Origin of the sequence: Rheinheimera sp. 4Y26, assembly GCF_025245835.1 — a bacterium.
Lineage (GTDB): Bacteria > Pseudomonadota > Gammaproteobacteria > Enterobacterales > Alteromonadaceae > Pararheinheimera.
The window spans coordinates 1-57,671 of sequence record NZ_JAOBWS010000017.1; the positions used below are offsets into that span (position 1 = coordinate 1).

46 protein-coding genes and 2 tRNA genes (1 of these 48 running past the window's edge) are annotated in these 57,671 nt (G+C 50.8%); 21 read left to right on the plus strand and 27 right to left on the minus strand.

Annotated features, from left to right (window positions below; genetic code table 11):
• The first annotated feature begins 140 nt into the window (after positions 1 to 140).
• A tRNA-Thr gene (locus N3Z11_RS16515) sits at positions 141 to 216 on the plus strand.
• Between the two features lie 17 nt (positions 217 to 233).
• A tRNA-Phe gene (locus N3Z11_RS16520) sits at positions 234 to 309 on the plus strand.
• 116 nt (positions 310 to 425) lie between these two features.
• Here the strand turns inward: N3Z11_RS16520 and ytfE are convergent.
• The gene (gene ytfE, locus N3Z11_RS16525; protein WP_260658303.1) at positions 426 to 1,112 is read right to left on the minus strand and encodes an iron-sulfur cluster repair protein YtfE; all 687 of its coding nucleotides are present in this window, start codon (positions 1,110 to 1,112) and stop codon (positions 426 to 428) included.
• A 187-nt stretch (positions 1,113 to 1,299) separates the two neighbouring features.
• Between ytfE and norR the strand changes: the two genes are divergently transcribed.
• Genes norR through N3Z11_RS16540 form a run of 3 tightly spaced genes read left to right on the plus strand, consistent with a single transcriptional unit; the run spans position 1,300 to position 4,102 of the window.
• Positions 1,300 to 2,871, plus strand: a complete 1,572-nt coding sequence (norR, locus tag N3Z11_RS16530) for a nitric oxide reductase transcriptional regulator NorR (protein ID WP_260658304.1) — start codon at positions 1,300 to 1,302, stop codon at positions 2,869 to 2,871.
• Complete coding sequence (locus N3Z11_RS16535; protein WP_260658305.1) at positions 2,871 to 3,299, plus strand: YbaN family protein; 429 nt, start codon at positions 2,871 to 2,873, stop codon at positions 3,297 to 3,299. Before norR ends, N3Z11_RS16535 begins: the two co-directional genes overlap by 1 nt.
• Positions 3,296 to 4,102 (plus strand): HesA/MoeB/ThiF family protein, encoded by an 807-nt coding sequence (locus N3Z11_RS16540; protein WP_260658306.1) that lies wholly within the window; start codon positions 3,296 to 3,298, stop codon positions 4,100 to 4,102. Before N3Z11_RS16535 ends, N3Z11_RS16540 begins: the two co-directional genes overlap by 4 nt.
• Before the next feature lie 64 nt (positions 4,103 to 4,166).
• Here the strand turns inward: N3Z11_RS16540 and N3Z11_RS16545 are convergent, their stop codons facing one another.
• The 3 genes from N3Z11_RS16545 to N3Z11_RS16555 form a co-directional block, all read right to left on the minus strand.
• A complete protein-coding gene (locus tag N3Z11_RS16545; RefSeq protein ID WP_260658307.1) occupies positions 4,167 to 4,568 on the minus strand; it encodes a putative zinc-binding protein in 402 nt (133 codons plus the stop codon).
• 299 nt (positions 4,569 to 4,867) lie between these two features.
• Complete coding sequence (locus tag N3Z11_RS16550; protein ID WP_260658308.1) at positions 4,868 to 6,085, minus strand: NnrS family protein; 1,218 nt, start codon at positions 6,083 to 6,085, stop codon at positions 4,868 to 4,870.
• A gap of 24 nt (positions 6,086 to 6,109) precedes the next feature.
• Positions 6,110 to 7,456, minus strand: coding sequence for an MFS transporter (locus N3Z11_RS16555; protein WP_260658309.1), 1,347 nt, complete (start codon positions 7,454 to 7,456; stop codon positions 6,110 to 6,112).
• A 311-nt stretch (positions 7,457 to 7,767) separates the two neighbouring features.
• On the opposite strand from N3Z11_RS16555, the gene N3Z11_RS16560 reads away from it, so the two are divergent.
• Together N3Z11_RS16560 and N3Z11_RS16565 are read left to right on the plus strand one after the other, a co-directional pair.
• Positions 7,768 to 9,264, plus strand: a complete 1,497-nt coding sequence (locus N3Z11_RS16560; protein WP_260658310.1) for a NarK family nitrate/nitrite MFS transporter — start codon at positions 7,768 to 7,770, stop codon at positions 9,262 to 9,264.
• 127 nt (positions 9,265 to 9,391) lie between these two features.
• Complete coding sequence (locus N3Z11_RS16565) at positions 9,392 to 11,179, plus strand: bifunctional protein-serine/threonine kinase/phosphatase (protein WP_260658311.1); 1,788 nt, start codon at positions 9,392 to 9,394, stop codon at positions 11,177 to 11,179.
• Positions 11,180 to 11,383: 204 nt separating this feature from the next.
• On the opposite strand, the gene N3Z11_RS16570 is transcribed toward N3Z11_RS16565, so the two are convergent.
• The 5 genes from N3Z11_RS16570 to N3Z11_RS16590 all read right to left on the minus strand — a co-directional run bounded on the left by N3Z11_RS16570 (position 11,384) and on the right by N3Z11_RS16590 (position 16,113).
• On the minus strand, positions 11,384 to 12,520 hold the full coding sequence (locus N3Z11_RS16570) for a kelch repeat-containing protein (RefSeq protein WP_260658312.1): 1,137 nt from the start codon (positions 12,518 to 12,520) through the stop codon (positions 11,384 to 11,386).
• 112 nt (positions 12,521 to 12,632) lie between these two features.
• Entirely contained in the window at positions 12,633 to 13,031 is a 399-nt protein-coding gene (locus N3Z11_RS16575; protein ID WP_260658313.1) for a hypothetical protein, read from the minus strand.
• A 573-nt stretch (positions 13,032 to 13,604) separates the two neighbouring features.
• The gene (gene mog, locus N3Z11_RS16580; RefSeq protein ID WP_260658314.1) at positions 13,605 to 14,138 is read right to left on the minus strand and encodes a molybdopterin adenylyltransferase; all 534 of its coding nucleotides are present in this window, start codon (positions 14,136 to 14,138) and stop codon (positions 13,605 to 13,607) included.
• A 13-nt stretch (positions 14,139 to 14,151) separates the two neighbouring features.
• Entirely contained in the window at positions 14,152 to 15,114 is a 963-nt protein-coding gene (locus tag N3Z11_RS16585) for a U32 family peptidase (RefSeq protein WP_409566876.1), read from the minus strand.
• A 3-nt stretch (positions 15,115 to 15,117) separates the two neighbouring features.
• Positions 15,118 to 16,113, minus strand: coding sequence for a peptidase U32 family protein (locus N3Z11_RS16590; protein WP_260658315.1), 996 nt, complete (start codon positions 16,111 to 16,113; stop codon positions 15,118 to 15,120).
• Positions 16,114 to 16,244: 131 nt separating this feature from the next.
• Between N3Z11_RS16590 and N3Z11_RS16595 the strand changes: the two genes are divergently transcribed.
• Positions 16,245 to 16,856: an SCP2 domain-containing protein gene (locus tag N3Z11_RS16595; protein ID WP_260658316.1), complete on the plus strand. Its 612-nt coding sequence runs from the start codon at positions 16,245 to 16,247 to the stop codon at positions 16,854 to 16,856.
• A gap of 165 nt (positions 16,857 to 17,021) precedes the next feature.
• Positions 17,022 to 18,104, plus strand: a complete 1,083-nt coding sequence (locus N3Z11_RS16600; RefSeq protein ID WP_260658317.1) for a serine hydrolase domain-containing protein — start codon at positions 17,022 to 17,024, stop codon at positions 18,102 to 18,104.
• Here the strand turns inward: N3Z11_RS16600 and N3Z11_RS16605 are convergent.
• From N3Z11_RS16605 to N3Z11_RS16650, 10 genes are all read right to left on the minus strand, one after another.
• A complete protein-coding gene (locus N3Z11_RS16605) occupies positions 18,064 to 19,797 on the minus strand; it encodes a winged helix-turn-helix domain-containing protein (protein ID WP_260658318.1) in 1,734 nt (577 codons plus the stop codon). The genes N3Z11_RS16600 and N3Z11_RS16605 overlap by 41 nt on opposite strands.
• 495 nt (positions 19,798 to 20,292) lie before the next feature.
• Positions 20,293 to 20,697, minus strand: coding sequence for a ribonucleotide reductase subunit alpha (locus tag N3Z11_RS16610; RefSeq protein WP_260658319.1), 405 nt, complete (start codon positions 20,695 to 20,697; stop codon positions 20,293 to 20,295).
• Between the two features lie 236 nt (positions 20,698 to 20,933).
• A complete protein-coding gene (gene nrdD / locus N3Z11_RS16615; protein WP_260658320.1) occupies positions 20,934 to 22,850 on the minus strand; it encodes an anaerobic ribonucleoside-triphosphate reductase in 1,917 nt (638 codons plus the stop codon).
• Positions 22,838 to 23,449, minus strand: a complete 612-nt coding sequence (gene nrdG / locus N3Z11_RS16620; protein WP_260658321.1) for an anaerobic ribonucleoside-triphosphate reductase activating protein — start codon at positions 23,447 to 23,449, stop codon at positions 22,838 to 22,840. The genes nrdD and nrdG overlap by 13 nt, the downstream gene beginning before the upstream one ends.
• 545 nt (positions 23,450 to 23,994) lie before the next feature.
• On the minus strand, positions 23,995 to 25,224 hold the full coding sequence (locus N3Z11_RS16625; protein WP_260658322.1) for an alginate export family protein: 1,230 nt from the start codon (positions 25,222 to 25,224) through the stop codon (positions 23,995 to 23,997).
• Between the two features lie 260 nt (positions 25,225 to 25,484).
• On the minus strand, positions 25,485 to 26,261 hold the full coding sequence (locus tag N3Z11_RS16630) for a peptidylprolyl isomerase (protein ID WP_260658323.1): 777 nt from the start codon (positions 26,259 to 26,261) through the stop codon (positions 25,485 to 25,487).
• Positions 26,262 to 26,390: 129 nt separating this feature from the next.
• Positions 26,391 to 27,095, minus strand: a complete 705-nt coding sequence (gene narI / locus N3Z11_RS16635; RefSeq protein WP_260658324.1) for a respiratory nitrate reductase subunit gamma — start codon at positions 27,093 to 27,095, stop codon at positions 26,391 to 26,393.
• 1 nt (position 27,096) lies between these two features.
• Complete coding sequence (narJ, locus tag N3Z11_RS16640) at positions 27,097 to 27,960, minus strand: nitrate reductase molybdenum cofactor assembly chaperone (RefSeq protein WP_260658325.1); 864 nt, start codon at positions 27,958 to 27,960, stop codon at positions 27,097 to 27,099.
• 3 nt (positions 27,961 to 27,963) lie between these two features.
• The gene (gene narH, locus N3Z11_RS16645; protein WP_313771367.1) at positions 27,964 to 29,499 is read right to left on the minus strand and encodes a nitrate reductase subunit beta; all 1,536 of its coding nucleotides are present in this window, start codon (positions 29,497 to 29,499) and stop codon (positions 27,964 to 27,966) included.
• 10 nt (positions 29,500 to 29,509) lie between these two features.
• Entirely contained in the window at positions 29,510 to 33,241 is a 3,732-nt protein-coding gene (locus N3Z11_RS16650; RefSeq protein WP_260658327.1) for a nitrate reductase subunit alpha, read from the minus strand.
• Positions 33,242 to 33,569: 328 nt separating this feature from the next.
• Between N3Z11_RS16650 and N3Z11_RS16655 the strand changes: the two genes are divergently transcribed.
• From N3Z11_RS16655 to N3Z11_RS16670, 4 genes are all read left to right on the plus strand, one after another.
• Positions 33,570 to 35,372: an ATP-binding protein gene (locus tag N3Z11_RS16655; RefSeq protein ID WP_260658328.1), complete on the plus strand. Its 1,803-nt coding sequence runs from the start codon at positions 33,570 to 33,572 to the stop codon at positions 35,370 to 35,372.
• 45 nt (positions 35,373 to 35,417) lie between these two features.
• Complete coding sequence (locus tag N3Z11_RS16660; RefSeq protein WP_260658329.1) at positions 35,418 to 37,376, plus strand: methyl-accepting chemotaxis protein; 1,959 nt, start codon at positions 35,418 to 35,420, stop codon at positions 37,374 to 37,376.
• A 166-nt stretch (positions 37,377 to 37,542) separates the two neighbouring features.
• A complete protein-coding gene (locus tag N3Z11_RS16665; RefSeq protein ID WP_260658330.1) occupies positions 37,543 to 38,976 on the plus strand; it encodes a DUF1996 domain-containing protein in 1,434 nt (477 codons plus the stop codon).
• A gap of 225 nt (positions 38,977 to 39,201) precedes the next feature.
• Positions 39,202 to 39,444, plus strand: a complete 243-nt coding sequence (locus N3Z11_RS16670) for a hypothetical protein (RefSeq protein WP_260658331.1) — start codon at positions 39,202 to 39,204, stop codon at positions 39,442 to 39,444.
• Between the two features lie 181 nt (positions 39,445 to 39,625).
• Here N3Z11_RS16670 and N3Z11_RS16675 read toward each other — a convergent pair whose 3' ends face one another.
• Positions 39,626 to 40,834, minus strand: a complete 1,209-nt coding sequence (locus N3Z11_RS16675; protein ID WP_260658332.1) for a hypothetical protein — start codon at positions 40,832 to 40,834, stop codon at positions 39,626 to 39,628.
• A 234-nt stretch (positions 40,835 to 41,068) separates the two neighbouring features.
• On the opposite strand from N3Z11_RS16675, the gene N3Z11_RS16680 reads away from it, so the two are divergent.
• Genes N3Z11_RS16680 through N3Z11_RS16690 form a run of 3 tightly spaced genes read left to right on the plus strand, consistent with a single transcriptional unit; the run spans position 41,069 to position 45,408 of the window.
• Positions 41,069 to 41,794, plus strand: a complete 726-nt coding sequence (locus tag N3Z11_RS16680; protein ID WP_260658333.1) for a phosphatase PAP2 family protein — start codon at positions 41,069 to 41,071, stop codon at positions 41,792 to 41,794.
• Positions 41,787 to 43,442 (plus strand): phosphoethanolamine transferase, encoded by a 1,656-nt coding sequence (locus N3Z11_RS16685; RefSeq protein ID WP_260658334.1) that lies wholly within the window; start codon positions 41,787 to 41,789, stop codon positions 43,440 to 43,442. The genes N3Z11_RS16680 and N3Z11_RS16685 overlap by 8 nt, the downstream gene beginning before the upstream one ends.
• Positions 43,443 to 43,500: 58 nt before the next feature.
• Positions 43,501 to 45,408, plus strand: coding sequence for a hypothetical protein (locus tag N3Z11_RS16690; RefSeq protein WP_260658335.1), 1,908 nt, complete (start codon positions 43,501 to 43,503; stop codon positions 45,406 to 45,408).
• Between the two features lie 66 nt (positions 45,409 to 45,474).
• Here N3Z11_RS16690 and arsJ read toward each other — a convergent pair whose 3' ends face one another.
• The 4 genes from arsJ to N3Z11_RS16710 all read right to left on the minus strand — a co-directional run bounded on the left by arsJ (position 45,475) and on the right by N3Z11_RS16710 (position 48,544).
• Positions 45,475 to 46,698: an organoarsenical effux MFS transporter ArsJ gene (gene arsJ, locus N3Z11_RS16695; RefSeq protein ID WP_260658336.1), complete on the minus strand. Its 1,224-nt coding sequence runs from the start codon at positions 46,696 to 46,698 to the stop codon at positions 45,475 to 45,477.
• A 149-nt stretch (positions 46,699 to 46,847) separates the two neighbouring features.
• Positions 46,848 to 47,852, minus strand: a complete 1,005-nt coding sequence (locus N3Z11_RS16700; protein ID WP_260658337.1) for an ArsJ-associated glyceraldehyde-3-phosphate dehydrogenase — start codon at positions 47,850 to 47,852, stop codon at positions 46,848 to 46,850.
• 16 nt (positions 47,853 to 47,868) lie between these two features.
• On the minus strand, positions 47,869 to 48,105 hold the full coding sequence (locus tag N3Z11_RS16705) for a thioredoxin family protein (protein ID WP_260658338.1): 237 nt from the start codon (positions 48,103 to 48,105) through the stop codon (positions 47,869 to 47,871).
• A gap of 91 nt (positions 48,106 to 48,196) precedes the next feature.
• Positions 48,197 to 48,544: a metalloregulator ArsR/SmtB family transcription factor gene (locus tag N3Z11_RS16710; RefSeq protein WP_260658339.1), complete on the minus strand. Its 348-nt coding sequence runs from the start codon at positions 48,542 to 48,544 to the stop codon at positions 48,197 to 48,199.
• Between the two features lie 153 nt (positions 48,545 to 48,697).
• Between N3Z11_RS16710 and N3Z11_RS16715 the strand changes: the two genes are divergently transcribed.
• Positions 48,698 to 49,702, plus strand: coding sequence for a permease (locus N3Z11_RS16715; protein WP_260658340.1), 1,005 nt, complete (start codon positions 48,698 to 48,700; stop codon positions 49,700 to 49,702).
• Positions 49,703 to 49,859: 157 nt separating this feature from the next.
• Here the strand turns inward: N3Z11_RS16715 and N3Z11_RS16720 are convergent, their stop codons facing one another.
• Both N3Z11_RS16720 and N3Z11_RS16725 read right to left on the minus strand, forming a co-directional pair.
• Complete coding sequence (locus tag N3Z11_RS16720; protein ID WP_260658341.1) at positions 49,860 to 51,323, minus strand: hypothetical protein; 1,464 nt, start codon at positions 51,321 to 51,323, stop codon at positions 49,860 to 49,862.
• A 4-nt stretch (positions 51,324 to 51,327) separates the two neighbouring features.
• Positions 51,328 to 52,257, minus strand: a complete 930-nt coding sequence (locus N3Z11_RS16725; RefSeq protein WP_260658342.1) for a permease — start codon at positions 52,255 to 52,257, stop codon at positions 51,328 to 51,330.
• A 211-nt stretch (positions 52,258 to 52,468) separates the two neighbouring features.
• Between N3Z11_RS16725 and N3Z11_RS16730 the strand changes: the two genes are divergently transcribed.
• Positions 52,469 to 52,807 carry an ArsR/SmtB family transcription factor gene (locus tag N3Z11_RS16730; protein ID WP_260658343.1) on the plus strand — a complete coding sequence of 113 codons (339 nt, stop codon included), beginning with the start codon at positions 52,469 to 52,471 and terminating at the stop codon, positions 52,805 to 52,807.
• Positions 52,808 to 52,897: 90 nt separating this feature from the next.
• On the opposite strand, the gene N3Z11_RS16735 is transcribed toward N3Z11_RS16730, so the two are convergent.
• Positions 52,898 to 54,514, minus strand: a complete 1,617-nt coding sequence (locus tag N3Z11_RS16735; protein ID WP_260658344.1) for an MFS transporter — start codon at positions 54,512 to 54,514, stop codon at positions 52,898 to 52,900.
• A gap of 316 nt (positions 54,515 to 54,830) precedes the next feature.
• On the opposite strand from N3Z11_RS16735, the gene narL reads away from it, so the two are divergent.
• The 3 genes from narL to N3Z11_RS16750 all read left to right on the plus strand — a co-directional run.
• Positions 54,831 to 55,487, plus strand: coding sequence for a two-component system response regulator NarL (gene narL, locus N3Z11_RS16740; protein ID WP_260658345.1), 657 nt, complete (start codon positions 54,831 to 54,833; stop codon positions 55,485 to 55,487).
• 81 nt (positions 55,488 to 55,568) lie between these two features.
• On the plus strand, positions 55,569 to 56,798 hold the full coding sequence (gene glp / locus N3Z11_RS16745) for a gephyrin-like molybdotransferase Glp (RefSeq protein WP_260658346.1): 1,230 nt from the start codon (positions 55,569 to 55,571) through the stop codon (positions 56,796 to 56,798).
• A gap of 165 nt (positions 56,799 to 56,963) precedes the next feature.
• Positions 56,964 to 57,671 carry the 5' portion of a CHASE domain-containing protein gene (locus N3Z11_RS16750; protein ID WP_260658347.1) on the plus strand. 1,437 nt of this gene lie beyond the right edge of the window, so only the first 708 of its 2,145 coding nucleotides appear in the window; it begins with the start codon at positions 56,964 to 56,966; its stop codon lies off the right edge, out of view.

The window sequence follows — 57,671 nt, forward strand, 5'->3', positions numbered from 1 at the left end:
CAGATAGCTCAGTCGGTAGAGCAGCGGATTGAAAATCCGCGTGTCGGTGGTTCGATTCCGCCTCTGGGCACCATAAATTTTTGGTGTGTTGATTTCCTCTTTTAAATCAGTTCACTACAGTGTTCGCTTTAAAGAACAATGCCGCTTTAGCTCAGTTGGTAGAGCAACTGACTTGTAATCAGTAGGTCATCCGTTCGACTCGGATAAGCGGCACCATTTAAAGCAAAGAGTTTGCCCAGATAGCTCAGTCGGTAGAGCAGCGGATTGAAAATCCGCGTGTCGGTGGTTCGATTCCGCCTCTGGGCACCATAAACAACAAGCCCCGCAAGCAATTGCGGGGCTTTTTGTTTTGGGCTTTTAACTTTGAAACACAGACAAAAAAACAAGCGGGCCCAACTAAGCTGCAGGCCCGCCTGGTTGCGGCTTTATTGGCAGGAACCGCAGCATTGACCTTTTTGTTGTTGTGGTTCAACAAACAGAATTTCGTTTTCCAGCAGAATATGCTCCATTAAATCTTCTTTGAGCTCGGTCAGGCCAAGATATAACGCCGACCAGGTATTGCAGGCACCGGCCGGTAAATTCAGATCTTTGGCCAGGCTCAGCATAGTTTCCAGCGCATCCCCATGCTGCAGATGTTCTTCCTGCATCACCGAAATAGGGCCGGCCGGGAAAAAGCCGTTACATAACATCGGGAACAGGATCTGTTCTTCTTTGTGCATATGGCTTTCCAGCTCCTGATACATATGTTCCAGATGTGTAGCCAGGCCGGTTGGACACTCTGGATGATCGGCATGCACATGCTCGACCCGGCGCGCGAGGCGGATAAGTTCCGGTAGCTGCAACCGGTGTTTAGCGTGAAAACGTTCGAGAATAAAATACGCCAGCTCTTCGGTTTTAGCCTCGCGCCAGTTGCGCTGCATTGATGTGGGTTTTAATGCCAGCGCCGCCAGTTCGGTATTAATTTGTGTGGCGTTCAGTTGTCTTTTGGCCGCTGCTGCGGCCAGCGACTCTTTACCCCCACAACAAAAATCCAGTTTGTATTTGTGAAATACGGCGGTCGCGCCCGGAATTTGGGTAGCAAGCTGGCCTAAAGGTTGATCTAAATAAGACATAACAGACTCCGGTGTTTGGGCCTTGTGCAGGCGGAAATTTCACTTCAGCAGCGTGCTGCCGTTGTGCTGATATTCCAAGAATCAGGCCAAAACTACCCCTTTTGATTTATATAGATTTTTTGCCGGCAGTGGTAAATTTAACCCTGAAAAAACCGGGTAATAATTACCAAACAGGGTAAAAATAACCATGCTGGAAGAAACCTTAGTGGCTGATTTGGTAGCCGATTTACCCTCTGCGGTGCGGTTGCAACGCTTAGTGAATACCATGCGCACCCATTTTGGCTGCAGCGCTGTGGCGCTGTTGCAGTTACAGCAGGATCAGCTCAAACCTTTAGCGGTATGTGGCCTGGCGGCCGAAACCCTGGGCCGGCGTTTTATGGTGGCGCATCACCCAAGGCTTGCCACTATTTTACAAAGCCGGCAGCCGGTGCATTTTGCGCCCGACAGCAGCCTGCCCGATCCTTACGATGGTTTAGTTGAAGTGCAACAAGGTCAGCCGCTGTTGGTACATGACTGCATGGGCATTTCGCTGTATCTGGAAGGTCAGTGCTGGGGTGTGCTGACACTCGATGCTCTGCAGGCCGGTACTTTCAGCCGCTTAACAGTGCTGGAGTTACAAAGATTCAGTTTGCTGGTGGAAGCGGCGGTCAGGGTTTGTCAGCTCGAAACCGAACTGCGCACAGTGCGCTTTGCCAGAGCCAATCAGGTGCTCGACAGCGGTGTTTACCATTCACCTTCAGATGAAATTATTGGCCAGAGCCCGCAGCTCTTGCAGTTATTGTCGGAAGTGAAAGTAGTGGCAAGTTCTGATTTGCCGGTGTTGCTGCTGGGTGAAACCGGTGTCGGCAAAGAGTTATTTGCCCGTTATCTGCATCAAGAGTCCAGCCGCAATCACAAACCGCTGGTCTATATCAATTGTGCCGCTTTGCCCGAGTCGCTGGCGGAAAGTGAACTTTTTGGTCATGTCAAAGGGGCGTTTTCCGGCGCGCAGCAAGAGCGCAGTGGCCGTTTTGAGGCGGCAGATGGCGGCACCTTGTTTTTAGACGAAGTGGGAGAGTTGCCGCTTCTGGTGCAGGCCAAAATGCTGCGGGTGTTACAAAACGGCGAAATTCAGCGGCTGGGCTCGGATAAAAGCCGCAGTGTCAATGTGCGTATTGTGGCGGCCACCAACCGTGATTTAGCCCAGCAGGTGGCGCAGGGCGCCTTTCGCGCCGATTTGTATCACAGGTTGTCGGTGTATCCGGTGCCTATTCCACCGCTGCGTCAGCGCAGCAGCGACATTGCCATGCTGGCCGGGCATTTTCTCGAGCAAAACCGCAGCCGGCTTGGCCTCAGATCCATCCGCTTATCACAGGATGCGCAGCTGTTGCTGTTGCATTACCACTGGCCCGGCAATGTGCGGGAGCTGGAGCATGTGATAAGCCGTGCCGCTATTAAAGCGCTGAGTGAAGGCCATAACCGCAGTGATATTCTAACCATTGAACCCCGTTATCTGGATATCAGTCCAACAGCTGCAGTTGCCGGCGAGCATAAAATGGCCGGTGCAGATCAGGTGTTTAGCTACACATTAGCAATGGCCAAAGGCCTGCCGCTGAAACAAGCGCTGCAGCAGTTTCAGCGTCAGCATATTGAAGCTGCCTTTAAACAAAGTGGTGGCAGCTGGTCCAAAACCGCCAGATTACTGGAGATCGACAGCAGCAATTTACATAAACTGGCGGAAAAACTTGGGGTCAAAGCCCTGCTTAAAGGACAAGGCTGATGCACCTGGCCCGTATTGTTTTATTCCGTCTGCTGGCACTGGGCAGTTTATTGCTGGGGCTGATTGGCGTGGTGCTGCCCGGTTTGCCCACTGTGCCTTTTGTATTGCTGGCCGCTTTTGCCGCTGGTAAAGGCTGGCCACAGCTGGAAGCTCGTTTACTGGCACATCACAAATATGGCCCTTTGATCCATAACTGGCGTCGTTATGGTCTGGTGCCACGCAATGGCAAAATAGCCGCCAGTCTGATGATGACGCTCAGCCTGGTGCTTTGCTGGTTCAGCGCTTTTTTGCTGCTCTATAAAGTGCTGCTGACACTGGTGCTTGCAGCTGTCGCACTCTGGTTATGGCGCCGGCCAGAGCAGATCCCGCCTGATCTGATGACACCGGAGCTGATAACACGAGAGCGGTTTGATAAGGAGCAAAAATGAATCCAACAGCATCTGCAGAGCTGAATTTACAACAAGCCATGCGCTACAGCAGGCAAATTATGCTGCCTGCCTTTGAGCTGCAGGGACAGGAAAAACTGCTGGCGGCCAGGGTACTGGTGATTGGCGTGGGCGGGCTTGGCTGCGCTGCTTTGCCTTATCTTGCAAGTTCAGGGGTTGGCCAGCTGACGCTGGTTGATGGGGATGTGATCGATCGCAGTAATTTACAGCGGCAGATTTTGTTTCGCGAAGCCGATGTTGGCAAAAACAAAGCCGAAGTGGCGGCAGCGGCGTTGGCGCAGCTTAACAGCGACGTGAAACTTGGTGTTGCCAGCAGTTTTGCCGATGAAACTTTGTTGGCAAAGCTGATTCAACAGCATGATCTGGTGCTGGATTGTTGTGACAACTTAACGACCAGGCTGCTGATCAACCAATATTGTTATCAGTTTGAAGTGCCGCTGGTGTCGGGCGCTGCCATCCGGATGGAAGGGCAAGTCAGCAGTTTTGCCATGAACAGGCAACAGCAGCCGGACGCACCTTGTTATCAGTGCCTGAGTCTGGGTTTTGCTGAGCAGCAACTGAGCTGCTTGCAAGCCGGTATTTTATCGCCCGTGGTGGGGGTGATTGGCACTATGCAGGCGCTGGAAGCCATTAAAATTTTATCAGGTTGTGGCAGCACACTTTATGGCCGTTTGTTGTTATTGGATGGCAAATACAGTGAATGGCAAAGTTTTAATATCCGCAAGCAGCTGCATTGCCCCTGTTGTGGCGATGTAACAGCTGCGGACAAAAAGCCTGCTGAATAAAAGGAGCTTTTGAGCCTGTACCGGCGAGTACGGCGTGCTGGCAGCTGTTGCCGGCGAATGCCGCTTAGCCGGCCCCCTGTGGTTTAGAACTTGGCAAAATATCCTGCTGAATATGCTGCAATAATTTATAAGCCTGCTGCAAATCACAGTCTTCACCGTCGCGTTTTTTATAACCAAAGCTGGTCAGCTCCAGATGCCAGGTGGGCTCGACCTGCTGCAGTGCCAGAGTGTTGCGCACACAATTGAGCGGGCAACCGTCAATGGCCAGAATAGGCCGGCCGGATTTGGCCACTTTCACCAGCTGTTTCACCTGACCACCGACACCGGCAATACAGGACATTTCGGCAATACCCTCCCTGTCCAGCACCACTGCCAGATCATTGGCCAGCTGCGCTACGTTAGAGCAGCCAGAGCAAGCGTAAACCAGAGGTTTTCCGGCTAAAGGTTGGTCTGTGAAAGCGGCCATACAAAACTCCGTTATTGTGGATAAACACAAGCAACAAAAACGGCAACACAGTGTTGCTGTGAAAAGCCCGCGTTTGATGTCCAAAACGCAGTTGCCGTTTTATCTGTTGTTGCTGAGTCTAAGCATTGGCGCCTGGCATAACTTGATATAAATCAACTGAAAGTGGCAGCTACTCACACAGAGGTATCCGCAGTTGGCGGGAAAAACTGCGGTTATATGGCAAAACCGCAGGCCGGATAAAACACAAAACCAGCGCAAAGGCTGGCTTTGACAAAATAAATATCGGCCAGAAACTGCCGTTAACCCGGCCTGCCGTCAGCTCTGGTGCTGCACAGCATTTTGGCATAACAACAGCAAAACAGCGCATATGCCAGTACCCAGCAGCCAATAGCCAGTATCAGCAGCGCCTGGCTCATATCCGGCATTAGCCACAGCAGCAGGCTGCGGCTAATGCCAGCGCCCACTACCAGCACAAAAGCCGGTACCATCAACACCGACACCTGCAGTGGCCGGCCTGTGTGGCCAAGCGACACCCGCGCCATCATGGCTAAAATCATCGAACCCATAGCGCCGGCCGTTAATGCATGCAGTGCCGTGCTTTTGAGCACAGCATGGCCAAACAGCGTGATGCCACTGTAATGCAAAGCAAAAAGCGCAAGGCCAAGCGGAATAAACCAATAAGCCAGATGTAATGACCACAACAGTGGCACTCTTAGGGTGATCCAGATTTTCCAGCGGGCACAACGTACTGCCAGCAGCACTGCCGCAATACCATATAAAGCGCCAATCAGCGGATGTGGCAGGAAATTTTCCAGTTTTAAAAACTGCTGAATAAATACCAGCCATAAAAATCCGAGCGCCAGCCGGTCCAGCCAGAGCAGCGGCTCCACTTTTTTGGTTTGGGTGCCATTGGCGGTAAACATTGGCAGCACCCGGCCACCCATAATGCTCATCACCAGCGTCAGCAGCAACACGGCGCTATAAAGACCATGTTGTTGCAGCATATAGTCGTTTAATGCCAAACCAACCCAGCTGACCGCATTACAAATAGTGAGCAGCATCAGCACAGGTACAAAAAACAAATTACGCCACTGGGCTACAGCCAGAATAGGCTTGGCCATCAGCACGGCGGCCAAAGGTAAAAACAACAAGTCCAGCAGAGCCACCAGCCAGATGGGCAAAGCAGCGCCAAATAACAGCAATAATCTTGCACAGAGCCAGCAAAGCACCAGCCACAACAATGGCTTGCCATGGGGGGCTCTCAGGCCGGTCCAGTTTTGCATGGCTGTTAATAAAAAACCGGCCACTATGGCGCAGCCAAAACCAAAAATCATTTCATGGCTGTGCCAGAATAGAATATTGCCGACAGGAGACAGCGGCAGGCCGGCAAACAGCGCCAGCCCCCATAGCAGCATGGCAATACAGCTAAAAGCGCCGCCGAGTAAAAACAGCGGCCGAAATGCCAGCCGAAGTAAAGGCGGTATATCAAGTTCTGTTGTCAGATCAGTAATTTGCATCTTGTTTTCCCAAATAAAACGGCGTTAGTCGCTGCCGTCTTCTAATAAAAAATTGTGGGCTCTGGCCGCGGCCAGTTCACGCTGATATTGCTCACGCTGGTTGGCAAAAAACATCAAAATCATACAAAAGGCCAGCACGCCGTACAGCAACATAAAACAGGCGGTATGAATGCCGAGTAAATCCTGTGACAAGCCAAATAACAACGGCAAAGTGCAGCCACCCAGGGCGCCAATAGCCGCCACCATACCACCGGCAGCGCCCAGTTGGTTGGGGTAATAGTCATAAATGGTGCGAAACACACTGGCGCGGCCCAGGCCCTGGGCGATGCCGATAACAAAAATCAAGGCGGTAAAGAGCCAGAGGTTAATGTTAATTTCCAGCACCACTTCTTTTTTAATGCCGTGGATCACCAGGCTGGTGGGCGGGTAACTTAAAATAAATAAACAAATCAGGCAGATCCAGAACACACTCCAGTTCACCGCCCGGCCGCCGTAGCGATCGGCCAGCCAGCCGCCCAAAGCACGCACCATGCTGGAGGTGGTGACAAAAAACAGCGTAAAGGCCATAGCGTCGGCGGCGCTCAGCTGATAGGCCTGCATGTAATAGAGCGGCAGCCACAGCAGCAAGGCCAAAAAACTGCCAAATACAAAATAATAATACAAGGAAAAACGCCACAGCCTGGCGTCAGTGAACAACTGTTTGCTGCGCTGCCAGAAAGGGCTGTGTTTATTGGGCTGCGCCCTTACTGCAGTAATGTGAGCACTTTGCGGCATAGCCGGGGCAAACAATACAAAGAGTACAGCCAGTAAGGCCGTTAGCAGTGCATACAAAGCCCCCACGCCAAGCGGCAATGACAGTTGGTTCAACAGCGGCACCAACAATAAACTCAAAGCAGCACCGGCATTGCCCACGCCAAAAAGCCCCATAATGGTGCCTTGCTGCGCTGGTGGGTAAAAAGCCGACACATAAGCAATACCAAGGGTAAAAGCCACGCCGGCAAGGCCAAGCCAAAGCCCAAGCAATACCAGAGTCAACAGGCTTTGGGCATAAGGCAATAACAACAAGGCCGGAACAAGCAGCAGCATCAGCCAGAACCACAAAGTGCGGGGGCTGATTTTTTCCGCCAGAATACCGGCCGGAAACCTTAATAAAGCGCCGGTCAGCACGGGGGACGACAACAACAAACCATAGTCGGTGGCGCTAAGTTGCAGCCTGGCGGCAAGCTCAAGCCCAAGGGCGGCATACAAACACCAAATCGCAAAACACCAGGCAAAACAAAGAATGGAAAAACACAAAGCACGGCGCGCCTGTGGCTGCGGCGTCAGCAGCGAAGGCGCCGTTTCTGGGCTTGAGATCCGGATGTCAGACATAGTGCGTTGGCCTTTGGCATTTAAAGCTCTCTGATGATAAACCGCCGGTCAGCGGCATGGGGTTTTCATCGGGAGTATTCCTTTCGTTTTAGCCAAAGCGCTTTGCCAAAGCCGGCTACCTCATAGTGGGTAGCTGAGTGGTTTTGCTGTTATGCTGCACGCCCGTTACGCCCTACCCACTAGGTGATATTCCTTATAAAAACAGTGGTTTAGTGGCTGCTGTTGCTTGATTAAAGTCAATGTTTTTTTGCTTTTGAGTCTCTATGCTTCAGCCAGTTTTGTTATCACTGGGTGTTCCACTGGAGGTTTATATGTCCAAGCTGTCCTCTTCCGTCGCTGAAGCCGGAAAGGTCAATTTGCTGAATTTTGGGGATGCAAAAATAAAAACGCTGCATCTGACCTGGTTTGCATTTTTTCTGACTTTTGTGATGTGGTTTAACCACGCACCGTTATTGACCGAAATTAAACAAGCGCTGAGCCTGACCGACGCTCAGGTTAAAGCGTTGCTGATTTTGAACGTGGCGCTGACGATACCGGCCCGTATTGTGGTGGGTATTCTGGTCGACAAGTTTGGCCCGCGCATTATGTACAGCCTGTTATTAATGATTTCGTCGTTTTTTTGTATTGGTTTTGCGCTGGCGGAAAGTTTTGAAAGCCTGGCCTTATTTCGCTTTTTACTGGGTTTTGTTGGTGCCGGTTTTGTCATTGGCATCCGGCTGGTAGGTGAGTGGTTTCCAAGCCATCAGGTCGGCACAGCCGAGGGTATTTATGGCGGTTGGGGTAACTTTGGTTCGGCCGCTGCGGCCATGACCTTGCCCACCCTGGCACTGCTCTATGGCGGTGCCGACGGCTGGCGTTATTCACTGATCAGTGTTGGTGTGTTAAGTGCGGTGTATTCGGTGCTGTTTTACTATCAGGCGCGCAACACCCCTAAAGGTTCGGTGTATTTTAAACCGAAAAAAAGCGGGGCTATGGAAGTCACCAGCTGGGGCGACTTATGGTTGCTGATTTTGCTGAATATTCCAATGCATCTGGCGCTGGCTATGCTGGCCTGGAAAATGTCGCCAGCCGGGGTGAATTTATTCTCTGAACAATATATGTATCTGATTTGGGCCAGTTTAGTGGTGTTGTTTGTGATTCAGACCCATCAGGTATGGCGGGTGAACGCCGAGCACCTGCGTAAAGGCGTGCCAGAGCATGAAAAATATTCGTTTAAACAAGTGGCTATTCTGGATTTAGCCTATTTCACCACCTTTGGCTCTGAGCTGGCTGTGGTGTCGATGTTACCGCTGTATTTCCTGGAAACCTTTGAAGGTTTAAACCCGGTTTCTGCGGGTTTATTGGCGTCCAGTTTTGCTTTTATGAATCTGGTGTCGCGTCCTATGGGTGGCTGGTTCTCAGATAAGTTTGGCCGTCGCAAAAGTATGGTGTTGTTAATTGCCGGTTTATCGGCCGGTTATTTCCTGATGGGCTTAATGGACAGCAGCTGGTGGTTGCCGCTGGCGGTGCTGGTGAGTATGGCCTGTAGTTTCTTTGTGCAGGGCGGTGAAGGGGCGGTATTTGCCATAGTACCGCTGATTAAACGCCGCATGACAGGCCAGATTGCCGGTATGGCCGGTGCTTATGGCAATGTGGGTGCTGTGGTGTATTTAACAGTATTAAGTTACGTTGATTACAGTACCTTCTTTTATGTGATTGCCGCCTCGGCGCTGGTGGGGTTAGTGGCGGTGATGTTCCTGGACGACCCCAAAGGCCATATTACTGAAGTGGATGAAGACGGCAACGTGCACCATATTCACGTCAGTTAAGGCAATAGGTAAACAACTGATAAAACTGGCTGTGTGACAACAGCCGGTTTTGTTATTTGTGATTAGTTTTTGCAAGAGCACGGCTTTTGATGAAAAGCTACGTCATGATCCGGCAAAAGGGGCAAAGATGGCGTCAGAGCAACCTGGTGACGAAACATCGTTATTACAGTCACAGTCAGTATCTCAGCTCAGGCTGGCGGTGGGCGGTTACAGCTGCGCCGGGCATAAAAGCCAGAATGAAGATGCCATTGCCTGGCAATTACCAAAGGATAGCCATTTATTAACTTACAAAGGCGGCTGTTTTTGCTTAGCCGACGGTGTCAGCTCAGCTGAAGCCGGCGCACAAGCCAGCGACTATGCAGTGCAACATTTTGCCAGCGAATACGCCAATACCCCCGACAGCTGGTCGGTAAACCACAGTGCCAGTCAGTTACTGGCCAGTATCAACACAGCGCTTTATCAGCAAAGCCATGCCTATGTTTCTGAAGAAAAAGGTTTTTTATGTACCTTTAGCGGCCTGATTATTAAATCTCATACGGCTTATTTTTTTCATATTGGCGACAGCCGCATTTATCTGTGGCGCAAAGGGGTGATTGCCCAGCTAACGCAGGATCACACCACCAAACTCAGTGAAAACCGCCAGTTTTTAGGCCGGGCGCTGGGCATGGATGAGCAGGTGCAGTGGCAGTCCGGCAATGTCACGCTGGAGGTAGGCGACAGGTTTTTACTGTGCAGTGACGGCCTGTCGGATTTTATGGATGATACAGAGCTGTCGGCATTATTAAGCCCTGAGCCACAGCAGGATTTAACCACACTGGCTGAGCAGTTATGTCAGCTGGCGCTTAAAAACGGCAGTGACGACAATATCAGCGCACTCATCGTCGAAGTGCAGGCGCTTAGTGCGCAAACGCTGGAAGACTACAACGAAAAACTGACACGGCTGCCGTTTTTGCCGGTGCTGGTGCCTGGTATGAAGGTGGATGGCTATCAGGTGGAAAAAGAAATTTTTGCCAGCAGCCGCAGCCACTTATATCTGGTACGGGATTTAACCACAGATAATATCTGGGTATTAAAAACCCCTTCGGTAAATTTTGCCGACGATCACAGTTATATCGAGCGTTTTATCCGCGAAGAATGGATAGGGCTTCGCATTTCCCATCCCAATGTGGTGCAGGTTCACCGTCAGCAGCGCCCCCGTACTTTTTTATACTATTTATTGGCTTATGTTGAGGGTGAAACGCTGGAGCACTGGTTTGCCCGCGTTGATAAACCGCTGAAACCTGCCAAAGCCATCACGCTGGTGCAGCAAATAGCGGCCGGTTTGCAGGCTTTTCACAAGCTTGGCGCCGTGCATCAGGATCTTAAGCCCGGCAATATTATGCGCCGCCCCGACGGCACTTTAGTGCTGGTCGATTTTGGCTCTGTTTATGTGGCGGGCCTGGCCGAAATGTTTTCACCGCTGGAGCAGGACATTGCCCTTGGCACCGCCAGTTATTCCGACCCGCACTATTTGCTGGGCCATAACTCCGGCGTGCAGGGCGATGTGTATGCTCTGGCCACTATTTGCTACGAGCTTTTTACCGGTCAGCTGCCATACGGCCCTAAAGTTGAAGATTGCCAGACTATGCGCGACTACCAGAAACTGCGGTATCAGCACAGTTATCAGCACAACCCGGTGATCCCGCCCTGGTTCGACCGCGCACTGGAACTGGGTGTCAGCCTGGACCTAAGCCAGCGCTACAGCTCAGTGAGCTTGCTAATGAAAGACTTACAAAACCCCAACCCCTTGTTTTTACAGCAACAAGTCGTAGCCAAACACAAAACCAACCGGCTGTTATTCTGGCAACTGATGTCGGGTTTCTGGTTTGCTACCTTGCTGCTGGTGATTTGGTTGTTTTTGATCCGAAGAGGTTAGCGGGACTTTTGCCTTTTGCTGAGGAAAAGTTGAAAAGGTGGTTATCAGCTGTTGCTGGCAAACCGGCATTGAACCTTTGAGCAATCCGCTCACCGCGAACCTCTCATTTGTGCCTGCGACCGCTGAATGGCAGAACCAGAAAAAACCAAGGCCTGCTGGATCAGGCCTTTGGTTTTTGTCACAGGTTCAGTCAAGGTGTTGCCATTAATCTGAAGTGTCCGCTTGGTTTTTGCGATAAACCAGCCAGCTTTGGGCTGTGGGGCGGATATGGTTGTCGTAGCCGCCCAGAACCAGGACTTTGCCGCCGGATAAAGGGGTTGCAGTACTAAAAGCGAGGCGATTGCCAATACTGCCAACGGCTTTGACAAAAGCCGCTGCGCCAGGTGTCCAGATCTCAACATCCTTTGCGTCACCAACCACAACAACATCGCCGCTGGGCAATACTGTGGTGGCGGTCACTATCTTGTACCTGGGGTTTAACAGCGATGGCCCCTCGCTAAAGCGGCCGGTGTCAGGATCGTAAATCTCCGTTTGGGCAATCCGGTGTTGCTCTTCGCAGTTGCGGGAGCCTCCAATCACCATCACACGTCCATCCTGCAGCGGTACAGCGCCGTGTTTGCATCTTGCATGTCGCATAGCGCCAGTTTGCGAAAAGGTGTTGGTGGCCGGGTTGTAGAGTTCCGCCGTTGCAGTGGCTAACTGGCGTTTGTGCAAACCACCAATCACCAATACACGTCCATCCGGCAAACGGGCCGCGGCGTGGTGGGCTCTTGCCTGATGCATTGGCCCTGTTGCAACAAAGCGGCCTTTGTTCAGATCAAACACCTCGGCCTGCGAAAGTGCGTTATTAACGGCGCTTGCACCGCCTGTAAGCAGAATTGACCCGTCGGTGAGTGGGGTTGCTGTTGCGTCCATTCTTGCTGATAGCATCGCTGCGGCCGGTGTAAAAGTGCGAGTGCCGGGGTCAAAAAATTCGGCCGATGCAGTGGTTTGATTGCCCGTCCAACCACCGGCAACCAAGACCCGGCCGTCCTTGAGCAAGGCCGCCATATGAGCAACCCGGGCTTCACGCATGGGCGGTGTTATTTCAGTGCGTCCGGTACTGGTGTGGAATAATTCGGCTGAACGTTCAACCGGGCTGCAACCGCTGCCACTGCAGCCGCCAGTCACCAGCACCAAAGCTTCGGACAAGAGAGTAGCCTGATGGGCTGCCCTTGGCACTGACAGGTTAAAAGCAGCTTGCACTGTCCAGTCAGGTGTTGTCAGAGGCTTGGGGGCAGCAAAGGCCTGGGCTGGGGTAAAACAGCTCAGGCCGGCAACAAAAATCAGTTTGGTTTTCATCCAGGCTTCCTTGCTATGCAGTGATGCCTAATTATGCACAAAAGGACAAAAAAGCACTGTGCAATAAGCCAGCGGCTTATAAATCATTCACTTAAAAGAATAGTTTGATAGCTTATGACCAGACGCCTGCCATTGCAGATATAGCCAGACCTAGTCCTGCTCCAAACATAGCAAACGAAACAATGGTGATCCGGCTTTCTACTTTGGCAGTGCGCGGCAACTTAAAACGCCCGCCAGTCGCATCGTCGTCCTTTGCCAGTGTTGAACGTAACCTTTCAACGAGGATCTGTTGTGCTTGCAGTGAAAATAGCGCTGACAACACGAGTAAGCCACTTGCCAGGATCATCAAAGGCCGCGCAGAACTTCCGGTGAGCACAGTTTGCAGCAAGGTAATACTTCCGCCAGCGGTGGCGAGCGCAAGGGTAGCAAGCTGTTTGAGAAAGTCGAACGAAAGAAAGGCTATAGTGTCGTTCGAAACGTTATGTATATTTGTGTTTCCCTGTGGGGCCATCGTTTTGTCCTTTTTATCTGTATCAACCAGTATGGCGAGGTATTGATCAGGCTTTTGTTACCGTTGTTCAATTCGAATATATGCTCAGAACACAGAGGTTCAAGCTAAGCGTTTTGTAAAGCACTCTCTCAGGGATTTTAATGTCTGGACATTTCAATCAGCCATGCACTGGCACTCTCTCTCATGCATCAAAACTCAACCAACAGGAAATCCACGTTTTAAGTCGTACGTTTTCCCGTTTTTCCGAGATATACGTCCAAACTACATAGAAATATTATTCGCGACAAGTCGTCATAGAAAAGTCAGTTTTTGTGAGGGGGAAGGACTGGTACAACCCGCAAAGTGAAATTGGCGACAACATATGTAAATTTTGGAAGCCCGCCAAAGAGGCTTAGCTGCCGGGGCGAAACCCGGCATAAGCACCAAGGCGCAGGGCAGCAAATAAACAATTAAACCAGTCAGTGATTACATTAACCAGCGCTAACAGCCCTCAGCAAAAGGGCCGTGCAACAGGCCGCAGCCTTAGCGGCAAAACAAACCCCTTCGGCAGCCATTCAAACGGGCGCTAAAGCTTTAGCCCTTTTTTGGCCGGAATACCTGAATCACCTCGTCATTACACTGCAGATAAGGCCCTTCCATCAGGTCGATGCAATAAGGCACGGCTGGAAATACTGCGTCCAGGCACTGGCGGATGGCGCTGGGTTTGCCCGGTAAATTAATAATTAAGCTGCTGCCACGCAGGCCGGCGGTTTGGCGCGACAAAATAGCGGTGGGCACAAATTTCAGTGATTCGGCGCGCATCAGCTCGCCAAAACCCGGCATCATTCTGTCGCACACTGCTTCAGTGGCTTCCGGGGTTACGTCTCTTTTGGCAGGACCTGTGCCGCCAGTGGTCACCACCAGGCGGCAGCCCAGCTCGTCCACCATTTGACACAAGGTTTGTTCAATCAGCGGCTGTTCGTCCGGGATCACTTTATATTCGGCCTGCCATGGGCTTAATAAATACTGATTCAGCGTGTCGATAATGGCTTTACCGGAAATGTCGTCGTAAATGCCAGCTGAAGCTCGGTCGCTGACGGTCAGAATGCCAATTTTGGCTGGGTGCATTTTTCTATCCTTTTTAGTCGTCGGCCTGTTTTAAATGAGCCTGCTGTAAACCTGCCAGCTGATGCCAATAACCGTTGCAATCGCCGGCCGGCAAAGGCTGATGGCCCGCTACAGCACCAGATAACTTTTGCTGAAATTTATCAAGCCATTCAAAGCTTTGTGCTGGTTCCGGGCTTAACCTTACCACATCGGCCAGGCCGCGCATTGAAGACAAATCGTTCAGCAGGTTGTATCTGTCGCCCGACTGGGTTTGAATGCCGTTGAGTAAAAACACCGCTTCACCTTCCTGTGAATTGGCAATGCGGCCTTTGGGGTAGTTGATACAACAAAGCTCACACTGATCTTTAGCGCGGTTTTCCGAGCGGGCGGTAAAACAACGGCCCGACCAGGCCAGCGGCAGATGACCAAAAGCAAACACTTCCACTTCAAAACAGTCACGCACGTCGGCAATTAACGGTTGTTGCAAAATGTCCTGTAGCCAGTCGCGCGACAGCTCCACCGGCATCACCCAGCGTTTCATGCCCAGCTGCAACAACTGGCGCAGCGCCTTGTGGTTATAAACGCTGATGGCGGCACCGGCAACAAAAGGCAGTTGCTGCTCCTGCAGCATCTGAATGGCACCTACATCGTTGGCTTCAATCCAGAACTCGCCATTGTCGCAATAACGGCGCAGCTCTTTGAGCTCAGAAGGCGACTCCAGCATGGTGAGAGTAGATAACACCACTTCTTTGCCGGCTTCGCGCAACATCTGAGCAATGGCCAGATAATCGCTGAATTTCAGCTCGCGCCTTTTGCTGCAAACGGTTTCGCCTAAATACACCAGCTGCGCTGGTGAAGAAGCCGCTTGCTGATAAAAATCCAGCATCTTGGCTTTGGGCCAATAATATTGCACCGGCCCTAACGCCAGTTTCAGCGGCGCTGCTGCTGTGTTTAAAGGGCTGGCCGCTGCTGTTGTTGCGTGTGTAAACAAAGACATAAGTTATTTCCAGCTGCGATGATAAGCACCCAAAGTGGTTTGGCTGCCTTCAGATAAAGACGCCAGCACCTGATCCCACTGCGCCTGCACAGTAAAAGCATCGGGATTGGCTGCTAAAGTGTCGATAGCCTGGCGCCACACCCGGGTCAGGCTTGCCACATAAGCCGGGCTGCGCTGGCGGCCTTCAATTTTCAGCGACGCTATACCTTCACGCTTTAACTCCGGCAGCAGCGCCAGCGTATTGAGGCTGGTGGGCTCTTCCAGCGTATGGTAAAGCTCGCCGTCTACTTCAAAACGGCCTTTGCATAAAGTGGGGTAACCTGCGGTTTCGTTTGGGGCAAATTTGTCTATCAGCACACCGTTTAAACGCGATTCCAGGCTACCGTCGTTATTTTCCTGCCAGCGCACAAAAGCGGCGGGCGAGCAGGCACCGGCTGTATTGGGCGATTGCCCTGTTAAATAAGAGCTTAAATAACAACGACCTTCGGCCATAATACAGAGGCTGCCAAAGGCAAACACTTCAAGTTCAATGTCGCAGCTGCGGGCAATAGCCCGTACCTGCTGAATAGACAACACCCTTGGCAATACCACCCGGCTGATGCCGTACTGACGGTAAAATTCGATGGCGGCCATATTGGTGGCCGACGCCTGCACCGACAAATGCCGCTCAATGTGCGGGTATTGCTCAGCGGCATAAGCCAGCACCGCCATATCGGCAATAATCAGCGCGTCGGCACCTGCTGCCACGGCTTGATCCACCGCCTGTTGCCAGCGCGGCCAGCTGCCCGGATGGGCAAAGGTATTAATAGCCACATGCAGTTTTTTACCGGCTTTGTGCACATAAGCACAGGCTTCGGCCAGCTTTAAATCGTCAAGATTTAAACCGGCAAAATTGCGGGCATTGGTGTCGTTTTTCAGGCCAACATAAACGGCGTCAGCACCGTTTTCAATGGCGGCTTTGAGCGCCGCCACACTGCCGGCAGGGCACAATAATTCCATCCCTTTCTACCTCTTTGGCGCAATGGGCGCTTGGCATTGGCTGTGTCACCATGGTTTAGCAAAAAGCAGCAGCGCACAGCTTTAACAGCATTAGCTGCAGTATAAAGTGTTGAGCCCAGGAGATGTTCCCAATGTGTCAACTCAAAATGATTACTCCAAAAGTGATAAAAGCCCTGCCCAAAGCCGGCCAAAAGCTAAACCAGCTGCTGCCACAACCGATGAAAATTGCGCTGATAAACTCGGTGCTGAATAAGGTATTTGCCAAAGACTGCGCCCTTGGCGCGCTGGATTTTTTAACCGGCAAAAAGGTGCTGATAGAAGTCACCGACTTTGCTTTTAGTTTTATCGTTGAGTTGCAGGCACAACAGCTAAAAGTAAGTGCCCTGAGCGCAGTGAATGCCGGGGGCGCAGAGAGTTTAGGCAGCGCAGTGAATGTATCGGGTGGACCACGTGCTGCGGATACAAAGAGCGCAGCGCAAAAACAACAGGCTGACTTAACAGTCAAAGCCAGCAGTGTGGATTTTTTCCTGTTATGCAGCAGCCAGGCCGACCCCGACACGCTGTTTTTCCAGCGCCGTTTAAGCATGCTGGGCGACACCGAACTTGGCCTGTATTTAAAAAACTATCTGGACAGTTTTGACAGCCAAAACCTGCTACCGGCCAAAGTCTGGCAATTACAGCAGTATCTGGCTTTACAGCTAACGCCAGAGCCGCAGGCGGCAAAGTCTGGGGGTGGGCGTTAGTTATGTCGCTGTTCAGTTATGCCCCTTAGCGGCAAACTCAAATCTGAGTTTTCAGTAAAAACTAATGCTATATCAATATCTTCAGAATTCTTCAGACATCTTTAACTGACATTTTCCGGCGCGGCAACAACACTGGCGGAACCATCAATCACCCCAAGGTATGTTATGAAAATTCAGTTATTTTGCACCGCCTGCTGCATGCTGGCAGTGAGCAGTTTTGCTAAGGCAACTCAGCCAGCAGAGAGTCGCAATGCACCTCATATTGCCAGCCGCATTGCCGGGCTGAAACCGCAGCAGCTCAGCAGTGTGCTGGTAATGCAGCACAATCGACTGCTGCACGAAAGTTATTACAACGGTGCCGGTGCTGACGACCTGCATGATATTCGCTCGGCCAGTAAAAGCCTGACCGGTCTGATGTTTGGCAGAGCCATTGCCGACGGTTATTTTCAGTCGGAACAGGATAAGGTGTTGCCGCTCTTTAGCAACACCCGATTGCTAAGCCCGGCGCCGGAAAAAACCGGCATGACGTTTTTTGATTTATTGTCGATGACCAACCCGCTTGAATGCGACGATATGAATGAGTTGTCGGAAGGTCAGGAAGAAAAAATGTATCTGACCAAAGACTGGGTGAGTTTTTTTCTGAATTTGCCGGTCAGAGCAAATCCACCATGGGAAACGCCGATAGCGCAGCAGCCTTATGGCCGGGACTTTGCTTATTGTACCGCCGGTATTTCGGTGACAGCAGCCGCCATTGAAATTGCGTCCGGCAAAAAGCTGGCGGATTACACCAAAGAAGCACTGTTTCAGCCGCTTGGCATCACACAAAGTCAGTGGTTATTTAATGCAATGGGCATCACCCAGGGCGGTGGTGGTGTCAGAATCAAACCTAAAGATCTGCTTAAAATTGGTCAGCTGGTGTTAAATCAGGGTAACTGGCAAGGTAAACAGTTAATACCAAAAGACTGGATCGACAAAAGTTTACAATCGTATTCCGAAGCGATGCCAGAAATGAACGCCAGCTACGGCCTCACCTGGTGGCGTTTTCCTTTTCAAATCAATGGCAAAACTGTGGATAGTTTTGCTGCGGCGGGCAATGGCGGTAATTATTTGTTTATAGTGCCAAAGTTAAATGCCACTGCGGTGGTTACCGCAACTGCCTATAACACGCCTTATATGCACCAACAAACACAGGCCATTTTTGCCAAAGCTATTCTGCCAGCATTAATGCAGCAGGATCAGGCAAACTGATAGTGGCTATTTTGCTGCGCTCGGTAGTTACCGAGTGCCGCATTTGCTGGATCAACTGCTGAAACTCAGCATCGGCAAACAGCGGCTGAAATACCGGCAAGGCCAATAGATACTGATAGTCAGAAAAACCAGCAGCAAGCGCTGTGGCTATGGCTTGTTTTGCTGCTGCGCTATCGTCATCAGCCAGATGCACAATACTTTTGGCAATGTGCCAATTGGGCCACACCGGTGTTTTATGCTCGGTTAAAGGCCGAATCACCGCAGCTATCACATGGTTTTTCTTGCTTAACCAATAACTTAACGACTGCGCATACAAACTATTGGCTTCCAGAGCTGTGGCTTTTTCCAGCGCCTGCTCTGCCTGTTGCCATTGTTGATCCTGCATGGCCAGCACCGCCAAAGTGATATAACTATCGGCTGTAGCTGATTGAAATTGTTCCAGTTTATTTAAAGCCTGATAGGCCACTTCAGTCTGGCCTCTGGCTTTTGCATCTCTTGCATATTGGGTTGCAACAAAAGCATCGTCCGGTGCAATTTTATAAGCCACTTCAGCCCAGACTTTGGCTTGTTCTGTGAAACCTGTCAGATACAAAATTTCGGCTATCTGCAAAAAGGTATACCCATTTTTGTTATTTAATACGGTCAGGTTTAACTGCATAGCTTCATACATACGCCCTTTACGCACATATAAATAAGCCAAAGAAGCAGCAATCTCGCTAATAGCACCACTATTGGCTGCTAACGCCTGCTCGTAATGATAAATGGCCTGTGCTATATCACCCTGAGCGTCAAAATAATAACCTGTTAACTTTTCCAGTTGCCAGCGGCTGACATCTGTTGTGGCTAAATGGCTGATCTGGTCAGCGGCGCGCTCCAACAATAACGGCTCACCGTTAAATTTCACCACTCGCTCAATAGTTGCTGCGGCCAACGCCAGCCGGGCCGCGGTATGGTCCGGCGATTGTTGTAAAAACTCCTCAAACAGCTCTATGGCAATTTCATTACCAGACGCGGTATTTTGCCGGGCATAACCAAAAGCTTTTTGCAAAAGTGCCGGTTGTGCTGGCTCTGCCAAATTATTGCTGTGACTAAGCGATGGCTTGGCCAGATAAAACCAGGCGGCGATGAGCAGCAGCAATAGCACAGCCAGATAAAAGTAGGGGGCAGCTCCCTGTGGAGCCCGCATCAGCCGGGCTGCGCTATTCGCCTGGGCTGCGTTGTTCACTTGAGCTGTGCTATCTGCTTTGGCTGCACCATTCGCTTGAACTGCACCAGCGAAAAAATCGGTGTTATCAGGCTTTGCAACAATGGGTGGCGTTGTTATCTGTTTGACCACGGGCAAGAGCCAGCGATAGCCTTCACTTCGCACCGACTCAATGACCTCAGCCTGCAAAAAGCTCAGCGCTTTTCGCAGCAAAGACACCCGCTGTGCCAGGGTTTCATCTGATACATAAGATTTGTGCCATACCGAGCGCGCCAGTTCATCTGCAGACACCAGCTGCTGCTGCGCCAGCACCAATCTTTCTAACAACCGATAGGTTAAGCCTTTAAGCGGCAGTGGCTTGCCATCATAAAAAACGTGCTGGCTTTTAGGCAAAATCACCAGCCCGCCACTCAGCAGCTGCAATTCACCATCTGGTATTTCAGCGCCAACAGCCTCAGAGGTGACAACATCAATTTTTATCGGAGCCATAAGTACAATTTAGTTTTCAGTTGATTGTTGTCTGATGCTTTGGGTTTGATGGTGGACTTATTGATCTCACCCTAAGTCTTAACTCACTAATTTGCAAATCGTTTTTCCGGATAGGTTTAAAACATTTCCGACAAAATCCGGGTTTTGTTGACTCGAGTTGTTCAGAATTTAACTGATGTTTGCTTCGGGATGTTTTATCAGTGGTTTTTGCAGTTTTATTAAGAAGATTGAAGGCACAACAATTCGGCTTTCTTCAGCTTCTGGTACTAAGCCGCTGTTAGATAAGCGGCAACAAGGCAGTAACTGCTGGCCTGAACCAGTGGCAAAGAAGGGGAATTCAATATCAGTGGCCATATGCCCATTTAAATAAAACCTTTGCTTTAACAAGACACTCAATAAAGCGCTACAGCTATCAAGTGGCGGCTAATATAGCCCGGCAACCGGGCTGTGGCGCTTTTTTGAAAGGTGACACTTTTTTGCACGGGAGTGTGGCGCTTAATAAAGCGCCACCAGTTCACCCTGACGGTTAAAGGTAAGGAAGTCGGCAATAATGCCGGACTGAATTTTGGCCAGCATCATTTTTAGTGGTTGTTCGGCCTCATCGCTATTGGGGGCAAAACCACCACGGCCGCCAAGCGCTGAGACAAAAGCAATATCCCACTCAATGCAGGTATTTGCTGATTCTGCCGCTAAAGTGGCAAATTCCGGGATTTCGTCCGGCAGTTTATCCACACAAAGCACCGGGCTTAAGGCGCCACCGTGGCCTTGCTGATAACTGTCGTGCTGATTTTGGGTGTAACCATTGGGCAGTTCGGCTTTGGCAAATACAAACAGCAGCCGTTGTGGCTCGTTTTGTTGTTTGGCGGCGGTAATTAAATCCTGATAACTTTCAATATTCATCTGAAACTCCCGGCCTGTTGCTGCAGGCGTAAACAAAACGAAGCTGTGGCAGCGCGGCTATCCAAGCTATTGATTTCCTGAAGATTCAACAATAGCAGCAGCTCGCATTAACCACAACGCAGGCTGGCGTCAGTGTAACAACAGCAAGATAAGCGCAGTTTGCACAGAAGGGGGAGTTGCACTCCCCCTTTGTGGGTAGCCAGAGCGGTTAAATAGTTGCCGTTCAGTCGTTGCGGTTAAGCCGTAGCGGTTTGAGGTTGTTGGCGCTGGGCTTTATGTAATTGAGGGCTGGATGATTGACCGCTTGTTGACTGATCGCTTGCAGGCATAGAGCTTTGCGACTCTGCCTGCAATCTGGCCGGGCTTTGATGATAATGGCGCAGCTCGTGCTCCTGGCGGCGGCCTTTGCTAAAAGCCGATACCCGTTTTAAATAACCAATAACGCGGGTGCCGTAGTCAATATTGGTGCTGCCACAACAGGAGCAGGCCACCAGGGTGCGTTTGTCGATGGCTTCGCAGCTGTTACAAATGGTGATTTTGACGTTGACACAAAAATAATTACAGCCGGTGCTGGCGGCAATATTTAAAAGTTTCAGATATGCGTCCTGACTGAGCTTTTCCTCCAGATTTAAATGCAAAGCTGAGCCACCGTCGAGGTAATCCAACAGGGCGCGGCCATGCAGCTGGAATTTGTCTAAAGCGTTACAGCTGTCGTCTTCTACCACATAAAAATACGAGTTATAACAGTCTCTTGGCACAAAATAACCGTCAGCTTTGTCCCACTTGGCGTTTTTAATCCCCAGATTTTCCGCCGGTACAAATTCGGTATTAAACAAATAACCGTATTTGGCTTTGGCCGTTTTATTGGCGTCATAAATGGTTTTGAGTTTTTGCTGCACAAAAGCAACATATGCCGGGTTGTTGCTGGCGGTCAGGCCCTGCGACTCGGCCGCTTCCACCATGCCGTTAATGCCAATGGTTAAAAACTGTTTGTCCAGGCTGATAAAACCGGCGTCGTACACTGTTAATAAACCGGCGGCTTGGTACTCTTCCATTAATTTGCGGTAAGCCACCTGATATTGCTGAATTTTTTCAACTTCTAAGGCTAAGTCGCGGCCATCCTGCACCAGCCGGTTCATATTGATGGTAATCACATTAATAGAGCCGGTGGCCACGCCGCCTGCGCCCAACGAATAAGAAAAGGTGTTGTCGCTGATTTCACTGCGTAACCGGCAACAAGAGGCCAGTGAGTCGGCACTGTCAGACAAATACACAAAAAACGAACTGCCGTCGGCCAGCTGCTGCGCCATTTTTTCGGCAAATGTTTTGTCTTTACAATAACTTTGCGCCGGGTTTTGCGTTTTTTCTGTCAGCATGGCTACTGTGACTACCGGGAAAGTTAAAATGGTTTTTTCCCTTTCCTGATTAAACCAGCTTAAGAAAAAGTCCTGTAACGCCGACACCGACTGCCACTCTGGCTTCACAAAATCCGGGAACACAAAATTGCCAAACATAGAGTCAAAATAAAACTGGTCATACACCGAGATATTCCAAAACACACTTTGATAACCACGGGCGGCGGCCGGTTGATTCAGCGCATACACCACATGCTGCAGGTGGTTTTCAATTTGTTTTTTGTGGGTTATCAGATAGTTATCGCCGTAGTCTTTACGGGCAAAATAGTCAAAATAAGTTAAAAACTCGACTGTGGCCACAGCGCCGGCAAACTGGCTGCTGACGGCAAACACAAAATTGACAAAACAACCACAGAACGACTCTAAATGTTGTGGCGCTTTGGATTCACCACCCAGCTTGGTCAGGCCGTCCCGCAAAAAAGGGTACATGGTCACCGACACACAATAAGGTTTTAAGCTGGTTTCATCGTGCACATAAATTTCGTGGGCTTCAATTTGCCGCACATATTCTGCCGCCAGATCGGCACCAAAAAGCTGTGCAATTTTTTGACTGACCTGAGCGCGATTCACCTGAATAAAATAATCTTTCATCAGCTCAGCTTCTAAAGTGGCAATGTTCTTTTGCGTGACATTGGCGTTGGCGTCCATTTTGGAGCCGTCGGCGGCATTGGTGGCGTGCAGGTAGTGCTGAATAAAATCGAGTTTTTGTTGTACCTGGTGGCTCATCAGTCGTTGCATGATAAAAGTCCTTGTTGTGTTGTTTTTAGGTTTACTGCTGCGGTTTCTGCTGTTATGGATGGTTCTGTTGCTGCCTGGTCTGTGTATATGGTTTTTACTGGCACTCTGTTGGCTCTTGCTGCATTTCCTGTTTTTCCTGTGCTGTCCTGTTGAAACTTCCAGCTTTGTTCCTGCAGCAGATTTAAATCGTAAAAACGCTGATTGCTGCCGGGTGTGCCCAAAGGGCCCAGCTCAGCCTGCCAGCGGCCGGTTTTGATGTAATCCAGCAGCGGCAACAAACCAGGCGGTGGAATTTCAAGACCTGTGTATAAACAGGTTTTTAAGCCCTGCTTTTTGCAAAGTTGCAGCAGTTGCTGCAGCAGTTTGGGTTGCCACTCGCCGCCTAAAAACAGTACACAGCTAATCAGGCCGCGGTATTGATTAAGTTTTTCCAGCAGCAGCGCCGGGCTCAGTGGCAGGCCGGCAGTGGCAGGCCAGCTTTGGGCGCTATGGCAACCTTTACAGCCCAGAGGGCAACCACTGATGGTAAAAGCCAGGCTGGTTTCGCCCGGTACTTCCTGCCACACCACTTGCTCTGCGTAATAATATAAATCCGGCATAACCCTGTATCTTGTGTTTGTTGTTTATTGTTGGCACTAGATATGGTGTTAGCTTAGGCGTTGCCATCTTGCAGACTTTGATCTGGATCAATGTTTTTCCGTGGTTAAAAAGCGCATCCCGCTGCAGGCGGCATGGTTGCTGTGGTTGTTACCCCAACAGAGGTAAGGGTCAAAGTAGGGTGTTTTAGGGGAAGCTTGAATGAAAAAAAACGCCATCCGGAACCCTCTGGATGGCGCTGCAAAAAACCGACGTGGAGGTCGGGCCGAGAAGAAACTTACAGGTTGTAGCTGGCCATCAGTCAAACCGTTAGGTTGCGATCCCGAAGTTGATCCGGCCTCTCGCAGAGCTCAAGGCGCAACCGCGGCAGCACGCCAAACTGTTGGCGTGCCGAGATCCCTTCGTATATCCGGCCTCTCGCAGAGCTCGAGGCGCAACCTCGGCAGCACGCCAAACTGTTGGCGTGCTGAGATCCCGCTGTTGCCCATCCGGAACCCTCTGGATGGCGCTGCAAAAAACCGACGTGGAGGTCGGGCCGAGAAGAAACTTACAGGTTAAAACTTGCCATCAGCCAGACTTTGCTGGTGTCTGTGGCATAACTGTCGGCATTGTATTGCGCCAGTTTCAGCAGCAGGTTCAGCTGAGGTGTCGGATCCCAGCTTAAACTGGCGTTGAGTTCAGAACCCAGCTTGTTGCTGCCGGCGTCGCTGTCATATTGATGCCAGCTGACGGCAACTTTGCTGCTTTTCACCGGCAGGCTGATTTCCAGTGCGTTGTCGCGCACACCCTGATTGGGCGTGGTCAGGAATAAATCGGCAAAACCTTCAAAAGCATGCAGGGTGGCAAAAGGTGTTTGAAAAGCGGTTGTGCCATCGCCTGCCAGCCGTTCCTGCCACACTTTGCCGGTGAAAGTACCGAAGTTATAACTCAGATCAATGCGGTGGTAATGGTGGTCAAAATCAACAGGTGCCTGATGGGCGTCTTGTTGACTGGCCAGGGCCAGCTGCCATTTGAATTTGGGCAATGTTGCCAGATTGCCGCTGTAGTCCACCCCCTGGGTGCTGCTGTCGCGCGCTTGCAGGGTGTCAAAGTCTAAGTCATACACAAAGGCGCTCAGCTGCTGCGCTGGTAACAATTGCCAGTTCAGCGTGGCCAGGTTAAAGCGGCCGTGCAAGTCGGCTGCGCTGCCTTTAGGGCCAAACACTCTGTTGGCATTGTGCAAAGTGGCCAGGTCCAGCTGCCAGTTGCCCGCCATTTTTTGGCTATAACGTACACCATCAAAAGTCTGTTCATTTTGCCGCCAGCCAACACTGCCGATAAACCTTTGATTATTCAAATTAATACGCTGACGGCCCAGGGTGAATTGGGCATCCTGATAGGGGCTGATAATCAGCGCCGCCTGATTAATATCAGTGCCGGTTGGGTCGGCCACCACCGAATATTGGCCATGGCCGTTAACGGTGCTGTTGTATCTTTCACCGCCAATGCTGCTGACATTGTCTATTTCCAGCAAAGCTTTGCTGTGAAGCCAGCTGCCGGTATTGAGCGTCAGGCGGCTTCTTAAGGTAGATGCTGTGGCGTTTTTAATAGCTTTGTCTTCATCGACATTTTCCAGCCGGTAGCGGAACTGGGCGCTGACAGTGCTTTGTTTTAGCGCATCAGCGGCGGAGCTGTTGGTGACAGAGCTGGCGGCGTAAGCAGAGGGGAGGCTGAGGGCTGCAACAGTGGCGGCGATCAGAGAAACAGGGGTGAGTAACGCGAGTGTGGCTTTTTTCATAATTTCCTTCATCGAGGCGGTTAAAAAGCATGGAAATTATAAGGTCTTTATGTAAAAACATGAATAAAATGAAATGGTTACTATCTATTGGGTAGCAAGGTGTTAGCGGAGGTATCTGCGTGGCGCCAAAGGGGTAGTGGTTTTATTTCACCGATAAAAAAACCGCCAACTGTGGCCAGAAGGCGGTGAGTTTTATTGCTGCGTTCCTGTTGCTGAGTCAGTGTTGCCACAATACGCTGTGATGGCCAGACGCTGGGCTGCTATTGCATCAGCGGTGAGCCGCTTAATGCAAAGTCGTAACCTTCAATCTGCGCTTGCCCAATCAGGTTCTGAATATAATGGGCTATGGCTTTGCGTCTTACTTTTTCGTTCAGATAATCGCGGATCCTCTGTTCAACGGCATCAAAAGGCAACACATCTCCTTCAATCCGGCGCAGTACATCCACCACATGCAAACCAAAACGGCTTTCTACCGGATAGGGGATCAAACCAGGTGTGGCTTTAAATACCTGACGTTCAAACTCCGGCACTGTCTGGCCTTTGCTGATTTGGCCCAATAAACCGCCATTGTCTTTACTGCTGCACACCGAATAATTGGCAGCCAGTTTGGCAAAATCACCGGCCTGATTCAGCTCCAGCAGAATGGCTTCGGCCAGTTGTTTGGCTTTGGCACGTTCAGCATCATTGTCGGGCGCGGCCGGTAATAACATATGCCGCACTTCAATCAAAGGTGAGGTGACAAACCGCTGTGGGTTTTGCTGGTAATAATGCAAACATTCAGCGCCGCTGGCGGTTGGAATCGCAACTTCCCGCTCAATCAGCAAGTCCAGTACCAGATCCTGTGAGGCCGGACTATGGTCTTGCAGCTGTTGTGCATCAGCCAAACCAAGCGCCATAGCACGTTGTTTTAAAAGTTCGGCAATAATCAGGCTTTCGGCGGCCTTGAGCATAGCGGCCCTTTTATCCGGCGCCGGATGGTATTGCATTTCCGCCATAATGGCCGGTTCCGCAATTGTTGTTTCATTAACAATAATCATCATTTTCTCCGAAAAAACCGCTTTGGCTGCAATCTGAGTTTCCATCGTGAAAAACAGCAGTTGCCAAAGCGGGGCAGAACAGCACAACAACTCCGGGCTTTTTCAGCAAAAACCCGGAGCATTCAAGATTTAACGGACAAAACGCTGGCGGACAATCTGGTGCTGGCGACGGAAATATTGCACCGGCACGCTCAGCATATGCACCAGGCGGCTAAACGGGAACAGCACAAAAATGGTCATGCCTAAAAACACATGGGCTTTAAAAATCCAGTGCACACCGGAAATCGCTTCCACTGCAGCTGCACTTTGGAACGTCATAGTGCTTTGTGCCCAGGTCATCAGCTTTAACATTTCGGCGCCGTCTAAATGCCCCATTGAGACAAAAATCGACAACAAACCCAAAATCAGCTGTGCGTACAGCAGCAATAAAATGGCAATGTCCATGGTGCTGGAATTGGCGCGAACCCTTGGGTTATTCAGCCTTCTGATAATTAAAATGGTCAGACCGTAAAAACAAATCAGACCAAAAAAACCACCCACACCCATAGCAATCAGCTGTTTCATTTCAACTGTGATACCCAGCAGATGCCACACCGCTTTTGGCATCAGCAAACCGGCAAAATGGCCAAAAAAGATGGCAATAACGCCGATATGAAAGGCAATACTGCCTTTTCGCAGCTGTTTTTTCTCCATGATCTGGCTGGAGCTGGTTTTCCAGGTGTATTGCTCGCGGTCGTAGCGGATCCAGCTGCCGATAAACATAATGGCCATGGCAATATAGGGGTAAATGCCAAAGGCAAAACTATCAAAAATTGAAGGGGTAAAGGCGGTCATATCATACTCCTTTTGCTGCAGCGCTTTGAGCCGCAGCTTTTTGGTTGGCCGCAGCATGGGCAAAAATCTCAGCGGCCAGTGCATCTTTATCTACAACATGGGCAGGGTGTGCTAATGCAGCTGCGTCTGTGGCGAGCCTGTCAGCAGCAACCCTGTCGGTAGCCAGCAATTCAGTATTGAGCGGTACAAACTGATCCTTACGTTGTTGCTCACTCGGGCGTGACACACTGCTGCTACAAGCGCCGTTTTGCTGTTCATTGCCAAGGAAGGTCACCATTTCTTCTTCCCACACTTTGTCGAGCGCTTTGGGCGTGTGATCCGGCTCTTCGCTGGCAATTTGCGCCTGAATATCCGACAAATCGATATCGGTATCCGATAGCTCCAAGAGTGCAAACAACACAGCTGCATAGTTGCTTTGGCGTTTTTGCAAACGTGCTGTCAGAAGTGCCAGCACCGGCGCTACTTCCTGCAAACCATAACGGGCATTGTCATCACCCTGGGTGGATAAAAACTCTAAATACAGCGGCAGATAATCCGGCAGCTCTTTTTGGCCTATATCCAAACCGGCTTCGCGGTATTGGTTTTGCAGATTGACCATGGCCTGGCCGCGGTCGCGTGACTCGCCGTGCACATGTTCAAACAACAATAAAGACAAAGAGCGGCCACGTTCAAACAGGCCGTCATAATCGGCCTGCCAGTCCATTAAATCGCCATCCAGGCGCTCTGTGACAAAGTCACAGAGCGCCTGTTCAGTATTGGCCGACAGGCCGGCGCTGTTTACCAGCGCCAGCAAGTCGTCTTTGCTGTCATGCAAAAGTTCGGTTGGGTAATCCAGTAATAAAGATAAAACCTGTAAAATTTTCATCGTTTAATCCTTCAGCTCTACCGGAATCACCTGACGTACGCCTTTGGCTTTGGTGCCAAACAGGCTGACGTCGTTATTGCCATCACCACAGCCATTGCCAAAGCTAAAACCGCAGCTGCTTTTTAAGTCATAAGCGTTTTCGGCATAAGCACGGTGACTGGTTGGAATAACAAACCTGTCTTCATAGTTGGCCAGCGCCATATAACGGTACATTTCTTCCACCTGCAGTGCGGTCAGGCCGACAGTTTTTAGTACCGCCAAATCTTCTACACCATCTACCTGCTGTGAGCGTTTAAATGCGCGCATCGCAATCATGCGCTCTAAAGCCCGCACCACAGGTTTTTCATCACCGGCGGTCAGCATATTGGCCAGATAACGCAGCGGAATCCGCAGCGATTTTAAATCCGGAATTTCGCCGTTCATGCCTACATGGCCGGCCTGCACTGCACTTTGAATAGGGGACAGTGGCGGCACATACCAAACCATCGGCAGGGTGCGATACTCCGGGTGCAGTGGCAGCGCCACTTTCCATTCCATCGCCATCATATAAACAGGGCTTTGCTGGGCCGCGTTGATCCAGTTATCCGGGATGCCTTCAGCGCGGGCTGCGGCTATCACTTTTGGATCTTTTGGATCTAAGAAGATATCCAGCTGGGCCTGATATAAATCCTGCTCGTTGGCAACGCTGGCAGCGGCCGAAATTTTGTCGGCGTCGTACAACAGCACGCCTAAATAACGGATACGGCCAACACAGGTTTCAGAGCAGACAGTCGGCTGACCGGCTTCAATGCGCGGGAAGCAGAAAGTACATTTTTCTGATTTACCGGTTTTCCAGTTGTAATAGATTTTTTTGTAGGGGCAGGCCGATACACACATGCGCCAGCCACGACATTTGTCCTGGTCAATCAGCACTATGCCGTCTTCTTCACGTTTGTAGATGGCGCCACTTGGGCAAGCCGCCACACAAGCCGGATTCAGACAGTGCTCACACAGCCGTGGCAGATACATCATGAAAGTTTTTTCAAACTGACCGTAGATGTCTTTTTGCACTACTTCATTGAAGTTCTGATCTTTTTTGCGTTTGGCAAACTCGGTACCGAGAATTTCTTCCCAGTTCGGGCCCCATTCAATTTTTTCCATGCGCTGACCGCTGATCAGTGAGCGCGGTCTTGCCACCGGCTGATGCTGACTGTCTTTGGCGGTATGCAGATGCTGATAGTCAAAATCAAAAGGTTCGTAGTAGTCGTCAATTTCCGGTAAATCCGGGTTGGCGAAAATATTCGCCAACACCCGGCGTTTGCCGCCAATTTTTAACTCCAGCTCACCTTTGGCGTTTTTCACCCAGCCGCCGTTCCATTTTTGCTGGTTTTCCCATTCTTTCGGAAAACCAATGCCAGGCTTGGTTTCAACGTTGTTAAACCAGGCGTATTCCACACCTTCGCGTGAGGTCCAGACGTTTTTACAGGTAATGGAGCAGGTATGACAGCCTATGCACTTGTCGAGATTTAATACCATGCCTATTTGTGCGCGTACTTTCATCATGCTACTCCTATTGGGTGTCCAGCCAGTCGACTTTGTTCATCTTACGGACGATGACAAACTCATCGCGGTTACACCCCACAGTGCCGTAATAGTTAAAGCCATAAGATTGCTGGGCATAACCGCCGATCATATGGGTGGGTTTCATCACAGCGCGGGTCACAGAGTTGTGAATACCACCGCGGGTACCGGTCTGTTCACTGCCTGGTACGTTCACTATGCGCTCCTGAGCGTGGTACATCATGCTCATGCCTTCCGGCACTCGCTGTGACACCACGGCACGGGCTGCAATGGCACCGTTGACGTTAAAAATTTCAATCCAGTCGTTGTCTTCAATGCCTGCCGCTTTGGCGTCAATTTCACTGATCCAGACGATGGGGCCGCCGCGTGACAGGGTCAGCATCAGCAGGTTGTCGGAATAGGTACTGTGAATGCCCCATTTTTGGTGTGGGGTGATCCAGTTCAGCACTATTTCGGTGTTGCCATTGGGCTTTTTATTCAGCACTGGCGCGACAGTTTTTAAGTTGATAGGCGGTTTGTACGCACATTGTTGTTCGCCAAAGTCGCGCATCCACTCGTGATCCTGATAAAACTGCTGACGGCCAGTGATGGTGCGCCATGGAATTAACTCATGCACGTTGGTATAACCGGCGTTGTAAGACACATGCTCGTCTTCCAGACCTGACCAGGTCGGAGATGAAATAATCTTGCGTGGCTGGGCCACAATGTCGCGCCAGCGGATTTTTTCATCTTCTTTATTCAGCGCCAGATGGCGGTGATCGCGGCCGGTGATTTTGCCTAGGGCAGCCCAGGCTTTCACGGCCACCTGACCATTGGTTTCTGGTGCCAGCGTTAAAATCACTTCACAGGCGTCGATGGCCGACTCAATTTTGGCCAGGCCCTTATTGGCGCCTTCAGCGGTGTGAGTACGGTTCAGCTCTTTAAGGAAATGCACTTCATTTTTGGTATCCCAGCCGATGCCTTTACCGCCGTTACCGGTTTTTTCCAGCAATGGACCTACTGAGGTAAAGCGCTGATAAGTATTTGGATAATCACGTTCCACCACATTTAAATGCGGCATAGTGACACCGGGCACAGGCGCACATTCACCTTTCCACCAGGCTTTCACACCATAAGGCTGGGCCAATTCGGCCGGCGTGTCGTGGTGCATTGGCGTGGTGACTACGTCGGTTTCCACCCCTAAGTGACCGACACAAACGCGGGAGAATTCTTTGGCAATGCCTTTAAAAATTTCCCAGTCGCTGCGTGCTTCCCACACAGGGTCAATAGCGGCGGATAACGGATGAATAAATGGATGCATATCCGACGTATTCATATCGTCTTTTTCATACCAGGTAGCGGTTGGCAGCACTATGTCGGAATACAGACAAGTGGTGGACATCCGAAAATCCAGTGTTACCCATAAATCCACTTTGCCTTCAGCCGGGCTGTCGGTCCACTGCACGTCTTCTGGTTTTTTACCGCCAAAACCGCCTAAGTCTTTGCCGAGCAAACCATGTTTGGTGCCGAGCAAATGCCGCAGCATATATTCATGGCCTTTACCGGAAGAGCCCAGTAAGTTCGAGCGCCAGACAAACATATTGCGTGGGAAGTTTTGCGGATTTTCCGGCTCTTCACAGGCAAATTTTATGTTGTGACTGCTAAGTTCTCCCAGCAGGTAATCTTTAATCTCCATACCAGCGGCTTTGGCTTTACCGGCAATATGCAGCGGGTTCACGCCAAGCTGAGGTGCGGAAGGTAACCAGCCCATGCGCTCGGCGCGGGCGTTAAAGTCGATAATAGAACCAGTCCATTTTTCTTTATTGGCCAGTGGTGACACCACTTCGGCCATATCCAGTTTTTCGTAACGCCACTGGCTGGAATGGTTGTAGAAGAACGAAGTACCATTCATATGACGGGGTGGTTTTTGCCAGTCGGTGGCAAATGCCAGCGGTGCCCAACCGGTTTGTGGCCGCAGTTTTTCCTGACCGACATAATGCGCCCAGCCACCACCACTCTGACCGATACAACCACACATCATCAGCATGTTAATCAGGCCGCGGTAGTTCATATCCATGTGATACCAATGGTTCAGCGCAGCACCCACTATCACCATAGAACGGCCACGGGTTTTATCGGCGTTGCGGCCAAATTCAGTGGCAATGCGAATTACATCTTCTGGTTTGACGCCGGTGATGGCTTCTTGCCAGGCCGGGGTATAAGGCACGTTGTCGTTGTAACTCTGGGCACGGTTAGCATCGTTAATGCCGTTATCCACACCATAATGCGCCAACGTTAAGTCAAATACGGTGGCGACCAGCGCTTCAGTACCGTCAGCGAGCTGTACTTTTTTCGCCGGCACTTTACGCAGCTGAATATCATCATGCGCTGTGTGCTGGAAGTATTTGTATTCGTGTGGTGCACCGCCAAAATACGGGAAGGCAACGTCGACTAAACCGTCATGGTTGTCTTTGAGGCTCAGTGCCAGTTCAATGTCACCGTCTTTGTCTTTTTGTTCTAAGTTCCATTTACCAATCTGGTCGGTATTCTGACCCCAGCGATAACCAATGGCACCGTTCGGGCTGGTCAGTTTGCCGGTTTTGTTGTTTAAAGCGATGGTTTTCCAATCCGGGTTATTGTTTTCACCCAGATTGTCGACCAGATCGGCAGCGCGCAGGAAACGGCCCTGACCCAGTTTGCCGTCGTTTTCTTCCAGAATAACCAGCATCGGCATATCGGTATAACGGCGCACATAGTCGGTAAAGTAGGCGCTTGGGTTATTCACATGGAATTCTTTTAAAATCACATGCCCAAATGCCATGGCAAGGGCGGCGTCTGTGCCCTGACGGGGGGCCAGCCAGGTGTCACCAAACTTCGATGCTTCGGAATAATCTGAAGTAATAACACAGGTTTTGGTGCCTTTATATCGTACTTCGGTTAAGAAGTGGGCGTCCGGCGTGCGGGTTTGTGGCACGTTGGAACCCCAAACGATAATGTAGTTAGAGTTGTACCAGTCGGCCGACTCCGGCACGTCGGTTTGTTCGCCCCACACCTGCGGTGATGACGGCGGTAAGTCACAGTACCAGTCGTAGAAACTTAAACAGTTACCACCGATTAACGACAAATAACGGGCACCGGCGGCGTAAGACACCATCGACATGGCCGGAATAGGCGAAAAGCCGGTGACACGGTCCGGGCCATAAGTTTTGGCTGTATGCACGTTGGCTGCGGCAATCAGCTCGTTGACTTCATCCCAGCTGGCGCGGACAAAACCACCTAAACCACGGCGTTCTTTGTAACTTTTTGCTTTAACCGGGTCGTTGATAATAGATTGCCAGGCGAGCACCGGATCTTTATGAATGGCTTTGGCTTCACGCCATAATTTCATCAGGCTCTGGCGGACTTTTGGATATTTCAGCCGGTTCGCGCTATAGATATACCAGGAATAACTGGCGCCCCTGGGGCAACCGCGGGGTTCGTGGTTAGGTAAGTCGGGTCTGGTGCGCGGATAGTCGGTTTGCTGGGTTTCCCAGGTCACCAGACCATCTTTGACATAAATTTTCCAGCTACAAGAACCGGTACAGTTCACCCCGTGGGTGGAACGTACAATCTTGTCGTGTTGCCAGCGTTGCCGGTAACCCTGTTCCCAGGTTCTGTCTTCATTGGTGGTAATGCCATGTCCGTCGGAGAATGGCGTTTTGCGGGTTTTAAAAAACCGCAATTTGTCGAGAAGATGACTCATCGGTTTACTCCTGGCGCTGGTTGCTGCTCTTGCATGCACAACAACCTTGTCTGCTTAACTTCTGAACACTATAAGAATGTTGGGCGAATGATGATTGATCTGGCACAAGCTTGCTATGGCATGAAAATGGGTAAAATGGCGCCGGGCTACCCCCAAAGAGGTAGAGTGAATTTTTACTAAGTTATTGAATAAAAATGTAAACTTCGCTGTCGGTCAGAAGGTTCATTCGCTGACTTGAGGCTGGCGGGGTAAAAGGGGTAGCTCACTTGCGCAGCTTGTCCCCGGTTAAAAAAGCATATGCTGTGCCTGTCTTCATTTGGGTGTAATGATGAAAAAATTTTCAATTGTGACGCGTATCGGCGTTGCTCTATCCTGCATCGTGGCCATGGCGCTCAGTACCATGTTGATTTCCTACTGGTTATCGGAAAAAGCCGACAGTGATGCGCTGGCCATTAACGTGGCCGGTTCGCTTCGGATGCAAACCTATAAAGTGGCACTTCTGAGCCAGCAACAAAAACCGGTTCAGCTGGCTGAAGCGCAGCAGAAGCTGCTGGACAGCTGGCAGCATCCGGTGTTTTACCGGATGAAACATGAAAAACGCGCACTCAGTGAAGCTTTTCGTGAGGCCCGCCGTAACTGGCTGGAACTGAGCCCAAAAATAACCAGTGGCAGTATGAGCGCCGACGAGTTAAGCAGTGCTTTGGCCAGCCATGTTGCCATGCTGGAACAATTGGTCGGCAGCATACAGCAGGACGCTGAGCAAAAAGTGCGGGCGCTGCGGCTGGTGCAGGTGGTGGCGCTGTTTTTAACCGTAATTTTGGCCATGGTGGTGATGTATTGGCTTAAGTCCAGAGTCGAGCAGCCGCTGTCGGAGCTGACGCGTGCGGCGCGGCGCATCGGCCAGGGCGATTTTACCTCCCGTATTGCCGCCGAGCAGCCGGACGAGCTCGGGGTGCTGGCCGGTACCCTCAATAAAATGAGCGACGCTATTGCTTATATGTACGGCAATCTGGAAAAACGGGTGGATGAACAAACCGCAGCGCTGCAACAAAGTAATACCAAACTGCAGTTTTTATATGAGATGGCGCGCAGTTTTAATCAGCAGGTGCCGGACCGGCAGCAGTTAAATGTGCTGGTTGACCGGCTGCAGCAGGTGACACAAATCCGCGACATTGAACTTTGTTTAATTACTGAGCAGGGCAGTCAGCCTTATCTGCAGCTGCAACCAGCAGATGCTGAGCAAGAAGCTTGCGGCCGCACCAGTTGCCATGAATGTATTGAAGCGCCCAGTCATGGCATGCGCCGGGACGATCAGCTGTTGTACCGTTATCAGCTTAGAAGAGACCATCAGCAATATGGTGTGCTTATCGCCCGCACCAGCATAGATAAAAAATTGGCAGAGTGGCAGCAGCAATTATTAAGCACAGTGGCCGATCAGCTGGCGGTGGCGATGAGCTTAAAATCTGAGGCCGAGCAAGCGAGAAGGCTGGCATTAATGCAGGAGCGCACTGTGATTGCCCGCGAGCTGCACGATTCGCTTGCACAGGCGCTTTCATATTTAAAAATTCAGGTGAGCCGGCTCAATAAAGCCATTCAGATGGACGACAAAGCCAGTATGCAGGATGTGTCGGCCGAGCTGAAACATGGCCTGGATGCCGCTTACCGTCAATTGCGGGAATTATTGACCACTTTCAGATTAAAAGTGGATGGCGGTGGTTTGCAGCAAGCGCTGCAGCTCACCGCAACCCAGTTATCCGAACAATCCGGCATCAGGTTTTTGCTGGATTATCAGCTGACCAACACGCCATTACAGCCACAGGAAGAAATTCATTTGCTGCAAATAGTGCGTGAAGCCAGCCAGAATGCGGTGCATCACAGTCAGGGCTCTGAAGTGCGGATCCGGCTGGCACAACAGCAGGGCAAAGCCATTGATTTAGCTATTGAAGATAATGGTGTAGGCATAGCGCAAAATGCTGAAAAGCTGAACCATTATGGCCTGGCCATTATGCAGGAACGTAGTAAACAGCTGGGCGGAGAAATTCAGATCCGCCGCCGCGAACAGGGCGGTACCGGGGTGTATTTCAGCTTTACCCCTGAATATCTGCAGCAGCAAGCTGCAGAGGTTGAATAGTAGATCCGACGGCCGCATTAGCGCGGCTTTCACAAGGAGAGTTTAATGCAAGCGATGATCCGCAACTGGCCAATGCAATATAAGCTGCTGTTATTGTTGGCTTTGCCCCTGGTATTTTTATTTTGGTTTGTCACCCAACATATGTTGGCGCAATATCAGGCACTGCAGGTGGCAGCCGAGGTAGAACAAAGGGTGCAACAAACCCTGGTGGTGGGCGCGCTGGTCAATAGCCTGCAAACCGAACGTGGCAGCAGCGGCGTGTTTTTGGGCAGCAAAGGCAGCAAATTTGCCGACAAAATGCAAAAAGCCCGCAGTGACAGTGACCGCAGCCTCAGCGCCTTTTTGCAGTTAAAAGATGAGCGTTTGCAGCAGACACAACAACAATTAGCGGCGCTGACGCCACTTCGGCAAGAGGTGGATAAACAGCAGATTAAAAACACTGAGTCTGCTGCCCGTTATACCCAGTTGATCAGCCAGTTACTGGCGCTCAGTCATCAGGCTGAGCAGCAGCTGTCACATTTTGAGATGGCGCGTCAGCTGGCGGTGATGAATCAGCTGATGGAAATGATAGAGCGCGCCGGACGCGAGCGGGCGCTGCTTGGGCTGGTGTTTAATCAGCAGCAGCTCGATAGCGACTTATTAACCCGGGTCAGTACCAACCTGGGCGCTTTTATCGCCTTTCAGGAAAATGTGTTAAGGCAAAGTGGTGCCGCTCAGCAGAACATTAAAACTGCGCTGGCCGATGCTGACAGTGCCGAGTTTAAAAGCCTGCAGCAACTGGTGTTTCAAACGCCCATCAACAGCAAACTTGAGGTGGACAGTGGCCGCTGGTTTGACTTAGCTACCCAGCGTATCGACAAGCTGGTGGTGCTGCAAAATCAGTTATTAAGCCAAACCGCCAAAGCGGCCGCTGAAGTGTATCAGCAAAGCCAAAGCGCTTTGTGGTGGGCTTTATTGTCAAATCTGCTGGTGTTGCTGTTTGTGTTGTGGCTGGCTTTTGCTGTGATTAAAAATATTAAAAATGCCGTGGCCAGAATTGATGATGCCATGGCAAAACTGGCTGCCCGCGATTTAACAGCGCGGGTGCAATACCAGAGCCATGACGAATTTGGTCATATTGCCAAAGGCATTAATCAGGTGGCCGATGAGCTGCATCAGGTGCTGCAGCAAATTGATTCGGCCGTACATCAGGTGGCTGCTGCTGCCGAGCAGGCTTCAGCTGTGACAGTGCAAACCAGCAAAGGGGTATTACAGCAACAACAGGATACTGAACTTGCCGCCACCGCCATGCATGAAATGAGCGCGACAGTGCGGGATGTTGCCAGCAGCACCGCAGAAGCGGCAGGGGAAGCCAGTGCAGTACATCAGCATGCGGAAAAAGGCCTGACAGAATTACATCAAACCATTGATTTAATTGGTAAGCTTTCCAATCAGGTGCAAAACACCAATGACACTATTTTGCAGGTTAAAAGCCACAGCCAGTCGATTAATACAGTGCTGGAGGTGATCCGGGGGATTGCAGAGCAAACCAATTTACTGGCACTGAATGCGGCTATTGAAGCGGCCAGAGCCGGTGAGCAGGGCCGCGGTTTTGCTGTGGTGGCTGATGAAGTACGGCATTTGGCGCAGCGCACCCAGCAATCCACTGTTGATATCCGCAGCATGATTGAAACCCTGCAACAAAGCACAGAGCAGGCGTCGACTGATATGCAGCTGAGTTTGCAGCAGGCCGGTCAGGGCGCAGAGAACATTCATGCCACCGGCCATTTATTGGAGGCAGTGCTCGAAGGCATAGTGGCTATTAACGATAAAACTACCCAGATAGCCTCGGCGGCAGAAGAACAAAGTACAGTGGCTGAAGAAATTAACCAGAATATTATCCGCATCAGCGATGTGTCGGTGCAAACCAGCGCCGGCGCTGAACAAACTGCAGCTACAGCCCGTGAGCTGGCGCGCCTGGCCGGTTCACTGCAGGATATGGTGGCACGTTTCAGGCTGGCCTGAAGCCTGGCTTTTCAAAAAGCCCCCCTCAAAGCACAATAAAAGCGCCGGCCATATGCCGGCGCTTTGGCATTTACCACAGATTTCCACCCGCCTTACACTTCTTTACATCGAGAAAACTAGAATCCGGTGAGCGGCTTATTTAAGTCAACAATGGAAGCTAATGGCGATGAAACTACTAAAAATTTGTTGTGTATTCACGGTATCCGGTGTTTTAACTGCTTGTGGTGGTTCTGAAAGTGCTGACAGCACCGCCGTGCCACAGCAACCTGTGGCCAGCACACCGCAGGCGCCAACATTGAGTAAACAACCTGAAAGTGTGACACAGACGCCCTATGCGACTGTCGAGTTTTCAGCACCCGCAGCGCAAAGTTATCGCTGCCAGCTGAATGATGAACCTGTTGTTGCCTGTACTAGCCCACATCAGCTGTATCCGCTAAGTGTCAAACAACATCAATTGCAGGTCTGGACTGTGGGAGCAGACGGTAACGAAAGCGCGCCGGCGGCCATTCGCTGGACTGTGGAAAGTGCTTTTCCAGCCAGCGCTGCAGGTCGTGCCCATCCGGATTTAATCGCCACTTCGGTACAACCGGCGCCAAGCCGTGACAACAGCTGGCGCGGTATTTTCCGGATCAACTGTGATCTGTCGCACAGCGGTTATGTTGATCCGATTGTATTTCCGGGCAAGGCCAACGCTGCCCATCTGCATAATTTTTATGGCAATTTTTTATTGGATGAACAAAGTACTGAGGCCTCATTATTTACTGCCGGCGAATCCAGCTGTCAGGGCAATAGCCTGAATCGTTCGGCGTATTGGGTGCCGGCGCTGTTAGCTCCTTCTTATGATGCGATCACAGGACAGCGGTTATTAGATGCTCAGGGCGCGCCTGCCTGGAAGGTGGTACCGGCAGTGGTCGGCAACGATGATGAAGCGCATGAAGTGTTTTATTATTCTGCCGGTGTTGACGATTTGTCAGCTATTCAACCGATCCCGCTCGGGCTGAAAATGATCGCTGGTAGTCATATGGGTAAGCCCGGCCAGGAGCAAGATACGTCCATTGTCCGATGGCATTGCCAGTCCTGGGAATCCAGTGATGGTCAAAATCCGCGCTGGAGTACCAGTATTCCGCAGTGTGTGGCGCCCGACCGGCTGCGGATGGATATCTTTTTTCCTAGTTGCTGGAATGGCTTGGATTTAGATTCCGCCGATCATAAAAGTCATCTGGCTTATCCGGTGAAATCAAGTGGAACGGGCGGGATGGTATGCCCGGGCACACACCCGGTGCCAATTATCAGGGTGAGCTTTCACTATGCTTTTGGCGTAAAACCCGATGTATATGATCCGAATACAAAATCAAGTGCCGGCTGGCGGTTTGCTTCGGATATGTATGACGTAACAGCGACAACTCCGGGTGGCATGTCACTGCACGGCGACTGGTTTAATGCCTGGCATCCCGAAGTACTGCAAAAAATTCTCGATGTGTGTATTCGCCAGCAGCTGGATTGTCATGATGGCAACTTAGGCAACGGTTATCGGCTGACCGGCACCCGCAAAGGTGTGCAAAATTCAGTGGAGATCGTGAACAAAGGGTTGGGTTATTAACGACAGTTGGATATGTCAATCTTTGCCCTTGCGTGCAAACTGCGGCGCGCAAGGGTAAAGTGACAACACGTGATGCGGCCATGTGCAGAGTCACCGGGCCGTCAGGCGCAAGCGGCTACCTCTTTTTGGGCATTGGCATCAGCTTGGTTATCGCTGACACTGAATGAATAATAACCACAGGCATTGTGTTGTTATTCACAAAGCCGATTTTTGCGGAGTGTATTGATGCCGTACTCCAATCAACAAAACAACAAGTCGCCACAAAGCGCTGTTGTTTACCAGACTGAACTGCAGCAACAAAGGTTACGTCGTTTGGCCGCTGAGCTGGATGCCATTACTGATCCCGCGTTAAAACTGCAGTTTATTGAGCAGCGCCTGCTCGATAACCTGCAGCAGCTCAAACGCCAGCTGGCTATATTGCAGCAAGAACTGCCAACAACTACAGATAACACAAAACCCGGCTGCTAAGGCCGGGTTTTGTGGTTTTAAGTGACTGCAGGCGGCACAGCTTCGTTAGCAGATAGCGCAGTGCCTTTGCCGATGCTATTTGGCCTCGGGATTGACGCCTGTCCGCGCATGTTCGCGCCATGTCGGCGGCAACTAAACCCCTGCCAAACCAAAGTCTTGCCCCTTTATAAATTGCAGCTTTTTATTTAAATGCCTGCAAAAACGCCGGTTGTACCACCCAGATGTGCTTGGCTCCTGCCGTGTTGCCGGCTTTTTTGTCAGACTTCATGGTGGTCAGTGTCAGGCCAAGCAAACCACTGTCGCTGACTGTTGCGTTACACAACCGGTGCCCATCCACGGCAATAGCGCTTAACTGCCGCTGATTCAGGCTATAAAGCCGGCTGCGACAAGGCTGGTTGTTGTCAGTGAGCAAAAACAAACTTTGTCTGTCGGTCGATGTCAGGGCGGTAAATTCTAACGGGCCACCAAGGCCATAACTCCAGTTCAGCCATTGCTGCTGCGCTGTGCCAAGGGTGCTGATATTGGTTTGTAATAACAGGGTTTGTAATAACAGGGTTTGGCTGCGCTGATGGCGAATTTGCTGTAACACCAACACCAACTGGTCGTGATAAAGCGCACCGCCCATGGCCCGGATTTGCGCCGTTGCAAGCCCTTTGGGCAAAGGCAACAAAGTGCGCTGGCAGTTCGGCAGATCAATCAACCACAGATCGCCCGGCTCCTGGGCATAACTGGCCTGATACAACAGGGTTTTGCCAGGTTGTAGCCAGTGATTGTTGCTGTGTTCAACCACTTCCGGGCGCCAGTCGGCAAAACATTGTTGAACTTGCAGTTCTGCGTCGGTCAGGGAAGGTGGTTCATCCAGCGTCCACTCGCCAATATTGGGGTTTTTCAGCCGTTTTTGGGCGGTTAAATACGTCAGCTCTGTGGCTTCATCATCACCATTACCTATCACCAATAAGATGTTGTTGTGCTGCCACTGAAGACGCAGCGCAGGGGCACCATAATAGGCAAATTTGTTGGTGGTGCTGGCATCAATCAGTTTCTGTGGACTGTCGCTTGCGGTAAAAGACCAGGCATAAAGTTCACTGAGCCAGATATCGCCAAGCTCACTTTGTTGTTTGCTGTTGCGGTTGGTGCTAAAAGCCAAAGTCTGGTTGTCGGGCGAAAATGCCAATAAGCCAACAGCATCGGCACTTTGGTACCGCGTCGCCAGCACTGGTGGCACTATCATGCTGGCAACAGGCTCAGCTTCAGGCAGGGCAGTGGTTAAAACTTCAGTGGCCAAAACTTCAGTGGTGAAAAGACTGGTAGCTAAAGCGGCGCCCTGCGTGGCAACTGACGCCAATCCACAGCCAATAGCGGCAATTTGCCAGCCAAAACAAAATTTCATCAGGAACATCCTTGTGTTACTTAGTCCGCGGTTTTGCGGCGCCGCGACTATAGCCAATCTGCCTGACTTTTCGCAACCGCAGCTCTGGTGCGTGCTGCTGGTAGTTGCCGATGCATCTGTAGCTTCCTGGCACAGGGCTTTTTTGAAGCTGCGGATAATAAATTTCCGGCTTAAGTTAATTTTAAGTATCGCTGATTAGGCTGTAGTGATGTTTAAAACGCTGGTTGTCAGCCAATGTTACAGAATCACTTGAAGCAGCTACTGCATTATCTGTTGGTGCCAACGGCTGTTTTTATGCTGGGTTTTAGCCTGTTTTATGCAGCCGGCTTTGATTTTGTGCTGGCCTCAGCCTTGTTTGAGCTTGAAGGTGGGCAGTGGCGTTTGACCAATCACTGGCTGTTGAGCGATGTGCTGCATAACGGCGGTCGCTTCTTGAATAATCTGCTGGTGGTGGCTTTATTGTTGAGCTGGTTTTATCAGCAGTTTCTGGCAAAGCACAAAAGTGAACGCCGCCAGGCGCTTGGTAAGTTAGTGCTCAGCCTGCTGTTGAGTTTTGCCCTTGTTGCTGTCATCAAACGTTTGTTGCCGGCCGAGTGTCCCTGGGATTTACAACAATTTGGCGGCCATCAGCCTTTTATCGGTATTTTTGCCGGGCGCCCGGATTGGATGCCATCCACCCAATGTTTTCCGGCAGGCCATGCCAGTGTGGGTTATGCATGGGTTGCCTTGTATTTTTATTTTTTACCTCTTTGCGCCCGTAAAGCCTGTTTGGGCCTGACGCTGGGTTTGCTGCTTGGCATCTTGTTTGGGAGTGCGCAGCAGCTGCGCGGTGCCCATTTTTTCTCTCATGATCTCACTACTTTGTGGTTGTGTTGGTGTGTCAGCACTCTGGTGTATCTGGGTTACCCCAAGGCCAGAGTTTCACTGATGCCCGCAGTGCAGGAGCAATATGATGTTTAGTTATTTGCGTCGTTACACACCTGTGTTGCTCTCGCCCGATTTACAGCGGCCGGCGAAAAGCTGGCATCCGCTGCTGTTTATGCTGGTGGCAGCGCTTGGCATGACATTGATGTTCAACGCGCCTTTTTATGCGGCGTTACAAACGCAGATCCCGGGCCAGCCTGGCCTGCAAATCTGTTTGTTATTGCTGGTATTTTTGCTGAATTTGTTGCTGCTGTTTATTTTTGCCCACGGCACTTTACTCAAACCTGTGGTGTTGCTTTTGTTTTTCGCGGCTAGCCTGAGCCTGTATTTTAACCAGAGCTTTGGTGTGCTGATTGACAGAGATATGCTGCAAAACGCGCTGGAAACCGATCCGGCAGAAGCGCGCGCTCTGCTAAGTGGTGCGCTATTGCTGCACCTGCTGCAGTGGATGTTATTTCCGCTGCTATTGGTGTTGATGGTCAGGGTGCAGCGCCTGGCCGGGCGCAGTTATGCTCAGCATCTCCTGGCAGCGCTGCTGCTGCTGGTGTTGGTGTTGTCTGCCCTTGGCACAAGCCGTTATGCAGAATTTGCATCCTTTTTCCGTAATTTCAGAAGTGTAAAACATCTGGCATTGCCGGTTAGCCCTGTAGTTGCCGGCCTTTCCTTGCTCAGTAAATCGGTGAAAGCCCAGACGCAGCCACCCTTTCAGCTGCTGGCCGGTGACGCCCGGCGAAGCGAAAGCTCAGGCCAACCCAAACTGCTGGTACTGGTGCTGGGCGAAACTGCCAGAGCAGATCATTTTCAGCTTAATGGTTATTCACGCCCGACCAATCCGTTATTAAGTCAGTTGCCGGTCGTGAGTTTTAGCCAGGTGAGTTCTTGCGGCACTGCGACAGCCCATTCTGTGCCTTGTATGTTTTCGGCCCTTAATAGAGACAACTATGACGAGGCCATCGCCAAAAACAGCAGTAATGTGCTGGATATACTGCAAGCAACTGGCGTGGATACCAGCTGGCTGGATAACAATTCCGGCTGTAAAGGGGTGTGCGACCGGCTGCCTTCTGAGTTTTTATTTCAGCAGTCTGATAAGCGCTGCAGCCATGGCCAATGTCTGGACGATGTGTTGCTGGATGGTCTGGCACGTGCGTTAAAGCGCCAAAGCAATGGCGACCGCATTATTGTATTGCACCAGCTGGGCAGTCATGGCCCTGAATATTACAAGCGCAGTGCCGGCCAGGACAAAAAGTTTCAGCCCGAATGTCAGGATAAACAAATTCAGTTGTGTGAACGCGGCGAAGTGGTAAATGCCTATGACAACAGCATTGTCGCTACCGACCGTTTGCTGGCCAAGGTGATAGCACAGCTGCAACAGCAGCAGCACTACAACGCCGCGATGTTGTATCTGTCGGATCACGGAGAGTCGCTGGGCGAGAACGGCGTTTATCTGCACGGTTTGCCTTATTTTATGGCGCCACAAGCACAAACCCGGGTGCCCATGCTGTGGTGGATGAGCGCTGATTATGCAACAGCGGCCAAATTAGATGCCGGTTGTCTGGCGGCTGCAAAAAGCAGCCCGTTCAGTCACGATCACTTGTTTCACAGTCTGTTGGGGGCTTTTTCGGTGCAGACCAGCCTTTATCAGCCTGCACTTGACCTGTTTTCCGGTTGCCGGGCGGCTGGCTGAAGCAGCACTGTTTGCAATCGGCCGGCTTAGATGAACTCTGGCCAAAAAGGCGGTAGTGATGAACTTAATGCAGTCGTTGATGGTGTTGCAGCAGCCGGTTTTGTTATATCGCTGCGCTCTGGCGTTGTTTGTATTGCTGACGCCTGCTTTGGTATTGGCTGCTGAACCCTCAGATGCGGTGGCTGGGGCTGAGGCTGCAGCGCCCGCTACACAAGATAAAACGCGGCCCAAAGAGCTGACGCTGGAAGATTTGTGTCAGCTGACAAGCCAGGCGCCCACCACCGATGACATGGGCGAGGCGCGTTCTGACTGGCCACAGGCGATGACGGTCGGGCAAATTGATTTTCAGCTAAATCCCATTTTTGATGAAACAGCGCCGGATGCTTTCTGGTTGCACCATTTTGCCAACTGGCTGCATATCAACTCCAAAGCCTGGGCGCTTAAGCGCGAACTGCCTTTTAACAGCGGTCAGCAGGTAAATGCCGATGATTTGCGTGAAGCTGAACGTTTATTGCGGCAGAAAAATTATTTGCGTGACAGCAGAATCAAAGTGTTACCCGAATGTAATGCCGATGGCAGTCACAATATTCAGGTAGAAACCTGGGATACCTGGAGCCTTCAGCCCACACTGGGTTTTAGCCGAAGTGGCGGCAGCAATAAATATTCTTTTGGTTTTAAAGAAGAAAATTTATTTGGCCTTGGGGTACGCACCAGTTTGAAGTTTCAGTCCAATTATCTGCGCCAGGGTTATGAGTTTCGCAGTGAAATTCCGTTGTCGTTATTTGAGTGGGACAGTCTGGATCACAGTTATGGCTGGTTTGAATGGGTGGATAACGATGATGGTTCAAAACAGGTGCTGAGTTTGGACCATCCTTTTTATACCGATGATGCCGCGCTGATGTGGCGGCTCGCCTGGATGCGCGATGACAGGCTGGAGCAGATTTTTCACAATAACAGCCCGGAAAACCAGTTCAGAACAGAGCAAAAACAAACAGAGCTGGTTTATGGTCGCTTGTGGTCTTATTCGGAGCAAACCAGCTGGCGTTGGTTGTTGGGTTATACAGAGCAAAAATTCACCTTTAGTGAAGACCCATTGCACAAGGCACTGTGGTTACCGCAAAACCGCGTTTATCAGTACCCCTGGCTCGGTGTTGAATATATGCAGCATCATTACAAAACGCTGTCGGATGTGTTTTTGATTAATCATACCGAAGATATTCATCTGGGCTGGCGTCATCAGTTGAAATTTGGGGTGCAAACCACAGCGCTGGCGCCGGACAAACAACTGGGTTATCAGCTGCAATGGCAGAGCAGTAAAGGTTTTGGCGATCAGCAGCATCTGGTGTTATTGAGCAGCAGCCTTGCGGTGCAAACCGGGGCGGCCAGTGGCAATCAAACTAAATTAAAGCTTGAGATGGAAGATTTTTATCGTTTATCTGAGCGTTTTGCCCTTTATAGCCACCTGCGCTACGACCAGCGCCGGCAGAATGAACTGGACGATCCGCTCGCGCTTGGCAGTGAAGATGGCGTGCGCACCGATGGTGGTATCCGGGGTTATCCGGTGCAGTATCTGCACGGTTTGCGCCGTACTCTGGCGACTATGGAACTGCGCTGGTATCCAAAAATGACGCTGTATCAGCTGTTGGATGTGGGTTTTGTGGTGTTTGCCGATGCCGGCCGTATTGATGGCGGCAAAGTTGGGGCGCTGGGGTTCGTTCCAGCCACAGCGCCGGAGCCGGTGGCCGCGCTGACAAGGCCGGCGCTGCTGTTTAATAGCGCTCAGCTGGATTTATTAAACCCGAACAAGCTGCACTCCTGGCTTGGTTCTGTTGGCATTGGTGCGCGTTTTTATTCATCGCGTTCGGCCAATGACAATGTGATCCATCTGGATTTGGCAAAACCGATAGGGCCAGCCCAGGACGTGAATGCTTATGAGCTGCAGCTCAAAGTAGAGCAGCGTTTTTAGCTCAATACTTGTTGCCATTGTTGCCATTGTTGCCATTGCGGGCACAAAAGGCCCTGGTGCCGGTTTTTACTCCGCGGCGGCCTGTGGTGTTGTGTTTAAACGCCAGGTGACCAGCACAGTGCCGAGCAAAAAGGCGCTGGAAAGATAAAGGCAAGCATAAAAACCATAAGCCTGATAGACGTAGCCGGATAACAAAGTGCCAATCAGCCGGCCCATGGCGTTGGCCATATAATAAAAACCCACATCGAGCGACACGCCGTCGCGACTGGCCAGGCTGACAATCAGATAGCTGTGTAACGACGAGTTCACCGCAAATACAGCACCAAATAACAGCAAACCACCGATTAACAGCCAAAGTGGTTCTGCACTTTGTTGCATGGCAAGGCTTATTAACAGCTGCAGACCACAAAGCAGGCAAGCCCAAAATAAGGCTGTATGGTGATTGGGGGCTTTGCCTGATTTTTTTCCGGTCAGCACTGGTGCAAAAGCCTGCACAGCGCCATAAGCAATCACCCAGCAGGCTAAAAAAGCGCCGACTTCAGTTTGTGCCCAGGAAAATTCACTGGATAAATACAGTGGCAAAGCAATGACAAACCAGATATCGCGCGCGCCAAATAACAATAACCGCGCAGCCGACAGCCGGTTAATGGCGGCGCTTTTGGAAAACAAGTCTTTAAATTTTGGTTTAAAACTGCTTTTGCCCAAATCTTTTTGCAGCAGCACTAAACTCAGCAGCCAAATGAGCACCAGGGCAGCGGCCATGGCCGCCACTGCGCCCTGAAAACCATAAAGGCTGAGTAACAGCCCACCTAAAAAGAAGCCAACGCCTTTGAGCGCATTTTTTGAGCCGGTTAAAATGGCCACCCATTTGTATAAAGCGCCCTGGGCATGTTCCGGCAATAGCAGTTTCAGCGAGCTTTTGGCACTCATTTTATTCAGGTCTTTGGCAATGCCGGAAAGTGCCTGTGCCGCCATCACCCAGACCACGCTCAGCATTGGGGTGGGCACCAGCAACATGGCAAGGGCCAGCACCTGCAGCACCAAACCTATATTCATGGTTTTATTCAGGCCAATACGGGCACCCAGCCAGCCGCCCACTAAGTTGGTGACCACGCCAAAAAACTCATAAAACAAAAACAACGAGGCAATGGCGAGCGGGCTGTAACCCAGCTGATAAAAGTGCAGCACTATTAACATGCGCAGGGCGCCGTCGGTGAGCGTAAAAGCCCAGTAGTTGGCGGTGACCAGCAGATATTGTTTCAGGCCGGTACTGGCCGATAGTCCAGACATTGTGGTTTCCTGGTTATCAGGTAAAACTGCAACTGTGCCGTTACAGTCATTTGACCGATATTGCTAAAAGCACAGTGACGGGGCAGGGCGCTGCTCCGGACTGAACTGGCCAGCAACAGCAAATACCCCGCACACTGTGGTTTAAAAAGTTAAGCCGCGCTGCCAACCAGTCTCGCCAGTTCAACGGTGCGATTGGCGTAACCCCATTCATTGTCGTACCAGGCGTAAATTTTCACCTGAGTGCCGTTTACCACCATGGTGGATAAAGCATCAATGACGCTGGAACGTGGGTCGGTTTTATAATCAATGGAGACCAGCGGCCGCTCTTCGAAGCCTAAGATGTCTTTGAGTTCACCCTCTGCGGCGGTTTTGAGTAAGGCATTGACTTCTTCGGCTGTGGTGGCGCGTTCCACTTCAAATACACAGTCGGTGAGTGAAGCATTGGCCAAAGGCACCCGCACCGCATGGCCATTTAACCGGCCTTTGAGTTCAGGGAAAATTTCGGTAATAGCAGTGGCTGAACCTGTAGTGGTTGGAATTAAACTACTGCCACAGGCGCGGGCACGGCGTAAGTCTTTGTGCGGAGTGTCCAGAATCGACTGGGTGTTGGTTAAATCATGAATAGTGGTGATAGAGCCATGTTTAATGCCTAAATTTTCATGAATAACTTTCACCACCGGCGCTAAGCAGTTGGTGGTGCAGCTGGCGGCGGTGACTATCTGATGTTTGGCAGCATCAAATAACTGATGATTCACGCCCATCACCACATTGAGCACACCCGGCTCTTTTACCGGCGCACTGACCACCACCCGTTTTACACCTTGTGCCAGATACTGCTCCAGCACAGCTTTGCTTTTCATTTTGCCGGAACATTCAATCACCAAATCACAGTCTGACCAGTCAGTGTCTTGGATGTTTTTGTGCTGGCTGACCACAATGGTTTTGCCGTTAATCAGCACTGTATTGCCCTCAGCTTGCGCCTGATGCTGCCAGCGGCCATGCACTGAGTCAAAATTCAGCAAATGGGCAAAAGTGGCGGCGTCGCCGGCCGGATCGTTAATTCTGACAAATTCAAATTCAGGCCAGTCAAAAGCGGCACGCAAAGCTAACCGGCCGATACGGCCAAAACCGTTGATCCCTACTTTAATACTCATCAATCTATCCTCAATTTCAGCTTTTCAGCCACTGTTCAATCTGTTCCCGGTGCGGAATAGAGCCCGTATGCACCACAAGGTTATTCAGCACCACGGCCGGTGTGCTCATCACGCCAAAGCCAATGATTTGCTGTATATCTTCAATTTTTTCAATCTGAATGTCGGTACCAAGCTCGGCGGCAATACGTTCAATCGACTCGACCGTTTTGGCACATTTGCTACAGCCCATACCTAATACTTTGAATTCTTTCATTATTGAGTCTCCAAACGCTGGTTAAAATCTGTGGCATCTGCAGCGGCGTCAAGTCAAAGTGCCTTTGTGCTCAGCGGCTTTGCGTTTCTGTTCAGGGGCAACAGGCTTTTGCCCGTTCTGGTCTTTCACCCATGGCACAAAGATTGTTCAGCAAGGGGGCCAGCAGAGCGGCATTTTGTGCCCGGGTTTGCTCCAGCGATTGTGTGGCCCACTGCGGTAATTCCGGATTTAACCGGTAAAACACCCATTGTCCCTGGCGGCGGTCGAGCAACACTTTGGCACTTCTGAGCATGGCGAGATGTCGGGATATTTTAGGTTGGGATTCAGCAAGGGCCGATGTCAGTTCACAGACACAAAGTTCGCCCTCCTGTGCAATCAGCAGCAGGGAAAACAAACGGGTTTCATCGGCCAATAATTTAAAAAATTCGACAGGGTGCATGTTGTTTACTGCCTCTTTTCTAGCTGCCACGCTGAATTGGATAACTTTCATGGATATGTAAATTTACATATATGCGGATAATCATATATGTGTTTTTCCAGATGTCAATGCTATGCTGCCAGCATCAACTGCAACAGCTTTAGAGGAATGCAGATGGATATTTGGGCCTGGCTGAACAATCAGCTGCTGAAAATGCAGTGGTTATCCGATCTTGTCAAAATGCTGGTGGAAGATGTTTTTGGTTTGTCGATGCAGTCGCGTTGGGGCGCCAGCCTGCATTTTTTTATTTATGACGTGCTGAAGATTTTTATATTACTGGCAGTGCTTATTTTTACGGTGTCCTGGGTACAAAGTTATTTTCCGCCTGAGCGCACCAGAAAAATTCTGGGCGGTATGCAGGGTTTTAAAGCCAACCTGACCGGTGCGTTAATGGGCACTATTACGCCATTTTGCTCTTGTTCATCCATTCCTTTGTTTATTGGTTTTAGCAGTGCCGGTTTGCCGCTTGGTGTGACATTTTCATTTTTAATTTCCTCGCCTCTGGTGGATTTAGCCTCGGTAATTTTACTGGCCAGTATTTTTAACTGGTCTATTGCCATCGCTTATGTGGCTGTGGGCATTGTGCTGGCGGTGATTGGCGGCACTTTAATTAGCAAAGCCAATATGAGCCGTTATGTGGAATCTTTTGTGCTGCACAGCCCGGTGCTGGATATACCGCAGGCAAAGTTGAGCCCAAAAGACCGTTTTGATTATGCAACAGCGCAGGTTGGCGATATTTTCCGGCGGGTGTGGTTTTATGTGCTGCTTGGGGTAGGGATTGGTGCTGCAATTCACAACTGGGTGCCACAAGCCTGGGTAACTTCGGTGCTGGGTCAGGATAACTGGTGGTCGGTTTTTGTCGCAACCCTGATGGGGGTGCCAATGTATGCCGACATCTTTGGCACCTTGCCGGTGGCTGAAGCTTTGGTCGGCAAAGGGGTTGGCCTTGGCACTGCGCTGGCTTTTATGATGTCGGTGACGGCTTTATCTTTGCCATCGCTGATCATGCTGAAAAAGGTGATTAAACTGCCGTTATTGCTGTTTTTTCTGGTTATTGTGGTGTGTGGCATCATCGTGATTGGCTTTTTGTTTAATGCTTTTTCTTATTTGCTTATCTAAGCAAAGCCTTGTTCTTTCGGGAAATAATCCTGTGCTACGCAACAAGCGACAGCCAGGCGATGCCAAAATCAGACATCGCCTGGAGAACTCTACGGAACTAGCCTGGGGCTAAAAACCCGGTATTTAGCGGCGCAGCAACCCTATCAAACACCGTTGGTTATAATTGCAATAACACCAGATCCAACACAGCGCCCCCACGGTGCACACCGCCTTCGTTGCTGTTGGCATCTTTAGTGCGGCATAAATAACCGCCGTAAAGCGCCTCGGTGCCAAGGCTAAAAATGCCAAGTTCGGTGATATGGCCGGTACTAATGTGCGTGTTGCCGCCACGCAGGCTGGTGAATGCTTCAGCGCGCACAAAACAGTCAATAGGCGCCATCAGTAAATCTGCGCTGTCGGCTTTGGTGAGTTGTTGCCGGGCATCTTCACCGCGCGCCACGTTGCCACCACCTTCCTGCTGGGTTTTATACCAATAGCCCTGTGCAATCAGCTGTTCTGCCTGAGCTTGGGTTAAGTCGCTGATAGCCGATGAAGGCACCACAGCTTGTTGCAATATACGCAGATCTGCAGCGCTGAGGCCAAATTGACTGGCAACTGCAGCCGGGTTGTGCAGAATAAGCGCCGTGAGCTGGTGCTGAAACCATTTGCTGCCGGTGAGCTGACCTGCCAGAGTCGGGCACTGCGCCACAGCGCTTTGTTCCAGTCTGGTGCGGAATACCCAGACATTGTCATCAAGCTCGGTACCCGGGTTATAACCTGTGCGCCAATACAATAAATCTACCCGCTGTTGTTGCCAGGTAAGCTGCTGTTGGCTGTTAAAACCGGCCTGCAGCAGCGCTGCCACAGTCACTCTTTGCACCTGTACACCCAGGCGCTCCACTTCGTTGCAGAGCAGTTGCTGGTCAAAAATATTATCTTCATTGGCTTCCACCACAATCAGCATCAGCGGCTGCTGTTGGGGGGAAGTTGTGGTGTGTTGTGCCTGCTGTATGGCCGCTTGTGCCAACAGTGTTGCCTGCAGTGCTGTGGCGTCATTGGGCGCATAGTGGCCCTGCAGATGGTGTTGCCATAGCTTCAGATAAGCTGCGTTTAACGGCCCCATGCCGGCGGCGATGGGGTTAGATTCGACCCAGCGCCATTGCTGATGCTGATCCAGCAGAAAGTCGTGCCGGTTTAGCATCAGATTCCGGCTTTTTATGCTGTGGTTTTGCCCGCTGCGCCGCTTAGCAGAGAGTGTCTTCAGGCGACGCCAAATCTCACCCGGCACTGTGTCTGAGCTTGCCAGTTGCTCTGTTTGTGCCAGTAACCAGTCGGGGTCTTCGGCGGCTTTAGCCTGCAATTGCCCCAGTAACTGTGCCAGCTTTTGCGCGGCGCCAAACTGCTTTGCACTCAGCTGCCATGGAGTGAACGACACAGGCACAGCCTGAAATCCCTGTGGCCCCTGCAAACCAAGCTTTGTGCTGTGCATTTGCTCAATGAGTTGTTGCAGTTGTGATGTTGCGAGCGTAGCTTGTTGCCGTTTTATAGCGCTGGCTGAACTCGCTAAGTTGTTGGCAGAGAAGGGGTTATGTTTTATCGCGGCAGCGGTCTGCTCAACTTGTGTATTTTGGCTTGATGTCATGTTGTTACCCTCTTGCCGGCAGTAAAAAGTCGATGCTAAAACCGGTGATACAGGCCGTCAGAAACACCACAGCAACAAAGGCCAGCAGCAAAGGCCACTGAAAAATCCGTTTTAACATAATCATTTCCGGCAAACTGGCACCAGCGCCCCCTATGGTCAGCGCCATCACAGAGCCATAACTCATCCCTTTACCCACCAGACTCAGCGCTAACGGGATCATCGAACTGGCACGAACATACAACGGAATACCCAAGAGCGCCGCGATCGGGATCAAGATCCATTGATTTAGATTGCCAAGCTGCTGAAAAAAGCCGGTGGGTACATAACCGTGGATCACTGCGCCCACCAGCACGCCAAACAGCAGGTGCGGCAGAAAACTTTTGGTTTCAGCCAAAGCCCGGCCAAACAGCCTTTGCAGATAAAGCGCAGAGAAGGTCTCGGGCTTGGTCGCTGTGGTTGAGGTACTGCTGCAACCGCAGTTGGTCAGCTCCGGCAGCGTGACAAAACGCTGAAAACGCAGCCATGACAACAGCACACCGGCCAGCAGGGCAATCAGCAATACAGCTGCACTGTACAGCAAAGTTAAAGCAGGCCCGAACACACTTAGCAGCAATACCACCAGCACAGGATTGAGCAGCGGTGAGGTCAGCAAAAAGGTCATTACAGGGCCAAAAGCGGCGTGAGCGCGCAGCATGCCCACCAACATTGGCAGGGTAGAGCAACTGCAAAAAGGCGTAATAGCGCCGAGCGCAGCAGCAGTCAGATAACCCCGGCCGCCGCTGAGTAAAGCCTGGATACGCTTCGCCGGAAATCTGTCTTGCAGCACCAGCACCAGCATGCTGATCAGCATAAACAGCAGCAATAACTCGCCAAGGGTGCCAATAAAAAATTCAACACTGGCGGCAACAGCAGGGGAAGACATCAACTCGTTCATGGGTTGTCCTTACATTGAATATTTCGATTATCTTGGAAATGATAATATTTCGATAAACATCGAAGTGTCAAATTATATTTCGAACTTTATGGAAGTATTTTGTCAAAAAGCATAAACTGCCATCAGCAACTGCTGACGCAAGCCGCGCTGCCCCTGATGTTGTGACATCAATGGTGGCCCGGGGCTTCACACAAAAAATTGGGGATTGATAATGGAAGTGAACAGCGAACTGGAACTGGCTGCCGCCCAGCTGGCTGAACTGGGTCATCCAACCCGGCTTGGGATTTTCAGAGTATTGGTGCGGGCCGGGCGCGGTGGTGTTGCAGTGGGTGACATTCAGTTGGCGCTGGATATTCCGGGCTCAACTTTGTCCCATCATTTAAGCCGGATGACCAGGGTGGGCTTGATGGAGCAGCGCCGTGATGGTCGCACCCTGTATTGCAGTTTAAAGTTTGAAACTGTCGAGGCGCTGCTGGGCTTTTTATATGCCGAGTGTTGTGTTGGCATGCCGCAAATGCAGGCTGCGCCACAGGGCAATTGTTGTGATTAAACCAAACTTGCAAACAGAAAAAACAAAATGCCAGTCTTTATGACTGGCATTTTTTTAATGTGCGGGCAAAACCAGAGTTTTGCCGTTTTGTTACGGATTATAAAACTCACCTGATTTACGCAGATAGAAGAACCAGTTTAACACCAGGCATAAAGCGTAGAAGGCGGCAAAACCAATCATGGCGTATTCAGGCGTGGCGGCTTTAATTTGTTCACCCAGCACCTGTGGAATATAAAAAGCACCATAAGCGGCCACAGCTGAAGTCCAGCCTAACACCGGGCCTGCCTGCTCTTTAGGGAAAACCACAGCAATGGTTCTGAAGGTAGAACCGTTACCAATACCGCTGGCGGCAAATAAACCTAAGAAAATCATGAAACAAGGTACAAAATATTGCTCAGGTGTTGCACTTTGATAAGCCAGTTGCATGTAATAAGCCGCGCCCAAAGCACAGATAATCATCACGACGGAACAAATTTGCGTGACAAAAGCACCACCTACTTTATCGGCCACCCAGCCGCCAACAGGGCGGATAAGGGCACCGATAAAAGGGGCTATCCAGGCGTAAGTTAAAGCGCTCGGGCCATTTGGGTTTGGCGTGGTATGGGTCATCACACCGTCTACCATGATATGGCTGTAACCAAAAATCACCTGAATTGACAGCGGGAAAGCCGCAGAAAAACCGATAAAAGAGCCAAAGGTCATCACATACAACACACTCATGACCCAGGTGTGTTTGTTATTAAAAATTTTGTATTGCCGGTCCAGGCTGGTACGGATGGCTCCCGGTAATAACTTCAGCAGCATCACAGTACTAAATAACACCAGAATAATGACAATCTCTTTGGGAATGCCAAAACCAGAGCCATTGGCATTTTCCGGCAACATGAGCCACAAACCAACGATAGAGGTTAAAAAGCCAATGCCGAGCATGGCCAAAATAATGGCAAATGACACAGGAGCGGCCGGCAGCTTGGGTGTCACTTCTTCGGTGTTCAGGTTATTGGTGCCAAACCACAATAAAAACGCCAGCGGAATCAGCGTAATCAGCCAGGAAAAACCGGCGTTCTGGATCCAGGTTTGGGTACCGGCCGCTATGGTGCCAATCACAGTGCCACTGGCTTTTTCCAGCACCAGCGGATCGCCGGCGCCAAAGAGTGAAAACACGCCATAAGACATAAAAAGCGGCACCGCAATCTGCACTGTGGTCACGCCAAAATTGCCCAGACCCGCATTTAAGCCAAGCGCCAGACCTTGTTGTTTTTTCGGGAAAAAGAAGCTGATATTCGACATTGAGGAGGCAAAGTTACCGCCACCTATGCCGGATAACAGCGCCATCAGCTGAAACACCCACAGCGGCGTGGTTTTATCCTGCAACGCTAAACCTGTACCCACTGCCGGGATCATCAGCAAAGTGGTGGTTAAAAACAGCGTATAACGGCCACCACAAAGCCTGACAAAAAAGCTTGATGGAATACGTAAAGTCGCGCCTGTTAAACCAGCGATAGCGGTTAAGGTAAATAATTCACTGGTGGTAAAAGGAAAACCCACATTTAACATTTGTACCGTGACAATACTCCACAGCATCCAGACACCAAAACCACATAACAGGCTGGGAATGGAAATCCACAGGTTGCGGTTTGCAATTTTACTGCCTTGCTGTTGCCAGAACGTCTCGTTTTCCGGCTCCCAACGTTTTAAATTCGACATAGTTCCACTCCGGGCTTATCCCACAAAAGGTGCGTTGAAACTATGCAGGCAGGGCGGCAAGGCCACAATGAGTCTGAGGAGTTAGTCAAAACCGGCTTGTTGGGCAGAATAGATACCTACAAAGTGGTATTTTTGCCGGGGTTGCTAAATTTTTTGTTTATAAACAATGATTTATAACTATGATTTTGCCAAAGGAAAATTCCGGGCTTTTTGCGCTTTGCCCGGTGTTTGCGCCAGACATGATATAAATCAACTTTATCGGTCGGACAAGCATGCAGCATAAGCGCATACATCCGGGACAGTGTTGGAGCATAAGATGTCAGATTGTAAAACCACAGTGATGCTGGTGGACGACCACCCGCTGTTACGCAAAGGATTACGGCAGTTATTGGCTTTTGAGGCTGAATTTGAAGTAGTGGCGGAAGCAGGCTCGGGCGCCGAGGCACTTGCCACTGCACCTGAGCTGGATCCGGACTTAATTATTCTGGATTTAAATATGCAGGGCATGGATGGTCTCGAAACCTTAAAACGGCTGCGTGATGAAGGGGTCACTTCCCGTATTGTGATGCTGACGGTGTCGGACAGTAACGAAGATGTGATTAAAGCCATTGGCCTGGGGGCAGACGGTTATCTGCTAAAAGACTCAGATCCGGATGAGCTGCTCGAACAAATCAAAAAAGCCGCCAGTGGCAAAATGGTGTTAAGTGATGCCGTTAACGCTGCGCTGGCCACAGCTATTCGCCGGCCGGCAGAAAAACCTGCCGCTGACATCAATAGCCTGACCAACCGCGAATATGAAATTCTCAGCCTGATAGCCAAGGGCCAGAGCAATAAACTGATAGCCCGCGAGCTGGATATTTCCGACGGCACTGTGAAGGTGCATGTAAAACACCTGCTGAAAAAACTCAATTTACGCTCCAGGGTGGAAGCTGCGGTCTGGATGGTGAACCATCAGGGCCGTCACGGCAGCTAGTGCTGCTGACCACAGCGCAATAACTACAGCCAGCAGCAGAGCCTTAGCCAGCAGCAAGCATTGTGAATCCGGAGCCATCTTATGCCACAGGAAAAAACACCAATGTTGTCCTTTCAGCAGGCGCTTGAGCAGTTGCTGGAAGCTGTCAGCTGCCAACTGCAGGTGCAGCAAGTGCCGCTGTCACAGGCACTTGGGCGGGTCTTGGCAGAAGACATAAAATCCCCTTTGCAAATTCCGGCTTATACCAATGCAGCGATGGACGGTTATGCCTTTTGTTATGCCGATGCCGTCAACACTCAAACTTTTCAGCTGATTGGGCAAAGTCTGGCCGGACATCCTTATCAGGGCGAATTAACACCGGGTTGTTGTATCCGCATTATGACGGGCGCCAAGTTGCCGGCAGGTCTGGATACTGTGGTGATGCAGGAGCAGGTTAAGCTCACAGATGATGGCAAGGTACAACTTTGTATCGAACCCAAAATGGCTGAGCATGTACGTCTGGCCGGCAGTGAAATTGCCAAAGATGCCACAGTGCTGCGTCGTGGCGAGCGTCTTGGGCCTTTGCAGCTTGGTCTGGCTGCCACTCTGGGTTTTGCTGAAGTGGCTGTGTATCAGAAGCTGAAAGTGGGTGTGATCTCCACCGGCGATGAGCTGGTGGCGCCCGGATTGCCACTTGCAGAAGGTCAGTTGTATGACAGCAACAGATTTGTGATAGGCGCTATGTTACAGCGTCTGGATGTGGAGCTTATTGATTATGGCTGGGTTGCCGACGATCCGGCTTTGCTTAAAGCCGCATTTCACCGGGCCGCCAGCGAAGTCGATGCGCTTGTCACCAGTGGAGGTGTGTCTGTTGGCGATGCTGATTATACCCGTCAGGTGCTGTTGGAGCTGGGGCAAGTGAACTTCTGGCAGGTGGCGATTAAACCCGGCAAACCTTTTGCGTTTGGCAAACTCGGCAACTGCTGGTTTTTTGGTTTGCCCGGCAATCCGGTGTCGGCTGTGCTGACGTTGGATCAGCTGGCACAACCGGCGCTGCGTAAACTCGCCGGTGAAAGATGCAAAACGCCGCTGCAATTGCCTGCTTTGGTCAAAAGTAAATTCCGCAAAAAACCGGGCCGGCTGGATTTTCAGCGTGGCGTGCTCTGTGTAACAGACGGACAGCTGCAGGTTGCCCCTGTGGCCATGGACAGTTCCGGCATGTTGTCTTCGTTATTGGCCGCCGATTGTCTGGTGCCGCTGGCGCTCGAGTCTGACAATATTGAGGCAGGGGAGCGGGTGCAGGTTCAGCTACTGTCGGATTGGCTGCGCTGAAAATGATGTTGCCTGCTGCTTTATATGCAGCAATGTTCATATAAAAGCCAGCGCTTGGTGCCAGCGGCTTCTGGCCTTTGCATATAAAACTTTAGCCGCATATTCAGACTCTGGATTTAGCGCTAAGATAATCAACATTGTTATGATAAATCCTTGACTGCGCTGATGAAATTACTGGTTCAAACCGCTTTTAGTCCAAGAGGCATAGCTGCCTGGCTGATTTTATTATTAGGTTTGTTGTCTACAGCCACCCTATGGCATAGCTTGCTGACCAATCAACAGCAGCGGGCAGAGGCCGAGTTTGAACTCCATAACCGCGAAGTGCTGGCTGCTATTCAAAAACGCTTACAGGGCCACGAACAAATTTTATTAAGTGGGGCCGCTTTATTTGATGCCAGTGAGCAGGTCGACCGCGACGAATGGCGCAACTTTGTTGCCAGGCTCAAACTGGAGCAAAACTACCCGGGCATTCAGGGGGTTGGCGTGGCAAAGGCCATTTTGCCGGCAGAACTGCCGGCATATCAGCTTATGGTCAAGGCGCAACAGTTGCCAGAGCCACAACCTTATCCGGCAGGGCAAAGGGATTTTTATACTGCCATTATGTATCTGGAGCCTGACAACGAGCGCAACAGGGCTGCGCTGGGTTACGATATGTTTTCTGAATCGGTGCGCCAAAAAGCCATGCAATATGCGGTGGAACACAACAGCACCGGCATTTCCGGCAAAGTGACGTTAAAGCAGGAAATTAAAGGCCCGCAGCAAGCCGGTTTTTTAATGTATGTGCCGGTGTTTTACAACAACAGGCCTGTGGCCACTGTCGCTGAGCGCTGGGCCGCCCTATATGGTTTTGTCTACAGCCCCTATCGGATGGAT

Bases quoted from the DNA above. Each gene is read 5' to 3' on its own strand.
- ytfE (WP_260658303.1), bottom strand. From the start codon at position 1,112: ATGTCTTATTTAGATCAACCTTTAGGCCAGCTTGCTACCCAAATTCCG.
- norR (WP_260658304.1), top strand. From the start codon at position 1,300: ATGCTGGAAGAAACCTTAGTGGCTGATTTGGTAGCCGATTTACCCTCT.
- N3Z11_RS16535 (WP_260658305.1), top strand. From the start codon at position 2,871: ATGCACCTGGCCCGTATTGTTTTATTCCGTCTGCTGGCACTGGGCAGT.
- N3Z11_RS16540 (WP_260658306.1), top strand. From the start codon at position 3,296: ATGAATCCAACAGCATCTGCAGAGCTGAATTTACAACAAGCCATGCGC.
- N3Z11_RS16545 (WP_260658307.1), bottom strand. From the start codon at position 4,568: ATGGCCGCTTTCACAGACCAACCTTTAGCCGGAAAACCTCTGGTTTAC.
- N3Z11_RS16550 (WP_260658308.1), bottom strand. From the start codon at position 6,085: ATGCAAATTACTGATCTGACAACAGAACTTGATATACCGCCTTTACTT.
- N3Z11_RS16555 (WP_260658309.1), bottom strand. From the start codon at position 7,456: ATGTCTGACATCCGGATCTCAAGCCCAGAAACGGCGCCTTCGCTGCTG.
- N3Z11_RS16560 (WP_260658310.1), top strand. From the start codon at position 7,768: ATGTCCAAGCTGTCCTCTTCCGTCGCTGAAGCCGGAAAGGTCAATTTG.
- N3Z11_RS16565 (WP_260658311.1), top strand. From the start codon at position 9,392: ATGGCGTCAGAGCAACCTGGTGACGAAACATCGTTATTACAGTCACAG.
- N3Z11_RS16570 (WP_260658312.1), bottom strand. From the start codon at position 12,520: ATGAAAACCAAACTGATTTTTGTTGCCGGCCTGAGCTGTTTTACCCCA.
- N3Z11_RS16575 (WP_260658313.1), bottom strand. From the start codon at position 13,031: ATGGCCCCACAGGGAAACACAAATATACATAACGTTTCGAACGACACT.
- mog (WP_260658314.1), bottom strand. From the start codon at position 14,138: ATGCACCCAGCCAAAATTGGCATTCTGACCGTCAGCGACCGAGCTTCA.
- N3Z11_RS16585 (WP_409566876.1), bottom strand. From the start codon at position 15,114: ATGTCTTTGTTTACACACGCAACAACAGCAGCGGCCAGCCCTTTAAAC.
- N3Z11_RS16590 (WP_260658315.1), bottom strand. From the start codon at position 16,113: ATGGAATTATTGTGCCCTGCCGGCAGTGTGGCGGCGCTCAAAGCCGCC.
- N3Z11_RS16595 (WP_260658316.1), top strand. From the start codon at position 16,245: ATGTGTCAACTCAAAATGATTACTCCAAAAGTGATAAAAGCCCTGCCC.
- N3Z11_RS16600 (WP_260658317.1), top strand. From the start codon at position 17,022: ATGAAAATTCAGTTATTTTGCACCGCCTGCTGCATGCTGGCAGTGAGC.
- N3Z11_RS16605 (WP_260658318.1), bottom strand. From the start codon at position 19,797: ATGGCTCCGATAAAAATTGATGTTGTCACCTCTGAGGCTGTTGGCGCT.
- N3Z11_RS16610 (WP_260658319.1), bottom strand. From the start codon at position 20,697: ATGAATATTGAAAGTTATCAGGATTTAATTACCGCCGCCAAACAACAA.
- nrdD (WP_260658320.1), bottom strand. From the start codon at position 22,850: ATGCAACGACTGATGAGCCACCAGGTACAACAAAAACTCGATTTTATT.
- nrdG (WP_260658321.1), bottom strand. From the start codon at position 23,449: ATGCCGGATTTATATTATTACGCAGAGCAAGTGGTGTGGCAGGAAGTA.
- N3Z11_RS16625 (WP_260658322.1), bottom strand. From the start codon at position 25,224: ATGAAAAAAGCCACACTCGCGTTACTCACCCCTGTTTCTCTGATCGCC.
- N3Z11_RS16630 (WP_260658323.1), bottom strand. From the start codon at position 26,261: ATGATTATTGTTAATGAAACAACAATTGCGGAACCGGCCATTATGGCG.
- narI (WP_260658324.1), bottom strand. From the start codon at position 27,095: ATGACCGCCTTTACCCCTTCAATTTTTGATAGTTTTGCCTTTGGCATT.
- narJ (WP_260658325.1), bottom strand. From the start codon at position 27,960: ATGAAAATTTTACAGGTTTTATCTTTATTACTGGATTACCCAACCGAA.
- narH (WP_313771367.1), bottom strand. From the start codon at position 29,499: ATGAAAGTACGCGCACAAATAGGCATGGTATTAAATCTCGACAAGTGC.
- N3Z11_RS16650 (WP_260658327.1), bottom strand. From the start codon at position 33,241: ATGAGTCATCTTCTCGACAAATTGCGGTTTTTTAAAACCCGCAAAACG.
- N3Z11_RS16655 (WP_260658328.1), top strand. From the start codon at position 33,570: ATGAAAAAATTTTCAATTGTGACGCGTATCGGCGTTGCTCTATCCTGC.
- N3Z11_RS16660 (WP_260658329.1), top strand. From the start codon at position 35,418: ATGCAAGCGATGATCCGCAACTGGCCAATGCAATATAAGCTGCTGTTA.
- N3Z11_RS16665 (WP_260658330.1), top strand. From the start codon at position 37,543: ATGAAACTACTAAAAATTTGTTGTGTATTCACGGTATCCGGTGTTTTA.
- N3Z11_RS16670 (WP_260658331.1), top strand. From the start codon at position 39,202: ATGCCGTACTCCAATCAACAAAACAACAAGTCGCCACAAAGCGCTGTT.
- N3Z11_RS16675 (WP_260658332.1), bottom strand. From the start codon at position 40,834: ATGAAATTTTGTTTTGGCTGGCAAATTGCCGCTATTGGCTGTGGATTG.
- N3Z11_RS16680 (WP_260658333.1), top strand. From the start codon at position 41,069: ATGTTACAGAATCACTTGAAGCAGCTACTGCATTATCTGTTGGTGCCA.
- N3Z11_RS16685 (WP_260658334.1), top strand. From the start codon at position 41,787: ATGTTTAGTTATTTGCGTCGTTACACACCTGTGTTGCTCTCGCCCGAT.
- N3Z11_RS16690 (WP_260658335.1), top strand. From the start codon at position 43,501: ATGAACTTAATGCAGTCGTTGATGGTGTTGCAGCAGCCGGTTTTGTTA.
- arsJ (WP_260658336.1), bottom strand. From the start codon at position 46,698: ATGTCTGGACTATCGGCCAGTACCGGCCTGAAACAATATCTGCTGGTC.
- N3Z11_RS16700 (WP_260658337.1), bottom strand. From the start codon at position 47,852: ATGAGTATTAAAGTAGGGATCAACGGTTTTGGCCGTATCGGCCGGTTA.
- N3Z11_RS16705 (WP_260658338.1), bottom strand. From the start codon at position 48,105: ATGAAAGAATTCAAAGTATTAGGTATGGGCTGTAGCAAATGTGCCAAA.
- N3Z11_RS16710 (WP_260658339.1), bottom strand. From the start codon at position 48,544: ATGCACCCTGTCGAATTTTTTAAATTATTGGCCGATGAAACCCGTTTG.
- N3Z11_RS16715 (WP_260658340.1), top strand. From the start codon at position 48,698: ATGGATATTTGGGCCTGGCTGAACAATCAGCTGCTGAAAATGCAGTGG.
- N3Z11_RS16720 (WP_260658341.1), bottom strand. From the start codon at position 51,323: ATGACATCAAGCCAAAATACACAAGTTGAGCAGACCGCTGCCGCGATA.
- N3Z11_RS16725 (WP_260658342.1), bottom strand. From the start codon at position 52,257: ATGAACGAGTTGATGTCTTCCCCTGCTGTTGCCGCCAGTGTTGAATTT.
- N3Z11_RS16730 (WP_260658343.1), top strand. From the start codon at position 52,469: ATGGAAGTGAACAGCGAACTGGAACTGGCTGCCGCCCAGCTGGCTGAA.
- N3Z11_RS16735 (WP_260658344.1), bottom strand. From the start codon at position 54,514: ATGTCGAATTTAAAACGTTGGGAGCCGGAAAACGAGACGTTCTGGCAA.
- narL (WP_260658345.1), top strand. From the start codon at position 54,831: ATGTCAGATTGTAAAACCACAGTGATGCTGGTGGACGACCACCCGCTG.
- glp (WP_260658346.1), top strand. From the start codon at position 55,569: ATGCCACAGGAAAAAACACCAATGTTGTCCTTTCAGCAGGCGCTTGAG.